Annotated in this window: 49 protein-coding genes; 36 read left to right on the top strand and 13 right to left on the bottom strand. The window is 67.9% G+C overall.

The window, feature by feature from the left end; translation table 11 throughout:
* The 3 genes from RBT54_RS15055 to dnaA all read right to left on the bottom strand — a co-directional run.
* On the bottom strand, nt 1–1027 hold a 1027-nt coding region (locus tag RBT54_RS15055; RefSeq protein WP_320367876.1), incomplete at its 3' end, for an ATP-binding protein.
* Between the two features lie 170 nt (nt 1028–1197).
* Nucleotides 1198–2307 carry a DNA polymerase III subunit beta gene (gene dnaN / locus RBT54_RS15050; protein ID WP_320367875.1) on the bottom strand — a complete coding sequence of 370 codons (1110 nt, stop codon included), beginning with the start codon at nt 2305–2307 and terminating at the stop codon, nt 1198–1200.
* Nucleotides 2308–2367: 60 nt separating this feature from the next.
* A complete protein-coding gene (gene dnaA, locus RBT54_RS15045) occupies nt 2368–3918 on the bottom strand; it encodes a chromosomal replication initiator protein DnaA (RefSeq protein WP_320367874.1) in 1551 nt (516 codons plus the stop codon).
* A 323-nt stretch (nt 3919–4241) separates the two neighbouring features.
* On the opposite strand from dnaA, the gene rpmH reads away from it, so the two are divergent.
* From rpmH to RBT54_RS14970, 15 genes are all read left to right on the top strand, one after another.
* Entirely contained in the window at nt 4242–4376 is a 135-nt protein-coding gene (rpmH, locus tag RBT54_RS15040) for a 50S ribosomal protein L34 (protein WP_002926183.1), read from the top strand.
* Entirely contained in the window at nt 4324–4740 is a 417-nt protein-coding gene (gene rnpA / locus RBT54_RS15035) for a ribonuclease P protein component (RefSeq protein ID WP_413788463.1), read from the top strand. Before rpmH ends, rnpA begins: the two co-directional genes overlap by 53 nt.
* Complete coding sequence (yidD, locus tag RBT54_RS15030; protein ID WP_320367872.1) at nt 4737–4946, top strand: membrane protein insertion efficiency factor YidD; 210 nt, start codon at nt 4737–4739, stop codon at nt 4944–4946. Before rnpA ends, yidD begins: the two co-directional genes overlap by 4 nt.
* A 20-nt stretch (nt 4947–4966) precedes the next feature.
* Entirely contained in the window at nt 4967–6631 is a 1665-nt protein-coding gene (yidC, locus tag RBT54_RS15025) for a membrane protein insertase YidC (RefSeq protein ID WP_320367871.1), read from the top strand.
* Entirely contained in the window at nt 6603–7955 is a 1353-nt protein-coding gene (mnmE, locus tag RBT54_RS15020) for a tRNA uridine-5-carboxymethylaminomethyl(34) synthesis GTPase MnmE (protein WP_320367870.1), read from the top strand. Before yidC ends, mnmE begins: the two co-directional genes overlap by 29 nt.
* Before the next feature lie 131 nt (nt 7956–8086).
* Complete coding sequence (locus RBT54_RS15015) at nt 8087–8857, top strand: sulfite exporter TauE/SafE family protein (protein ID WP_320367869.1); 771 nt, start codon at nt 8087–8089, stop codon at nt 8855–8857.
* Nucleotides 8858–8933: 76 nt separating this feature from the next.
* Nucleotides 8934–9818: a polyamine aminopropyltransferase gene (speE, locus tag RBT54_RS15010; protein ID WP_320367868.1), complete on the top strand. Its 885-nt coding sequence runs from the start codon at nt 8934–8936 to the stop codon at nt 9816–9818.
* Nucleotides 9819–9834: 16 nt separating this feature from the next.
* The gene (rsmB, locus tag RBT54_RS15005; protein WP_413788462.1) at nt 9835–11238 is read left to right on the top strand and encodes a 16S rRNA (cytosine(967)-C(5))-methyltransferase RsmB; all 1404 of its coding nucleotides are present in this window, start codon (nt 9835–9837) and stop codon (nt 11236–11238) included.
* Nucleotides 11198–11800, top strand: a complete 603-nt coding sequence (locus RBT54_RS15000) for a DUF4390 domain-containing protein (protein ID WP_320367866.1) — start codon at nt 11198–11200, stop codon at nt 11798–11800. The genes rsmB and RBT54_RS15000 overlap by 41 nt, the downstream gene beginning before the upstream one ends.
* Nucleotides 11797–13914 carry a sensor histidine kinase gene (locus tag RBT54_RS14995; RefSeq protein ID WP_320367865.1) on the top strand — a complete coding sequence of 706 codons (2118 nt, stop codon included), beginning with the start codon at nt 11797–11799 and terminating at the stop codon, nt 13912–13914. The genes RBT54_RS15000 and RBT54_RS14995 overlap by 4 nt, the downstream gene beginning before the upstream one ends.
* A gap of 9 nt (nt 13915–13923) precedes the next feature.
* The gene (locus RBT54_RS14990) at nt 13924–15171 is read left to right on the top strand and encodes a sigma-54-dependent transcriptional regulator (RefSeq protein ID WP_320367864.1); all 1248 of its coding nucleotides are present in this window, start codon (nt 13924–13926) and stop codon (nt 15169–15171) included.
* A 105-nt stretch (nt 15172–15276) separates the two neighbouring features.
* Complete coding sequence (gene trkA / locus RBT54_RS14985) at nt 15277–16680, top strand: Trk system potassium transporter TrkA (protein ID WP_320367863.1); 1404 nt, start codon at nt 15277–15279, stop codon at nt 16678–16680.
* 13 nt (nt 16681–16693) lie between these two features.
* On the top strand, nt 16694–18151 hold the full coding sequence (locus tag RBT54_RS14980; RefSeq protein ID WP_320367877.1) for a TrkH family potassium uptake protein: 1458 nt from the start codon (nt 16694–16696) through the stop codon (nt 18149–18151).
* 112 nt (nt 18152–18263) lie between these two features.
* The gene (gene hemE, locus RBT54_RS14975) at nt 18264–19334 is read left to right on the top strand and encodes a uroporphyrinogen decarboxylase (RefSeq protein ID WP_320367862.1); all 1071 of its coding nucleotides are present in this window, start codon (nt 18264–18266) and stop codon (nt 19332–19334) included.
* Between the two features lie 390 nt (nt 19335–19724).
* Nucleotides 19725–21905, top strand: a complete 2181-nt coding sequence (locus RBT54_RS14970) for a primosomal protein N' (RefSeq protein WP_320367861.1) — start codon at nt 19725–19727, stop codon at nt 21903–21905.
* A 13-nt stretch (nt 21906–21918) separates the two neighbouring features.
* Here RBT54_RS14970 and RBT54_RS14965 read toward each other — a convergent pair whose 3' ends face one another.
* The 3 genes from RBT54_RS14965 to RBT54_RS14955 all read right to left on the bottom strand — a co-directional run bounded on the left by RBT54_RS14965 (nt 21919) and on the right by RBT54_RS14955 (nt 23975).
* Entirely contained in the window at nt 21919–22830 is a 912-nt protein-coding gene (locus tag RBT54_RS14965) for an ROK family protein (RefSeq protein ID WP_320367860.1), read from the bottom strand.
* A gap of 16 nt (nt 22831–22846) precedes the next feature.
* On the bottom strand, nt 22847–23491 hold the full coding sequence (gene can, locus RBT54_RS14960; protein ID WP_320367859.1) for a carbonate dehydratase: 645 nt from the start codon (nt 23489–23491) through the stop codon (nt 22847–22849).
* 163 nt (nt 23492–23654) lie between these two features.
* Nucleotides 23655–23975: a PepSY domain-containing protein gene (locus tag RBT54_RS14955; RefSeq protein ID WP_320367858.1), complete on the bottom strand. Its 321-nt coding sequence runs from the start codon at nt 23973–23975 to the stop codon at nt 23655–23657.
* 196 nt (nt 23976–24171) lie between these two features.
* Between RBT54_RS14955 and RBT54_RS14950 the strand changes: the two genes are divergently transcribed.
* From RBT54_RS14950 to RBT54_RS14905, 10 genes are all read left to right on the top strand, one after another.
* Nucleotides 24172–25161, top strand: a complete 990-nt coding sequence (locus RBT54_RS14950) for a YcjF family protein (RefSeq protein WP_320367857.1) — start codon at nt 24172–24174, stop codon at nt 25159–25161.
* A gap of 132 nt (nt 25162–25293) precedes the next feature.
* Entirely contained in the window at nt 25294–25779 is a 486-nt protein-coding gene (locus tag RBT54_RS14945; protein ID WP_320367856.1) for a hypothetical protein, read from the top strand.
* A gap of 15 nt (nt 25780–25794) precedes the next feature.
* Nucleotides 25795–26160: a PepSY domain-containing protein gene (locus tag RBT54_RS14940; RefSeq protein WP_320367855.1), complete on the top strand. Its 366-nt coding sequence runs from the start codon at nt 25795–25797 to the stop codon at nt 26158–26160.
* Nucleotides 26160–26822 (top strand): response regulator transcription factor, encoded by a 663-nt coding sequence (locus RBT54_RS14935; RefSeq protein WP_320367854.1) that lies wholly within the window; start codon nt 26160–26162, stop codon nt 26820–26822. The genes RBT54_RS14940 and RBT54_RS14935 overlap by 1 nt, the downstream gene beginning before the upstream one ends.
* Nucleotides 26810–28261, top strand: coding sequence for a sensor histidine kinase (locus RBT54_RS14930; protein WP_320367853.1), 1452 nt, complete (start codon nt 26810–26812; stop codon nt 28259–28261). Before RBT54_RS14935 ends, RBT54_RS14930 begins: the two co-directional genes overlap by 13 nt.
* Before the next feature lie 122 nt (nt 28262–28383).
* Entirely contained in the window at nt 28384–28986 is a 603-nt protein-coding gene (locus RBT54_RS14925; RefSeq protein ID WP_320367852.1) for a TetR/AcrR family transcriptional regulator, read from the top strand.
* Nucleotides 28983–30182 (top strand): efflux RND transporter periplasmic adaptor subunit, encoded by a 1200-nt coding sequence (locus RBT54_RS14920; protein ID WP_320367851.1) that lies wholly within the window; start codon nt 28983–28985, stop codon nt 30180–30182. The genes RBT54_RS14925 and RBT54_RS14920 overlap by 4 nt, the downstream gene beginning before the upstream one ends.
* Nucleotides 30179–31390: an ABC transporter permease gene (locus RBT54_RS14915; protein ID WP_320367850.1), complete on the top strand. Its 1212-nt coding sequence runs from the start codon at nt 30179–30181 to the stop codon at nt 31388–31390. Before RBT54_RS14920 ends, RBT54_RS14915 begins: the two co-directional genes overlap by 4 nt.
* A 1-nt stretch (nt 31391) precedes the next feature.
* Nucleotides 31392–32189, top strand: a complete 798-nt coding sequence (locus RBT54_RS14910) for an ABC transporter ATP-binding protein (protein ID WP_320367849.1) — start codon at nt 31392–31394, stop codon at nt 32187–32189.
* 98 nt (nt 32190–32287) lie between these two features.
* Nucleotides 32288–33121: an aldo/keto reductase gene (locus RBT54_RS14905; protein WP_320367848.1), complete on the top strand. Its 834-nt coding sequence runs from the start codon at nt 32288–32290 to the stop codon at nt 33119–33121.
* 33 nt (nt 33122–33154) lie between these two features.
* Here RBT54_RS14905 and RBT54_RS14900 read toward each other — a convergent pair whose 3' ends face one another.
* The 4 genes from RBT54_RS14900 to RBT54_RS14885 form a co-directional block, all read right to left on the bottom strand.
* Entirely contained in the window at nt 33155–33886 is a 732-nt protein-coding gene (locus RBT54_RS14900) for a uracil-DNA glycosylase family protein (protein ID WP_320367847.1), read from the bottom strand.
* A gap of 3 nt (nt 33887–33889) precedes the next feature.
* On the bottom strand, nt 33890–34213 hold the full coding sequence (locus tag RBT54_RS14895) for an AzlD domain-containing protein (RefSeq protein ID WP_320367846.1): 324 nt from the start codon (nt 34211–34213) through the stop codon (nt 33890–33892).
* Nucleotides 34214–34316: 103 nt separating this feature from the next.
* Nucleotides 34317–35042 carry an AzlC family ABC transporter permease gene (locus RBT54_RS14890; RefSeq protein WP_320367845.1) on the bottom strand — a complete coding sequence of 242 codons (726 nt, stop codon included), beginning with the start codon at nt 35040–35042 and terminating at the stop codon, nt 34317–34319.
* Nucleotides 35042–36571 carry an AmpG family muropeptide MFS transporter gene (locus tag RBT54_RS14885; RefSeq protein ID WP_320367844.1) on the bottom strand — a complete coding sequence of 510 codons (1530 nt, stop codon included), beginning with the start codon at nt 36569–36571 and terminating at the stop codon, nt 35042–35044. Before RBT54_RS14885 ends, RBT54_RS14890 begins: the two co-directional genes overlap by 1 nt.
* A gap of 152 nt (nt 36572–36723) precedes the next feature.
* Between RBT54_RS14885 and RBT54_RS14880 the strand changes: the two genes are divergently transcribed.
* Nucleotides 36724–37041 carry a hypothetical protein gene (locus RBT54_RS14880; protein ID WP_320367843.1) on the top strand — a complete coding sequence of 106 codons (318 nt, stop codon included), beginning with the start codon at nt 36724–36726 and terminating at the stop codon, nt 37039–37041.
* Nucleotides 37042–37059: 18 nt separating this feature from the next.
* Here RBT54_RS14880 and RBT54_RS14875 read toward each other — a convergent pair whose 3' ends face one another.
* The 3 genes from RBT54_RS14875 to metX are packed head-to-tail and all read right to left on the bottom strand — an operon-like array spanning nt 37060 to nt 40545.
* Nucleotides 37060–38811 carry a hypothetical protein gene (locus tag RBT54_RS14875; protein WP_320367842.1) on the bottom strand — a complete coding sequence of 584 codons (1752 nt, stop codon included), beginning with the start codon at nt 38809–38811 and terminating at the stop codon, nt 37060–37062.
* A 14-nt stretch (nt 38812–38825) separates the two neighbouring features.
* Complete coding sequence (metW, locus tag RBT54_RS14870) at nt 38826–39416, bottom strand: methionine biosynthesis protein MetW (protein WP_320367841.1); 591 nt, start codon at nt 39414–39416, stop codon at nt 38826–38828.
* 1 nt (nt 39417) lies between these two features.
* The gene (gene metX, locus RBT54_RS14865; RefSeq protein ID WP_320367840.1) at nt 39418–40545 is read right to left on the bottom strand and encodes a homoserine O-succinyltransferase MetX; all 1128 of its coding nucleotides are present in this window, start codon (nt 40543–40545) and stop codon (nt 39418–39420) included.
* A 196-nt stretch (nt 40546–40741) separates the two neighbouring features.
* Here metX and thiS point away from each other — a divergent pair, with 196 nt between their 5' ends.
* The 10 genes from thiS (at nt 40742) to RBT54_RS14815 (ending at nt 49792) form a co-directional block, all read left to right on the top strand.
* Complete coding sequence (gene thiS, locus RBT54_RS14860; protein ID WP_320367839.1) at nt 40742–40945, top strand: sulfur carrier protein ThiS; 204 nt, start codon at nt 40742–40744, stop codon at nt 40943–40945.
* Nucleotides 40946–41006: 61 nt separating this feature from the next.
* Complete coding sequence (locus RBT54_RS14855; RefSeq protein WP_320367838.1) at nt 41007–41792, top strand: thiazole synthase; 786 nt, start codon at nt 41007–41009, stop codon at nt 41790–41792.
* Nucleotides 41789–42583 carry a tRNA (guanosine(46)-N7)-methyltransferase TrmB gene (gene trmB, locus RBT54_RS14850; protein ID WP_320367837.1) on the top strand — a complete coding sequence of 265 codons (795 nt, stop codon included), beginning with the start codon at nt 41789–41791 and terminating at the stop codon, nt 42581–42583. The genes RBT54_RS14855 and trmB overlap by 4 nt, the downstream gene beginning before the upstream one ends.
* 28 nt (nt 42584–42611) lie before the next feature.
* Nucleotides 42612–44453, top strand: coding sequence for a signal peptide peptidase SppA (gene sppA, locus RBT54_RS14845; protein ID WP_320367836.1), 1842 nt, complete (start codon nt 42612–42614; stop codon nt 44451–44453).
* Nucleotides 44454–44524: 71 nt separating this feature from the next.
* On the top strand, nt 44525–45157 hold the full coding sequence (locus RBT54_RS14840) for a YbhB/YbcL family Raf kinase inhibitor-like protein (protein WP_320367835.1): 633 nt from the start codon (nt 44525–44527) through the stop codon (nt 45155–45157).
* Nucleotides 45157–46092 carry a cobyrinic acid a,c-diamide synthase gene (locus RBT54_RS14835; RefSeq protein WP_320367834.1) on the top strand — a complete coding sequence of 312 codons (936 nt, stop codon included), beginning with the start codon at nt 45157–45159 and terminating at the stop codon, nt 46090–46092. Before RBT54_RS14840 ends, RBT54_RS14835 begins: the two co-directional genes overlap by 1 nt.
* 16 nt (nt 46093–46108) lie before the next feature.
* A complete protein-coding gene (locus RBT54_RS14830) occupies nt 46109–47248 on the top strand; it encodes a toxic anion resistance protein (RefSeq protein ID WP_320367833.1) in 1140 nt (379 codons plus the stop codon).
* 26 nt (nt 47249–47274) lie between these two features.
* Nucleotides 47275–48078 (top strand): alpha/beta hydrolase, encoded by an 804-nt coding sequence (locus tag RBT54_RS14825; protein ID WP_320367832.1) that lies wholly within the window; start codon nt 47275–47277, stop codon nt 48076–48078.
* Between the two features lie 146 nt (nt 48079–48224).
* A complete protein-coding gene (locus RBT54_RS14820; RefSeq protein WP_320367831.1) occupies nt 48225–48905 on the top strand; it encodes an SDR family oxidoreductase in 681 nt (226 codons plus the stop codon).
* 143 nt (nt 48906–49048) lie between these two features.
* Nucleotides 49049–49792 (top strand): NYN domain-containing protein, encoded by a 744-nt coding sequence (locus RBT54_RS14815; protein ID WP_320367830.1) that lies wholly within the window; start codon nt 49049–49051, stop codon nt 49790–49792.
* The last annotated feature ends 51 nt before the right edge of the window (nt 49793–49843 follow it).

Below are 49843 nucleotides of genomic sequence, written 5' to 3'. Positions count from 1 at the left end.
CCTTCTTGGCGATCTCGTTTTCTTCGATGTACTTGTTGATGACGCGCGTCATCGCCGCGCGCAGGCCGGTGAGGTGGGTGCCGCCGTCGGCCTGCGGGATGTTGTTGGTGTAGCACAGCACCTGTTCGGCGTAGCTGTCGTTCCACTGCATGGCGACTTCGACCGAGAGCTCGGCGTCGTGGCCCTGGCCGGTGGGGATGCGGGTGGTGCCGGTGGCGTAGAAGACGGTGGGGTGCAGCACCGTCTTGGCGCGGTTGATGTATTCGACGAAGCCTTTGACGCCGCCGGCGAAGGCGAAGTCTTCTTCCTTGCCGGTGCGCTGGTCGATGAGGCGGATCTTGACGCCGTTGTTGAGGAAGGAGAGCTCGCGCAGGCGCTTGGCGAGGATGTCGTAGTGGTATTCGACGGTGCCGAAGATCTCGTCGTCGGCCAGGTAGTGCACCTTGGTGCCGCGCTTGGTGGTGTCGCCGATGACGCGTGCCGGGCTGACCTCGACGCCGTCGACCACGTTGATGACCCGGTTCTGCGGCTTGCCGCGCTCGAACTCGAGCAGGTGGCGCTTGCCGTCACGGGCGACGGTGACGTGCATCCACTTCGACAGCGCGTTGACGCAGGACACCCCGACGCCGTGCAGGCCGCCGGAGACCTTGTAGCTGTTCTGGTTGAACTTGCCGCCGGCGTGCAGCACGCACATGACGATCTCGGCCGCACTGCGCCGTGGCTCGTGCTTGTCGTCCATCTTGACGCCGACCGGGATGCCGCGGCCGTTGTCGGTCACCGAGATGGAGTTGTCGGCGTGGATGGTGATGACGATGTCGTCGCAGTGGCCGGCCAGGGCCTCGTCGATCGAGTTGTCCACGACTTCGAACACCATGTGGTGCAGGCCGGTGCCGTCGGAGGTGTCGCCGATGTACATGCCAGGGCGCTTTCTCACCGCTTCCAGGCCTTCGAGCTGCTGGATGCTGGTTTCGTCGTAGTCTTCGTGGGCCTTGGCGGACGCGGTGGGCAGATCTTGCGGTTGGGACATGGTCATCTCGGTGATTCGTAAAGAACGGGGTGCTGCCGGATAGGTCTGGTCGGGGCGGTTTCCGGTGGGAGCAACTGTCTGTGGGAGCGGGCTTGCCCGCGAAATGGGTCGGATCAGCCGCCATTCGCGGGCGAGCCCGCTCCCACGGTGCTCGCTCCTGAAGGGCGCGCTCAGATCCGCATCGGCATCACGACGTACTTGAACTTTTCGTTGCCGGGCAGCGTGATGAGCGCGCTGGAGTTGCCGTCGTTGAAGCGCCAGTCGACCGTCTCGGAGGAGAGGTTGTTGAGCACATCGAGCAGGTAGGTGACGTTGAAGCCGATGTCGAGCTTGTCGCCCTGATAGTCGATCTCGAGCTCGTCCAGCGCTTCTTCCTGCTCGGCGTTGGTGGACACGATCTTGAGCAGGCCGTCCTCGAGCACCATGCGCACGCCGCGGAACTTCTCGTTGGTGAGGATGGCGGCACGCTGCAGCGCCGACAGCAGCGGCTGGCGCTCGAAGCTGATGAGCTTGGGATGGGCCTGCGGGATCACGCGCTCGTAGTCGGGGAACTTGCCGTCGATGAGCTTGGTGACGAGTTCGATCGAGCCGAAGCGGAACACGGCCTGGTTGCCGGCGAGCACGATCTCGAGCGGGTCGTCGTTGTCGGCGAGCTGGCGGGCGAGTTCGAGCACGGTCTTGCGCGGCAGGATGGCTTCGGTGCGCTGTTCCACCGGCGCGTCGAGGTCGGACGCGGCGTAGGCCAGGCGGTGGCCGTCGGTGGCGACCATGCGCAGCTCGCCGCCGTCGGCGATGATCAGCAGACCGTTGAGGTAGTAGCGGATGTCCTGCTGCGCCATTGCGTACGAGACCTGGGCGAGCTGGCGCTTGAAGGTGCGCTGGCCGATGGTGAGGCGCGCAGCAGCGTCGGTCGGCGGGTTCAGGCTCGGGTAGTCGGCCGCGGGCAGGGTCTGGAGCTGGAAGCGGCTGCGACCGGCCTTGACCGTGAGGCGCTTGTCGTCGAGCGTGAGGCTGACGTCGGCCGAATCCGGCAGGGCGCGCAGGATGTCCTGCAGCTTGCGCGCTCCGACGGTGATCGAGGCGTCTTCGCCGCCGATGTGGCCGCCGGTGGTGGTGCGGATCTGGATCTCGATGTCGGTGGCGAGCATGGTGAGCTGGTCGCCATGCTTCTCGATCAGCACGTTGGACAGGATCGGCAGCGTGTGGCGCTTTTCGACGATGCCGGCAACCGACTGCAGCGGGGCCAGGAGCGCATCGCGGGTGGTGGTGAGCAGGAGCATGGCGTCAGATCGGGTCGTTGAGTTGATCGGAAGTGTTCGATGGATCGGCGTTCAGCCGGCTCAGCCGCGCAGGACCTGGGTGAGCACGTGGACGTCGTGGTTGAGCTGGTGATCGCCGAGCCGCAGCTCGGTGATGGTGCGGCAGGCGTGCAGCACGGTGGTGTGGTCGCGCCCGCCGAAGGCCTCGCCGATCGCCGGCAGCGACATCGGGGTGAGTTCCTTGGCCAGCCACATCGCCACCTGGCGCGGACGCGCGATCACGCGCGTGCGCTTCTTGGAGTGCATGTCGGCGACCTTGATCTTGTAGTAGTCGGCGACGGTCTTCTGGATGTGCTCGATGGAGAGCTGACGGTTGTGCGCGTGCAGCAGGTCCTTGAGCGCTTCCTTGGCGACCTCCAGGCCGATCTGGCGGCCGTGGAAGCGGGCGTAGGCGACCACCTTGTTGAGCGCACCTTCGAGTTCACGCACGTTCGAGCGCAGGTTCTTGGCGATCAGGAAGGCGACGTCGTCGTCGACCATTACGCGCAGCGCTTCGGCCTTCTTCTTCAGGATGGCGACGCGCATCTCGAGCTCGGGCGGCTCGATCTGCACGGTGAGGCCCCAGTCGAAGCGCGAGATCAGGCGGTCTTCCAGGCCCTGGATGTCCTTGGGGTAGGTGTCGCAGGTGATGACGATCTGCTTGCGCGCCTCGGTGAGCGCGTTGAAGGCGTGAAAGAACTCTTCCTGCGTCCGGTTCTTGTTATTGAAGAACTGGATATCGTCGATGATCAGCATGTCGAGCGAGCGGTAGTAGCGCTTGAAGGCGTCGAAGCTCTTCTGCTGATAGGCGCGCACCACGTCGGCGTAGTAGTCCTCGACGTGTACGTAGCGGATGACCGCGCGCGGGTTGTGCTTGAACACCGCGTTGCCGATGGCGTGCACCAGGTGGGTCTTGCCCAGGCCGACGCCGCCGTAGACGAACAGCGGGTTGTAGGACGTGCCCGGGTTCTGCGCCACCTGCATGGCGGCGGCGCGGGCGAGGTCGTTGGCGCGGCCGGTGACCAGGGTGTCGAAGGTGAAGTCCGGGTTGAGGCGGGTCTTCTCGTAGGCGAGCTCGAGGCCGGAGTTGGGTTCGCCCGCGTGGGAAGATGGTGCTGCGCTGCGCCTGATGCGCGGGGCAGGGACGCGGTCGGGCGCTTCTTCTGCGGCGACGTCCACGGCTGAGGCCGATATGGCCTCGGCAGTGCCGGCGTGGGGCGTGGGTGACGAGAGCGTGGCGGATGCGCCCGCCGCAGCGCCCGTCGCGACACTCGGCGCCGCCCGCGTGGGGATGGCCGGAGTAGCTGGGTCGGCAGCGGTCGTGGCGGCGCGTGCCGGGCGGGCGGCCCCCGCGGGCGGCAACTGCAGGTCGACAGCCAGCGGTACGCCGGCGAATTCCTCGCCGAGTTCCTCGATGCGGCGCAGATAGCGCTCGCGCACCCATTGCAGCACGAAGCGGTTGGGCGCGATCAGGGACAGCGCCGACGCCTCTCCGGACTCTGCTCGCAAGGTCTTGATCCAGGTATTGAACTGCTGCTGGGGCAGCTCCTGTTCAAGGCGCGACAGGCAGAAGGACCAGAAATCTTGAGTCACGGCGTAGGCGGGCGATAAGGTTGACGGCGAATGGGTGTGTGTTTCGATGTACGGCAATATTCTGTGCTCATGGCGATGGGGCGCCTGCGCAGCGGGCTTGCCGGGTGGCGTTTGTATCGGGGTCGTGTGCCTGCATTGCGCTCGGACGGCGGCAATTGCTTGCAGTGGCCTGCGCATGCGCGCAAGGGGACTGAAGGCACTAAAGAGGCTTATTGTAATCCGCTCGATCCGACTTATCCACAGGGGCGGTCAAAAATTGTTCTTGACAAACATGGGATTATCCATTTAACTCTCGTGTTTGACCTAACACTGGCAGTCCGATCATGAAACGCACTTATCAGCCCTCCGTTGTCCGTCGCAAGCGCACCCACGGCTTTCTGGTCCGCATGAAGACCCGTGGCGGCCGTGCGGTCATCCGCGCACGTCGTGCCAAGGGTCGTCACCGCCTCGCCGTCTGAGGTGACGTTGCCCACGGGCGCTGACCAGGGTTTTCGCAGCGCTCACAGATTGCACAAAACGGATGAGTATTCATCCGTTTTTGCTTTTCGGCGGGCGCTGCGTGGGCGTTTTTACATGGTGCATTACCGCCCCAATGGCCTCGATACCGCCCGCCTCGGCGTGGTCGTGGCCAAGAAGCTCGCCAAGCGCGCTAATGTGCGCAACCTGGTCAAGCGCATTGCGCGTGAAACATTCAGGCGCCATCGTGAGGCACTGCCGGCCATGGATCTTGTCGTGCGCCTGCATGCGCCCGTCGCGAAGGCGACCCGCGCCGAAATGAACCTCGACCTGCTCGCCTTGCTGCAAAGGTTGCCCCGATCATGAAAACCGTTTTGATCGCGCTGGTACGTTTCTACCGCTATGCGATCAGTCCGATGCTTGGGCGCAATTGCCGTTTCCACCCCACCTGCTCCGAATACGCGATCGAGGCTCTCGAGCGCCATGGCGCGCTGCGGGGCGGCTGGATGGCGGCGAAACGGGTGGGGCGCTGTCACCCTTTCAATCCGGGCGGGTATGATCCCGTTCCCTGACCTGAGACAGAACGAATCCGATGGATCAACGCCGCCTCATCCTCTTCCTGGTTTTCTCCTTTGCCCTGGTCATGCTGTGGGATGGCTGGCTCAAATACAACCAACCGCCCGCGGTGGCCCAGCAGCCGGCAATCGCCGGCGCCGCGGCGCCCGCCGACGGCTCGGTGCCGACGCCCACATTGAGCGCGACTGCGTCAGGCCAGCCCGTTGTTCCGGGTGAGCAGGCTGCCGTAGCGACATCTGCACCACGTGTGGTGGTCGAAACCGACCTGCTGCGTGCCGAAGTGTCCGCACAGGGCGGCGACATCGTCCGTCTCGAACTCAAGCAGCACAAGGCGAGTGGCGAAGCCGGCGGCAATTTCGTGCTTCTCGACGATGGCACCACGCGCCACCAGTACGCAGCCCAGTCCGGCCTGATCGGCGAGGGCCTGCCCACGCACAAGACCATGTTCCAGCTTCCGGGGAGCGATTTGCGCCTGGAGGACGGCGAGGATACGGTCGAACTGCGCCTGCAGGCGCCCGAGCAGAACGGCGTCCAGGTCACCAAGGTCATGCGCTTCCAGCGCGGCAGCTACCTTGTGGACATCGCCTACGAGATCCGCAACGGCGGCGCCCAGGCGCTGGCGCCTCACGCCTACTTCCAGCTCACCCGCGATGGCAATGCGGCCGAGCAGGTGGAGGCGTTCGGCGTGACCACCTTCACGGGGCCGGCCTTCTATACCGATGCCAACAAGTTCCAGAAGGTGAGCTTCGAGGACATCACCGATGGCGACGCCAAGTTTGCGAAGACGGCCAGCGATGGCTGGGTGGCAATGGTCCAGCACTACTTCGTCAGCGCCTGGCTGCCTGAGCAAGGTCTGCAGCGCGAGTACTTCGCGCGTGGGGTTGGCAACAATCTGTTTTCGGCGGGTGTGATCCTGCCGGTGTCGGCGATCGAGCCGGGTGCTGCAGCTACGGTCGCGTCGCGTCTGTACGCCGGCCCGCAGGAGCAGGACAAGCTCGAAAGCATCGCACCCGGACTCGACCTTGTGGTCGACTACGGCTGGCTGACGGTGATCGCAGCGCCGCTGTTCTGGGTGCTGTCGTGGTTCCACAGCCTGACCGGCAACTGGGGTTGGGCGATCATCCTGGTCACGGTGGCGATCAAGGCGGTGTTCTTTCCGCTGTCGGCTGCGAGCTACAAGTCGATGGCCAAGATGCGTGTGCTCGGCCCGCGCCTGCAGCGCATGAAGGAGATGTACGGCAGCGACAAGGCCAAGATGCAGCAGGAGATGATGAATCTCTACCGCACCGAGAAGATCAATCCGCTCGGTGGCTGCCTGCCGATTCTGGTGCAGATTCCGGTGTTCATCGCGCTGTACTGGGTGTTGCTCGGCAGCGTCGAGATGCGTCACGCGCCTTGGCTGGGCTGGATTCAGGACCTCTCGGCGAAGGATCCGTACTTCATCCTGCCGGTCATCATGGGCGCCTCCATGCTGATCCAGATGAGGCTCAACCCGACGCCGCCCGACCCGATTCAGGCGAAGGTCATGATGGCGATGCCGATCGTCTTCACCTTCATGTTCCTGTGGTTCCCGTCCGGTCTGGTGTTGTACTGGGTGGTGAACAACATCCTGTCGATCGGCCAGCAGTGGCAGATCACGCGGATGATCGAAAGTGCAAAACCCGGCACCAAGGCCGCCTGACACGATCGCCGCGATTGCGACGGCACCGGGCCGCGGCGGCGTCGGTGTCGTCCGTGTCTCGGGCGCCAGCCTGAGCGCCTTTGCGGTCGCGCTATGTGGGCGCGAGCCCAAGCCGCGCATCGCACATTTCACGCGCTTCCTCGATGTCGAGGAGCGCGTCATCGACGAAGGCATCCTTCTGTATTTTGTTGCGCCGGCTTCCTTTACCGGTGAGGACGTCCTCGAGCTGCAGGGCCATGGTGGGCCCGTGGTGATGCAGATGCTGCTCGAGCGTTGCCTGCAGTTGGGGGCCCGTCTGGCCGAGCCGGGCGAGTTCACCCGCCGCGCCTTCCTCAACGGCAAGCTCGATCTGGCGCAGGCGGAGAGCGTCGCCGACCTGATCGAGGCGTCGACGGCAGCGGCGGCGCGCTCGGCCGTGCGCTCGCTGTCAGGTCGGTTCTCCGAGGAGGTGCATCGTATCGTCGATGCGCTGATCGATCTGCGCATGCTGGTCGAGGCGACCCTGGATTTCCCCGAAGAAGAGATCGACTTTCTCGAGAGCGCACGCGCGCTGCCTCGGCTGGATGGGATTCGCGCGCAGGTCGAGGAGTTGCTCGACCGTGCCCGCCAGGGGGCGCTGCTACGCAGCGGCCTGAACGTGGTGCTGGTCGGCGAGCCGAACGTCGGCAAGTCGAGCCTGTTGAATCAGCTCGCCGGCGAGGATCGTGCAATCGTCACCGAGATCGCGGGCACCACGCGTGACGCCTTGCGCGAGACGATCCAGATCGAAGGCATTCCGCTACACATCATCGACACCGCGGGCTTGCGTGAGACCGTCGATACCGTCGAGCGCATCGGCATCGAGCGCACCTGGCGCGAGATCGAGCGCGCCGACGTGATCCTTCGCCTGGTGGATGCGGTGCAAGGGGAGTCGAGCGATGGCGACATCGATCGGCGCCTTCCGCCCGCGGTGCCGCGGATCACGGTGGTGAACAAGATCGACCTGGTCGGTCTGGCCGCGGGGCGAACCGAAGCGGTGGGCCGTATCCGGCTGCAGGTATCGGCGCGTAGTGGGGAAGGCGTGGAGCTCGTTCGACAGGAGTTGTTGCGCATCGCGGGCTGGCATGCGCACGGCGAGGACGTGATCCTGGCCCGCGAGCGCCACCTCGCTGCGTTGCGAAAAGCGCTTGCGCACGTGCTTGAAGCGGGCGGGCAGCTCGGCGCGCTGGAATTGTTTGCCGAAGAATTGCGCCTCGCGCAGGAACAGCTCGACGAGATTACCGGTGAATTTACGGCTGACGAGTTGTTGGGCGTCATCTTTTCCCGGTTCTGCATCGGCAAGTGACCCGGTGGCGGCTGTCGTGCGCGCCTATGCGTGGCGGCGCCAGCATCAGTGGTGGCGGTTGCTGCTGGTCGCGGCCTGCCCGCCTTCCCCCGGGGCTCTTCAGGCGCCCTTGTTTCACGTGAAACACTCCCATGGATATCGATTTCATTTTCTTCGCGCTGGGCCTTGCGGCCCTTTTTGCCGGCTTCGTCGATTCGATCGTCGGGGGTGGCGGGCTGATCCAGTTGCCTGCGCTGTTTACCGCTTTTCCGGGAACGATGCCCGCCACGCTGTTCGGCACGAACAAGCTGGCAAGCATCGTCGGCACGAGTAGCGCTGCCATTCAATACAGTCGTCGTGTTGCGATTCCCTGGGGCGTCGCGGGCCCGGGGGCGGTCGCCGCACTGGTCGGGTCCTGGTATGGAGCCAAGGCTGTCGCCTATCTCGATCCCGCGATCCTGCGGCCGCTGATCCTGCTGTTGCTCGTGCTGGTTGCAGCCTACACCTTCATGCGCAAGGAGCTGGGCGCGGTGTCGAACGAGCCGGAGCACGGCAGGCGCTCCGCTGCGCTCGCCGTGGCCATCGGAGGCGCGATCGGCTTTTACGATGGATTCTTCGGGCCGGGAACGGGCAGCTTCCTGATCTTTCTGTTCATCCGCTTCCTCGGGATGGATTTTCTGCGAGCGTCGGTGTCGGCCAAGATACTCAACGTCGCGACAAACCTCGCTGCGATCGGGTTCTTTGTGGGGAACGTCGAGTTGATGTGGAAGCTGGCAGCGGTCATGGCGGCGTGCAACCTGACTGGCTCGATCATCGGTTCCCGGATGGCGCTGAAGCATGGCACTGGCTTCGTCCGCAAGATGTTCCTGGGTGTAGTGTTGGTGCTGATTGCGCGCCTGGCCTACGATACCTTTCTGCGCTGAGCATGGACGTGTTTCACGTGAAACATCCGGGAGCTATCCTGGCCAAATATTGGCCTGGTCGACACAGGCTTGAATCATGAACGACCTGCCGTTCGGCTCACCTGATGGTGTGCTGGTCGAGTATCTCTGCGAAGACGCGGGCTACTTCCTGCGTGGTGGCCGCCTGCTCGAGGCCGGACGCTCCCCGTGGCAGGCCTACGAGGTCTGGGAGACGCCGCGCTTCGGTCGTCTGTTCCGGCTCGATGGTTGTTTCATGAGCTCGGAGCGTGACGAGTTCTACTACCACGAGAACCTCATACACGTGCCAGGCGTTGCGCATCCGGAGCCCCGCAGCGCGTTGATCATCGGCGGCGGGGATGGTGGCTCGGCCGAGGAGTTGCTGAAGTATCCGACCATGGAGCGGATCGTGCTCGTCGAGCTCGACGAGCAAGTGGTGGCGATTTCGCGCCGCTATCTGCAGAACATCCACCGCGGGGCACTCGACGATCCGCGAGTCGAGATCCGGATCGGCGACGGTCTGCAGTACGTCCACGAGGCCGAGCCAGCGGCAGGCCAGCGCTACGACCTCATCGTGCTCGATCTCACCGATCCAGTGGGTGCTGCAGCGGCGCTCCATACGGCCGAGTTCTTCTCCGCCTGTCGCGCCCTGCTGGCCGAGGGCGGTGCGCTGAGCCTGCACCTCGGAACCCCGGTGTATCAGCCCGAGCGTGTGCAGATCCTGGTTCGGCGTTTACGCAGCGTATTTGCCTGCGTTCGGCCTTACTTCCTGTATATCCCGCTCTACGGTAGCCTGTGGGGCCTGGCTTCCGCCTCCGATGTCGTGGATCCCGCCGCGCTGTCCGCCGCTGAGGTGGATCAGCGCCTGGGCGCACGCGGTATCGCGGGATTGCAGCATCTGAATGGCGCAGTGCACGGCGCACAGTTCGCGCTTCCCAATCACCTGCGCGCCTTGCTGGCTTGAGCCCGCCGGCGCGCTTATGCCTTCCTACGTCACCGTGACCTCCTTGCCTCGTCCGCATCAACGCTCGGCATCTGCCGCCTCATCACCCAGACCTCATCGCAGCTCGGGAGGTCCGCGTGCGGCCCCCCCAACCCCCCCAGCTCTCGCTTCCGATAGCCTCGCCCAGTCCTTTGTCTGGGCTGCAGAGCTTGTTGCCGGGGTGTTCGACGGCGGCAATCTGACTGAGGCCTACGAGCGCATGCAGGGCGCACATCCCGAATGGCCGGAAGCCACGCGCGGTGCCGTGCGTGATCTCGCCTGGAGCACGCTGCGCGAGTTCCGCCGCGGGGGTGTCGTGCTCGATCGCCTGCTGAACACGCCCCCAGCGACCGTGATTCACGCGCTGTTGCTGGTGGCTCTCACGCGCTTGCGGCAGCGCCCCGAGCAGTCGCATACCGTGGTCGATCAGGCGGTACAGGCTGCTGCAGTGCTGATGCCCGGGCTGAAGAACATGGTCAATGGCGTGCTGCGCAATGCGTTGCGTCAGCGCGATCAGTGGGCTGACTGGGAGCAGCATGACCCTGAGGCGCGCTACGGTTTTCCGGCGTGGTGGATTCAGCGCGTGAAGAACGCCCACCCTTTGGCCTGGGAGGCGGCGCTGCAGGCTGGCAACGAGCGCCCGCCTATGGCCGTTCGCGTAAACGTGCGGCGTACGTCGATCGAGTACGCCGAGGCCGAACTCGCCGCTGCTGGGTGCGTCACCCGTCGGCTCGAGAACGGTGCGCTCCTGCTCGAGCGCGCGCTGCCCGTGGCGCGCTTGCCAGGTTACGCAGAGGGCAGGGTGTCGGTCCAGGATGCCGGTGCGCAGTGGGCTGCCCGGCTGCTCGACCCGCAGCCCGGCGAGCGTGTGCTCGACGCCTGTGCGGCCCCGGGCGGCAAGGCCGCGCACCTGCTCGAACGCGCTGATGTGCGCCTGCTGGCGCTGGAGCTCGATTCGGTGCGTGCGCGCCGCATCGAACACAATCTCGCCCGCCTCGGGCTGCAGGGCGAGGTCAAGGTGGCTGATTGCCGCGAACGCGGCACGTGGTGGGACGGTCGTCCCTTTGCTCGCATCCTGGCCGATGTGCCGTGCTCGGCTTCGGGTGTCGTTCGCCGCCATCCCGACATCAAGTGGCTGCGACGCGATACCGACATCGTGCAGTTCGCTGCGCAACAGGCGCAAATACTGGATGCGCTTTGGCACACCCTGGCGGCGGGTGGCACAATGCTTTATGTCACCTGCTCGGTCTTCGATGAGGAGAACGCCGGGCAGATCGCCCGCTTCTGCGCCCGCCACCCCGATGCGCAACGCCTGTCCATCCAGGGTCGCCCGGACTTCCAATTGCTACCCAATGCCGAACATGACGGCTTCTACTACGCGCTGCTTCGCAAGCAGGCCTGAGCGCCTGCTGCGCTGGCTTCTGTGCGCGCTGACTGCGGTGCTCGCCTTTGCTGCCCAGGCCCAGGAGGGGGTGATCCGCAGTGCGGAGATCGTGCCTGGAGACGGCGGCTATGTGCTCAATGCCGATATTGACCTCGAGCTGAACCCGCGCCTCGTCGATGCCATCTCGCGTGGTGTCTCGCTGTACTTCACCACCGAGCTGGTGATCGAGCGCCCGCGCTGGTACTGGCTCAACGCAACCGTCGTCGAGCGCAGTCTCGATTACCGCCTGTCGTACCACGCCATCACCCGCACTTATCGACTCTCCATTGGCAGCATCCACCAGAGTTTCGACAACCTCGAGAGCGCCGTGCTCACCATGCAGCGCGTACGTAACTGGCAGGTCGCCGAGATGGAGACGCTGCAAGCCGGGGTTTCGCATGAGGTCTCGCTGCGCTTCCGCCTCGACACCAGCCAGTTGCCGAAGCCCTTCCAGGTCACCGCGATCGGCAGCAGCGACTGGAACATCGGCACCGACTGGGTGCACTGGACCTTCCTGCCCGGGGCGCCAGGTTTCCGATGAAGCGCATCCTGCTCGTTGCTGCCGCCGCGCTTGCCGGGATCTCGCTGTTCCTGCTTACGTCGGCGAGCGCCAATACCGAACTTTTCGCCACCAGCTACCCGTACCTGCTCGCTCTCAATGGTGCGATGGTGGTCCTGCTCGGCGCGTTGGTCGGCGTGCAGTTGCGCCAGCTTTGGCGGGAACACCGTGCACGTCAGTTCGGCTCCCGGCTCAAGTTGCGTCTCGTGCTCCTGTTCGCGCTGATGGGGGTCGTGCCCGGTCTCGTCATCTATGCGGTCTCACTGCAGTTTGTCGTGCGCAGTATCGAGTCCTGGTTCGACGTCCGGGTGGACTCGGCGCTCGAGGGCGGTATCGCGCTTGGCCAGAACGCACTCGATTACCTGGTGACCCAGGTGCGCGACAAGGCTGACGACATGGTCCTCGATCTCGAAGGCGCGGCGCAGGGGGCGGGCACCCGGCTCAACCGCCTGCGTGAGCAGGCCGGCATCAACAGCGCCACCATCCTGTCGCCGAATGGGCAGGTTCTGGCCACGGCTTCGGAGTCCGGTCAGAGCCTGATCCCCGACCTGCCCGGCCCCGTGGAGCTGCGCCAGGCGCGCCAGGTTCGCCAGTTCCACTCGGTCGACAGTCTCCCGGACGGTCGGCTGGTGATCCGCGTGATCACCCCGATCCCCATTCGCACGCTCGCGGGCGAGGCGCGGTTGCTGCTGTTGAGCCAGCCGGTGCCCGAATCCTTCGGTCGCCACGCCGACGCGGTGCAGGAGGCGTATCGCGAATACCAGCAGCTGACCCTGGCGCGCAGCGGGCTCAAGCGCATCTATACCATCACACTGAGCCTGACCCTGCTCCTTGCGCTGCTCGGCGCCCTGGCCTTCGCCGTGCTCATCGCGCGCCGGCTCGCGGCGCCGTTGTTGATACTTGCTGAGGGCACGCAGGCAGTCGCCCAGGGCGACTTCAGCCCGCGTCAGGCCTTGCCCGCCAGCGACGAACTCGGGGTGCTGACCCAATCCTTCAATCGCATGACGCGCCAGCTTCAGGAGGCCCGTGCTGCGGCTGACCGCAACCGTGCCGACGTCGAGGCTGCGCGCGCCTATCTGGAGTCGGTGCTCGCGAACCTGTCGACCGGCGTGCTCGCGTTCTCGCCAGAGGGCCACTTGCGTGCGGCCAACCATGGCGCGCTGCAGATCCTCGAAGACGATCTGGGCGGATTCGAGGACATCGCGCTCGATGCCTGGCCGCGGCACGCCGAGTTGCGCGACGTGCTGCGCGAGGGCTTCGCCACCAACGAAGGCGACTGGCAGAAGCAGATGGAGCTGCCGGTGAAGGACAGCACGCCACACACCCTGCTGATCCATGGCTCGCGCCTGCCGGCGAACACCGGGGGCGGCCTCGTGGTCGTGTTCGACGACATCTCCAGCCTGGTGGCAGCACAGCGCACCGCCGCCTGGGGCGAGGTTGCGCAGCGCCTGGCCCACGAGATCAAGAACCCGCTCACCCCGATCCAGCTCTCGGCGGAGCGGCTCGCCTTCAAGCTCGCCGACCGCCTCGACGACAATGGCCGCGAGATGCTCGAGCGTGCGACCACGACCATCGTCAATCAGGTCGAGGCGATGAAGAACCTGGTCAATGCTTTCCGCGATTACGCCCGCCTGCCTGCACCCACGCTGGCAGCGATCGATCTCAATGCGCTCATCCGCGAGGTACTCAACCTCTATGAAAGCGCCAGCGCGCGTATCCGCACCGAGCTGGGCAGCAACCTGCCACCGGTGAAGGGTGACGCCACGCAGATCAGACAGGTGATCCACAATATGCTGCAGAATGCGCAGGACGCGCTCGCCACCGAGGAAGACGGTGAGATCAGCGTCATCACCCGGCGCGATGGCGAACGCGCGGTGCTGCTGTTTCGCGACAATGGGCCCGGTTTCCCGGCGGAAGTGATGGCGCGCGCCTTCGAGCCCTACTTCACCACCAAATCTCGTGGCACGGGCCTCGGCCTGGCCATGGTGAAGAAGATCGTGGACGAACACGGTGGAGAAGTCCGCCTGAGCAATCGCGAGGGCGGCGGCGCAGAAGTGCGCATACGGCTGCGGCTCGCCGAACACAACGAAGCGTGAAGAAACACAATGGCAAAAATTCTCATCGTTGACGACGAAATCGGTATCCGCGAGCTGCTGTCCGAGATCCTGCGCGACGAAGGGCACGACATCCTGCTGGCCGAGAACGCAAGCGCGGCGCGCGCGGCGCGCAATGCGGTGCGGCCCGACATGGTCCTGCTCGACATCTGGATGCCCGACACCGACGGCATCACCCTGCTCAAGGAGTGGGCGGCCAACGGCCAGCTCAACATGCCGGTGGTGATGATGTCCGGGCACGGCACCATCGACACGGCGGTCGAGGCCACCCGCATCGGTGCGATCGACTACCTCGAAAAGCCAATCGCACTGCAGAAACTGCTCGCCGCGGTCAAGCGCGGGCTGCAGCGTCCGCAGGCGCCTGGCGCGCCCGCAGCGCTGACGCTCGCGGCGTTCACCCGTTCGGTGCCGCTGCGCGAGCTCAAGCGTCGCGTCGAGCAGATCAGCAGCAGTTCGCGCGTGCTGCTGCTGCGGATCGGTGCAGGGACCCTGGCCGAACTGGTCGCACGCAGCGTGCAGGCGCCGAACGCGGCGTGGCTGGACCTGGCCGGTGTCACCGCGCCGCTCGACATCAGCCAGTTGCAGGCTGCGCACGGTGGTGTGCTCTTCGTGGCCGAACTCGCACGTCTGTCGCGCGCACAGCAGAAGAACCTGGCCTTCGCGCTCGACCGCCTGGACCGCTACGACCTGCGCCTGGTGGTGGCTTCCGACCGTAGCCTCGAAGGCCTGATCGGCGAGGGCTGGGAGGAGGGGCTGCTCAGTCGTCTGTTCGAGGTCAGCCTCGCACCGCCGTCGATCGCCGACGTGCGCGACGACCTGCCCGAGCTCGCCAGCCAGTTGCTGCTTCACCTCGTCGAGGCCGGCGAGGTACCACCGCGCCGCTTCTCGACCGCGGCGCTGAACCAGTTGCGCAACCTGCCCTGGCCCGGCGGCTATCCTGAGCTGCGTGCTGCGGTGAAGTCGCTCGCGCTCGGCACCCTGGAAGAAGAGGTCGGCGCCAGCGAAGTGCGCCGCCTCCTGCCGGCGGATCTGGCGGCAGGGGCGTGCGGGGTCTCGCTCGACCAACCCCTGCGCGAGGCGCGTGAGGCCTTCGAACGCATGTATTTCGAGCATCATCTGCGCCTGGAGGGCGGCAACATGACCCGCCTCGCGGAGAAGACCGGACTCGAGCGCACCCACCTTTATCGCAAGCTCAAGCAGCTCGGTCTGCAGGCCGGGCGCCGGCACGAAGAGAACTGATCCTCCGCGCACGCAGCAGCCGTTATTGCTGCAGTGCACAATCCGCTTTGTGTGCATGGGGGGCGGGCGTAGAATCATGCCCTTACATTCAGTCGGAAAAACAGGGTGAAGATCATCATTCTCGGCGCGGGCCAGGTCGGGGCCTCGGTTGCGGAAAACCTCGTGTCGGAAGCCAACGACATCACCCTGGTCGACACCAGCGAGGAATACCTCGCAGCCTTACGCGAGCGCCTCGAGATCCGCACCGTCTGCGGCAATGCGGCCTCGCCGCGCGTCCTGAGGGACGCGGGTGCCGAGGACGCCGACCTTCTGATCGCGGTCACCCAGTCCGACCAGACCAACCTGTGCGCCTGCCGCATCGCCAAGGCGCTCTACAACCTGCCCACGCGTATCGCACGCCTGCGTTCGACCGATTACGTTGACCACCCCGAACTGCTCGACGACGACAACTTTGCCGTGGACTTCTCGATCTGTCCCGAGCAGGTCGTTACCGACTACATCAAGCGCCTGATCGCCTTCCCCGAGGCGCTGCAGGTGCTCGAGTTCGCCGATGGCGTGGTCAGCCTGATCTGCGTGCGCGCCTTCGAGGGTGGCCCGCTGGTCGGCCATCCGCTCAAGGCGCTGCGCTTTCATCTGCCCAACGTCGAGGTGCGGATCGCCGCGATTTATCGTAACGGCGAGCCGATCATGCCCGAGGGCGACACCATCATCCTGCCTGGTGATGAGGTCTTCTGCCTCGCTGCGACGGTGCACATCCGCCAGGTGATGGGAGAACTGCGCCGCTCCGACAAGCCGATGCGCCGGATCATGATCGCCGGTGGCGGCAACATCGGCTTCCGTCTCGCGCAGTCGATCGAAAACAACTACCACGTCAAGATTCTCGAGCTGAACCGCACCCGCGCCGATATGCTCGCCTCCCAGTTGTCGCACGCGCTCGTGCTGCGTGGCGACTCGACCGACGAGAAGCTGCTCGAAGGCGAGGGCATCGACGAGACCGACCTTTTCGTTGCGCTCACCAACGACGAGGAGGACAACATCATGTCTGCCTCACTCGCCAAGCGCATGGGCGCGCGGCGCACGCTGGCGCTGATCAACCGCAAGAGCTACGTCGATCTGGTGCAGGGTGGGCCGATCGACATCGCGATCTCGCCGGCGCACACCTCGATCGGCACGCTGCTCGCCCACGTACGCCGCGGCGACGTGGTCGCGGTGCACAGTCTGCGCCGCGGTGCCGCCGAGGCGCTCGAGATCATCGCTCACGGCAGCCGCAAGGACTCCAAGGTGGTCGGTCGGGCGATCGAGGAGATCGCGTTGCCACGTGGCACCAGCATCGGCGCGATCGTGCGTGACGAAAGCAACGACGAAGGACGCGTGGTGCGGCGCGCCGTCATCATGCCGCACCACGACACCGTGATCGAAGAGAACGACCACGTGATCGTGTTCTGCACCAGCAGGAAACTCGTACAGAAGGTCGAGAAGCTGTTCCAGGTCGGCTTCCACTTCCTCTGACATGTACTCCCCCCTGCGCCCCTACCATCCCGCGCTGAACGCGCTCGGGCTGATCATCATGATCTTCGGCCTGCTGATGGGGTTTCCGCTCGTGGTATCGGCCTGGGAGGGCGACGGCGCCACGCTGGCCTACGACCAGGCCCTGTTCGTGACCTTCGTCGCCGGGTTGCTGCTGTGGGCGACGACGCGCACCCAGCGCAGGGACCTGCGAGTGCACGACGGATTCCTGCTCGTCGCTGCGACCTGGGTGGTGCTGCCGCTGTTTGGCGCCTTGCCGCTGCTCGCCTACATTCCCGACCTGCGCTTCACCGACGCCTATTTCGAGGCGGTGTCCGGGCTCACTGCCACCGGGGCGACCGTGCTGACCGGGCTCGACGACCTGCCGGTGTCGATCAACCTGTGGCGCACCTTCATGCACTGGGTGGGGGGCATGGGCGTGATCGTGCTGGTGGTGGCGATCCTGCCGCTGCTCGGCATCGGTGGCCGTCAGCTGTACAAGGCTGAGGTGCCGACGCCGATGAAGGACTCGAGCCTGACGCCCCGCATCGCAGAGACGGCAAAGGGGCTGTGGCTGACCTATGTGCTTCTCACCATCGCCTGCGGCCTCAGCCTGTGGTGGGCGGGGCTCGAGGGTTGGGATGTGGTGATTCACGCCTTCAGCATTGCCGGGCTGGGCGGGTTCTCGAACAAGGACGCCTCGCTCGGCCACTTCGCCAATCTCAACGTCGAGATCGTCGCCATCGTCTTCGCGCTGCTGGCGGGGCTGAACTACGCCACCCACTACCTTGCGCTGGTGCGGCGCTCGACCCGCCCTTATGCGCGCGACCCCGAGATCCCGTTCTACTTTGCGGTGCTGAGCCTGAGCATCGTGATGCTGACCATCTATCTGCTGGCCCAGGGCGTGTTCACCGATGTCGGCGAGGCCTTGCGCTACGTCGCCTTCCACGTGGTATCGATTTCGACCTCGCTCGGCCTGGTCACCCACGACTACACGCTGTGGCCGATGTTCGCGCAGATCTGGATCCTGTTCCTCGGCAGCTTCATCGCCTGTTCGGGGTCGACCGGCGGCGGCATCAAGATGATGCGGGCGATGATCCTGTACAAGCAGGTGTTCCGCGAGATCGTGCGTTCGCTGCATCCCAACGCGGTGCGGCCAGTGCGCATGGGCCGTAATCCGGTGCCCGAGAACATCCTCCACGCAGTGCTGGGCTTCAGCTTCATGTACATGGTGTCGATCGTCAGCCTGACGCTGGTGCTGTCGGCCACTGGCCTCGATCTGGTCACTGCCTTTTCCGCCGTGGTGGCCTGTCTCAACAACACCGGGCCCGGGCTGGAAGGGGTGGGTCCAGCGTCCAACTACCAGGCCCTGGAGGCGCTCCAGAAGTGGGTGCTGGCGTTCGCGATGATCCTTGGCCGGCTGGAGATCTTCACCTTGCTGGTCGTGCTCACCCCCACGTTCTGGCGGCGCTGATACCGTCCCCGTCGCGCGCGGTGCCCCCGCTTGACCATCGACAACCCCAGAGTTCTCCCGGACAGGCGATAATCGCGGCTTGAGCACGATTGCCCGCACTAAAGGACTCGACGTGAGCCGACTGAAAAACGATACCTTCCTGCGCGCGCTGCTGCGCCAGCCCACCGAATACACCCCCGTCTGGCTGATGCGCCAGGCCGGCCGCTACCTGCCGGAATATTGCGAGACCCGCCGGCGTGCCGGCAACTTCCTCAATCTGTGCAAGAGCCCGGCGATGGCCTGCGAGGTCACGCTGCAGCCGCTGGCGCGCTACGACCTCGATGCCGCCATCCTGTTCTCGGACATCCTCACCGTGCCCGATGCGATGGGCCTGGGCCTGTACTTCGCCGAAGGCGAGGGCCCGCGCTTCGAGCGTCCGCTCAAGGATGAATGGGAGATCCGCAACCTGAGCGCCCCCGACCCGCATGCCGAGCTGCAGTACGTGATGGACGCGGTGAGCGAGATCCGTCGTGCGCTCGACGGCAGCGTGCCGCTGATCGGCTTCTCGGGCAGCCCGTGGACGCTGGCCTGCTACATGGTCGAAGGCGGCTCGTCCTCCGACTACCGTAAGGTCAAGAGCCTGGCCTATAGCCGCCCCGACCTGATGCACCACATCCTCGAGGTCACCGCGCAGGCGGTGGTGAAGTATCTCAACGCCCAGATCGAGGCCGGCGCCCAGGCGGTGATGGTGTTCGACTCCTGGGGCGGCGTGCTGTCCGAGGCGGCGTACAAGGAATTCTCGCTGCGCTACCTGGAGCAGGTCGTGTCGGGCCTGATCCGCGAGCGTGACGGAGTGCGCGTGCCCAGCATCGTGTTCACCAAGGGTGGCGGCCTGTGGCTGGAATCGATCGCCGCCATCGGCAGTGACGCGGTCGGCCTGGACTGGACGATGGACATCGGTCGCGCCCGCCAGCTGGTGGGCGACAAGGTTGCGCTGCAAGGCAACCTCGACCCCAACGTGCTGTTTGCCCCGCCCGAAGCGGTCGCGACCGAAACCCGCCGCGTACTCGACGCCTTCGGCAACCATTCCGGCCACGTCTTCAACCTCGGCCACGGCATCTCTCAGTTCACGCCGCCCGAGAGCGTCAGCGCGCTGGTCGATACCGTTCACACCTACAGCCGCGAGATTCGTGCGCGCGGCTGATGGGGCGCGCAGGCAGCGTCCTGGCAAAGCGCTGGACGCTGCCTGTCAAGCACAAAATTGCGCTTTCAGTGCTTGACTTATGCACATCTGGCGGTTTCACGGTCCCGGATCGCCAGAAAATCAATGCTTATCTGCGAAATCTTATAAGTCATTGAAAAATATAGAATAAAAATTAGCGTAATGTTAAGGCAGTGTGACGAAAAGCCTTATTCGGCGCCGGTTTGGGGCTGATTCACCCAGCTTTTCAACAAACTTATCCACAGGTTTTGTGGACAAGCTGAAAGGGCCATTTCCGGCCAGAGACTTGATGCGCGTTTTCTCCATCAGGTCTCACCAAACACGCGCAAGCATCTGAAGCAAAAGCAGTTTCCTTCCGCACCTCGCCAAGCCATGGCCATCGTCCGCGTCGCCCTGCCCATCCCCCTGCCGCAAGTGTTTGATTACGTTGCGGCAGATGCCACGCAGGCGGACGTCGGGCGGTGCGTGAAGGTGCCGTTCGGGCGTGGCGACCGCAACGGACTGATCGTCGCCCTTGGCGATGAGGCGGAGGTCGAGACCGCGCGACTGAAGGCGGTGCATCACATCCAGCGCGGCGTGCCGGCGTTGCCGGGGGACTGGCTGGAACTGGTCGGTTTCGTCGCCCGTTACTACCACGCGCCGCTCGGCGAAGTGGTGGCGCTCGCGCTCCCGCCCGGGCTGCGCCGTGCCGACGGCGTCAGTGACGCCGAAGAGGATCCGCTGCTCGAGTTCAGCGCCGCTGGCCGCGAAGCGATCGCCGCCGCGAAGCGGGCAAGCAAGGCGCTCGCGCTGCTGCAGTCCCTTGCGACCGAGCCTGGCCCGTGGCGGCGCAGCGTGGTTCGCGCGCTGGACGGCGGCGAGGCCGTCGGCGACCTGTTGCGGCGGGGCTGGCTGGTGGCAGTGGAGGGCGAGGACAGCGGAGCCGCGCAAAGCACCGGCACGCTGCCGGCGCTCACCGTTGAACAGGCCGCCACGGTTGATGCGATCCTCGCCGACGCACCGGGCTTTCGCCCCTGGCTGCTGCACGGTGTCACCGGCAGCGGCAAGACCGAGGTCTATCTGCGCCTGGCCGCACACATGCTGGCGCAAGGTCGCCAGGTGCTGATGCTGGTCCCGGAGATCGCCCTCACGCCGCAGCTCGAGCAGCGCGTCGCCCAGCGCTTTGCCGCCGCCAATGTGGTCAGCCTGCATTCCGCGCTCGCCGACGGCGCACGCTCGCGCGGCTTCGTGCAGGCGCTCACCGGCCGCGCCGACATCGTGCTCGGCACCCGGCTGGCGGTGTTCGCGCCGTTGCCACGGCTCGGCTTGATCCTGGTCGACGAGGAGCACGACGCCTCCTACAAGCAGCAGGAGGGCGTGCGCTATTCGGCGCGCGACGTGGCGGTGTGGCGCGCGCGCCAGCGCGACGTGCCGGTGGTGCTGGGCTCGGCGACGCCCTCGCTGGAGACCTGGTACCACGCGAAGAGCGAGCGCTACGCGCTGCAGACGCTGAGCCAGCGCGCGGTGGCCGCGACCCTGCCGGCTGTGCGCTGCATCGACACCCGGCGCCTGAAGCTCGACGAAGGCCTCAGCCCGAGCCTGCAGGCGGCGATCGCGCAGCGTCTGGAACGCGGCGAGCAGAGCCTGGTGTTCCTCAACCGTCGCGGCTACGCGCCGGTGCTGTCCTGCCCGTCCTGCGGCTGGGTCAGCCGCTGCCCGCACTGTTCGGCCAACCTGGTGGTGCACCTCGCCGACCGCCGCCTGCGCTGCCACCACTGCGGTTGCGACGGCCAGATCCCGCACGCCTGCCCGAGCTGCGGCAACCAGGACATCCAGCCCTTCGGTCGCGGCACCCAGCGTGTCGAGGCGCGCGTGGTCGAGCTTTTCCCGCAGGCGCGCGTGCTGCGCGTCGACCGCGACGCCGCGCGCACCCGCGCGCAGTGGGAAAAGCTGCTCGACACCATCGCTGCCGGCGAGGCCGACATCCTGGTCGGCACGCAGATGATGGCCAAGGGCCACGACTTCCCCAAGCTCACCCTGGTCGGCGTGATCGGCGCCGACTCCTCGCTGCACGCCGCCGACTTTCGCGCCCCCGAGCGCCTGTTCCAGCAGATGATGCAGGTCGGTGGCCGTGCCGGGCGCGGTACGCTGCCGGGCGAGGTATTGATCCAGACCGAGTACCCGATGCATCCGCTCTACCTGCATCTGGGCAAGCACGATTTCGATGCCTTCGCCCGCATGGCGCTGCAGGAGCGGCGCGCTGCGGGCTTCCCGCCCTTCACCCACCAGGCCATGCTGCGCGCTGATGCGCCCGCGCTCGAGGATGCGGTGGAGTTCCTGCGCCACGCCCGCCGGCTCGCCGAGGAGCGCGCACCCGAGGGCCTGCGCCTGTACGACCCGGTGCCGATGCGCATGACGCGGCTGGCGCGCCGCGAGCGCGCGCAACTGCTGGTCGAGGCCGACCAGCGCGGTCTGCTGCAGGCCTTCCTGGCTGACTGGATGGCGGTGCTCTACCGCCAGCGCACCGCGCGCGAGCTGCGCTGGCAGCTCGATGTGGATCCGCTCGACGTTTGACGTCGGCAAGCGTTCAGTCGGGACGTTGCGGCCACAGCCAGGCCGCGCCGCGCACGCCCGAGGCGTCGCCATGGCGAGCCGGCAACAGCCGCGTCACCACCGTGTCCGAGAACACGTGCGCGCCCCACCGCCGCGGCACGTTGGCGTACAGGCGGTCGATGCGCGACAGCCCGCCGCCGAGCACGATCACGTCGGGGTCGAGCAGGTTGATCACGCCGGCGAGCGCGCGCGCGAGGCGGACCTCGTAGCGTTCCAGCGTGGCGATGCATGCTGCGTCGCCCACATCGGCACGTGTGGAGATGGCGACCGCGTCGAGGGTTTCACCGCCATTGCGCAGATGATCCGCAGCCATCCCGGGGCCGGACAGGTAGGTCTCGATGCAACCGGTACGCCCGCAGTAGCAGGCCGGCAGGGGCAGGTCGCGCGTATCGGGCAGTGGCAGCGGGTTGTGGCCCCATTCGCCGGCGACGGCGTTGGCGCCGACGAGCAGCGTGCGATCGACGACGATGCCGCCGCCCACGCCGGTGCCGAGGATGGCCGCGAACACCGTGCGTGAGCCGGCGCCCGCCCCATCGGCGGCCTCGGACATGGCCAGGCAGTTGGCGTCGTTGGCAAGACGGACCGGCCGTCCGAGCGAAGCCTCGAGGTCGCGCCGCAGCGGCTGGCCGTTCAGGCAGGTGGAGTTGGCGTTGCGAATGCGGCCGTCGCGTGCCGAGGGCGAGCCCGGCGTGCCGATACCGATGGTAGCCGACGCACCGATCGCCGCTTCGGCGTCGTGGATGAGCGCGACGATGGCGCGAACCGTGGCTGCATAGTCGCCCTGTGGCGTCGGCACCCGCCGGCGCCAGCGCACGCTGCCGTCCGCGGCCAGCACGACGAGCTCGATCTTGGTGCCGCCGAGGTCGATGCCGATGCGCGCGGCCATGTTCGTGCTCGCGTGTTCAGTCGCGCTCGGCGGCGTCACGATAGCGCTCGACGGCTTCCTCGCGGTCGCCGGCGCTGACGCCGAGATCGCGCACCAGACCGTCCTGCAGGCTGTAGCACCAGCCGTGCACGGTCACGCTCTGGCCGCGCTGCCAGGCTTCGCGCAGCACCGAGGTCTGGCACACGTTCACCACCTGATGCATGGCGTTGAGTTCGCACAGGCGATCGGCGCGCGCCACCGGGTCCTCGATGCGCTCCAGGCGGTCGAGGTGGCGGTCGCGCACGTCCTGGATGTGGCGCAGCCAGTTGTCGGTCAGCCCGGTCTTGTTGTCGTTCATCGCCGCCTTCACCCCGCCGCAGCCGTAGTGGCCGACGACCAGGATGTGCTTCACGCGCAGGATCTCGACCGCGTAATGGATGACCGACAGCGCGTTGAGGTCGGTATGCACGACCACGTTGGCGATGTTGCGATGAACGAAGACCTCGCCCGGCGCCAGGCCCACGACCTGGTTGGCAGGCACCCGACTGTCGGAGCAGCCGATCCAGAGGTATTGCGGCGATTGCTGGTTGACCAGGCGGGTGAAGAACTCGGGGTCTTCCGCATGCATGCGTTCGGACCAGTTCTTGTTGTTGTTGAAGAGGTGTTCGATGGGTTGCGACATGGTCTTGGGCGGGACAGGTGGGGCCGGCCAGGCCGACGATGCGCAATTATGGTGACGAAGGCGATCGTCTGCCAGCCCGCTTTCTGGTTCTGCCTTGCCGCCTGCCGAGGATCGCGCCGGCTGCCGTGCTGAAGGCGGCTGGCGCGGCGCTCGCTGCAGCCGATCACTTGCTGCGCTTGAGCTCGGTCTTGAGGATCTCGCCGCTCATGGCGTCGACGTCCACTTCCACACGACGGCCTTCCGGATCGATGGCCTTGACCTCGTACTTGTTGCGCTCGCGCTCGGCTTCCTCGAAGTTGCGATAACCGGCGGCCTCGAGCTTGGCCAGTACCTCCTGCAGGCTGAGACCGGCTGGCTGGGTGGTTGCAGCCGCAGGGGTGGGGACTGCGCCCGTCTGCTGGGCGATCGCGGGGACGAGGACGGCGCCGGCGCCGAAGATGGCTGCACTGAGGGCGAGGGTGGTGATGAGGGTGGTGGCACGCATGATGGCTTCTCCTTGGATGTTGGTTGGCGGTCCGTGTTGCTGTGACCGTGATGCCATGCTGCGCTGCGCGGGCTGAACCTTTCCTGAAGCCCACGTTCATCTTCGGTTCATAATTCCACGCATAAGTTTGCGGTAGTGCAGGCGGTCAACGGCCGCCTGTCCCCCATGTCCCACGCATCCAGCAGGAGCCCGCCGCATGAATACCCAACAAGCCCGTTCCCTCGTTGCCATCGCCCTGATGGCGGCGTTCGCCGACGGTCGCCAGGACGCCGACGAGCGCGAGCATGTGCGCAAGGTGGCCGAGTCCCTTGGCCGCGACATCGAGATCGACTTCATCCCGCTCTACCAGGATGTACTGCTCGGGCGGCTGAGCCTGGAGGCCGCGGTGGCCGAACTGGCCGAGCCCGGCCTGCGCCAGTTGGCCTTCGAGCTTGCGGTCGGCGTGTGCGAGGCCGATGGCCGCCATAGCGCGGAGGAGACCGCGTTTCTCGCCCGCCTGTCCGCGCTGCTCGGGCTCGAGGCCGGCAGGGCCGAAGCCTTCATCCACGAGGCGGAAGCCGTGGCCGAGGCGCCGGTCCGGGGCGCGCTGACCGAGCTGCCCGGCTTTGACGACTGGGCATCACCCTCTGCGGCGGGTGCCGCGACGCCCGCAGCCGGGGCGCTCACACCCAATCAGGCCGAGCTCGAGCGCATGATCCTCAACGCCGCCATCCTCAACGGTGCGCTCGAGCTGCTGCCGCAATCGATGGCTTCGATGGCGATCATTCCGCTGCAGGTGCGCCTGGTGTATCGCATCGGCAAGGCCCACGGCTTTGAGCTCGACCGCGGCCACATCAAGGACTTCCTCGCCACCACCGGCGTCGGCATGACCGGGCAGTACGTCGAGCAGTTCGGGCGCAAGCTCATCGGCGGCCTGCTCGGCAAGGTGCTCGGTGGCGCCGGGCGTGCGATCGGGAGCCAGGCCACCGGCTCGGCCTTCTCGTTCGCCACCACCTGGGCGATCGGCAAGGTTGCGTGCCAGTACTACGGTGGCGGCCGCAGGCTCGACACGGCGGCGCTCAAGCAATCGTTCGCCGGCTTGTTCGAGCAGGCCAAGACCCTGCAGGCACGCTACGCACCCGAGATTGCGCAGCGCGCAAGCACGCTCGACCTCGGCCGCCTGACGGCTGAACTGCGCGCGTCCTAGAGTGCGCCAGCACACACGCCCGGCGCGCATTCATGTCCGGTTCAGGCGCGCCGGCCTATAGTGGTATCAGGGGATCGCGGCAGCCGTGCTGCGGCGGTCGTGTTCTGCAGTCCATTAATCTAGGAGTCGATCATGCTCAGAAGGACCATGGGAGTGTCCGCGCTGCTTGCAGCCTTGCTGGTTGCCAGCGGCGGGGCCTTGGCGGCCGATGCGGCGCAGGAGCCGATCTTCGGCAGCCAGTTGATGACCGAGCAGGAGCGCACCGTCCATCGCGCCCGCATCTGGGCCGCGCAAAGCGACGAGGCCCGTAATGCGATTCGTGCCGAGCATCACGAGCAGATGCGCGCCCGCGCCCAGGAGCGTGGGCTGACCTTGCCCGAAGTGCCGCCGGCGCGTGGCGAGGGCATGGGCCAGGGGCGCGGCATGGGGCAGGGCCCGGCCCTCGGGCCAGGCCGCGGAGCGGGGCCGGGTGCGGGGCCGGGTGCGGGGCAAGGCGCCGCCGGGCCTGGCAGGGGCATGGGCCCCGGCCAGGGCATGGGCCCCGGTCGCGGCATGGGTGCTGGGCAGGGAGCAGGACAGGGTCCGGGCCAGGGCATGGGGCAGGGACGCACGCAGTAAGTGGAGGTGTCGGCCATGCGCTTCCGTTTCGCACGCCGGCGGCTGACGGTCGGGATGCTTGCCGGGCTCGTTGTGGCGCTCATCCCCTGGGGTGCGGCGCTTGCCGATGAGCCCGCCGACCATGAGCGCGCTCGCCGCGCGCTCGAGGCCGGCGAGGTGATGCCCTTGCGCACGGTGCTGGAGCAGGTCGAGCGCGATTATCCCGGCGAGGTCCTCGAGGTCGAACTCGACCGCGAGGACGACGTCTGGGTGTACGAGATCAAGCTCATCCGCAGGGGGGGCGACGTGCTCAAGCTCGAACTCGACGCTCGCGACGGTAGCTTGCGGCGGATTCGCGGGCGCGACGTGCGCGCGCTCGGGCAGGGCGCGGAGGCGCGCTGATGCGGATCCTGGTGGTCGAGGACGAGCCCACGCTGGCGGCCCAGCTCACCGCCACGCTGGGGACGGCCGGCTACGCGGTCGATACCGCAGCCAATGGTCGCGATGCGGGCTACATGGGCGAGGTAGAGACCTTTGATGCGGTCGTGCTCGACCTCGGCCTGCCCATGGTCGATGGTCTCACCGTACTCAAGCGCTGGCGCGCGCTCGGGCGCACGATGCCGGTGCTGATCCTCACCGCGCGCGGCAACTGGCACGAGAAGGTCGCGGGTATCGACGCCGGCGCCGACGATTACCTGACCAAGCCCTTCCACATGGAGGAGTTGCTCGCCCGCATCCGCGCGCTGATCCGGCGCGCGGCCGGGCAGGCGAGCGCCGAGATCGCCTGCGGGCCGCTGGTGCTCGACACCCGCAGCGGGCGCTTCAGTGTGGACGGTCAGGCACTCAGCCTCACCAGCCACGAATTCCGCGTGCTCGCCTATCTGATCCACCACGCCGGCGAGATCGTGTCGCGCACCGAGCTCACCGAACACATCTACGCGCAGGACTACGACCGCGATTCCAACACCATCGAGGTCTTCGTCGGCCGCCTGCGCAAGAAGCTGCCGCCCGGGCTGATCGAGACCGTACGCGGGCTGGGCTACCGGCTCACATGTCCGCAGTGAGTCGAGGGCTGCCAGGTGGGCGGGGATCGCTGCGCCTGCGCCTGCTCGCGGGCACGCTGGTGTGGGTGCTGCTGACTGTGCTCGTCGCCGGCTGGGCGCTCGGGCGCATGTTCACCGAGCACGTCGAGCGCCAGTTCCAGGCCGAGCTCGGCACTCATCTGAATCAGCTCGCCGCGAATCTCGCCATTGATGCCGACGGTCAGGCGGCCTTGCGCGCGGTGCTCACCGACCCCCGCTTCGCGCGGCCCTATTCCGGGCTGTACTGGCAGATCGATGTGCTCGGGGCGCGCGCTGGGGATGGCAGCCCGGAGGGGAGCCGCCAGGGGGCGCTGCGCTCGCGGTCGCTGTGGGACGTGGTGCTGGCGGTGCCGGGCGACCTGCCGGCAGACGGCGAAGTGCACGCGCACGACACCGAAGGGCCGGACGGCGCGCCGCTGCGCATGATCGAGCAGGTGCTCCGCCCCGCTGAGCGGCCCGAGCTGGCGCTGCGCGTGATCGTGGCCGCGAATGCGGCGCTGGTCGTCGAACCGGTGGCGCGTTTCAACCGCATCCTTGCGCTCGCGCTCGCGCTGCTCGCCGCCGGGCTCGCTGTGGCGGCGCTGGTGCAGGTTCGGGTCGGGTTGCGTCCGCTGGCGCGGCTGCGCGATGGCCTGGCGGCGGTGCGCGAGGGGCGCAGCACGGCCATCGATGGCCGCTTCCCGGCCGAGATTCAGCCCCTGGTGGCGGAGTTCAACGCCGTGCTCGCACGCAACGCGGAAGTGGTGACGCGGGCACGCACCCACGCTGGCAATCTCGCCCATGCAGTGAAGACGCCGCTCGCCGTGCTCGCCAACGCCGCGGAGGAGGCGGCCCACGATGCGCCCGATGGCAGGCTTGCACACCTGGTGCGCGAGCAGGTCGCACTCGCCCGTACCCAGGTCGATTACCACCTCGCGCGTTCACGCGCGGCAGCGGCCGTCGGCGTGCCGGGTCTGCGCACGCCGCTACGGCCGGTGCTCGAAGGCCTGCTGCGGCTGATGGACAAGGTTCATGCCGGGCGCGGGCTGAAAGTTGCCATCCTCGCCTGCGCGGACGAGCTGGCGTTTCGCGGCGAGGCGCAGGACCTTCAGGAAATGCTCGGCAACCTCATCGACAACGCCTGCAAGTGGGCGACAGGGCGAGTCGAGGTGCACGCCCGGGCCTGCGCCGATGGGGCTCCTGGCGCGCTGGATGCCGAACAGTTGCGCATCTGCATCGACGACGACGGCCCGGGCTTGCCCGCCGAGGCGCGCGAGGCGGTGTTCGCGCGCGGCGTGCGTGCCGACGAGCGCACCCCGGGCGCGGGGCTCGGGCTGTCGATCGTGCGCGAGCTCGCGCAGCTCTATGGTGGCGAGGTACGACTGGAGGTTTCGCCCAGGGGTGGCTTGCGCGCCGTGCTGGCGCTGCCGCTGGCGCGCTGAGTGGCGTCTGCCATGGGCTCATCGCAGACGCCCGCCCCCGCTGTCGGAACAAGGGCTTGCAACGGCGGGGATAAAGTGAGTAAATGATTACTCACTTTATCCCCCCGACCGGACTCTCGCCGATGACCGCCCGCTATCTCCCCGCCGAAGAACGCCGCAGCGTCACCGTCGAAACGGTGCTGGCGCTCGCCGCCGAGCAGAATCCGAGCGAGATCACCACCGCCGCGATCGCCGAGCGGATGCATCTGACCCAGGGCGCGCTGTTCCGCCACTTCCCCAGCAAGGAAGCGCTGTGGACCGCGGTGATGGAGTGGGTGGCCGAACGCCTGATGCAGCGCATCGAACGCGCCGTTGCCGACGCGCCCGGCCCGCTCGCGGCGCTGCGCAGCATGTTCCTCGCCCACGCCGGCTTCGTCGTCGAGCATCCCGGCGTGCCGCGCATGATGTTCGGCGAACTCCAGCGCGCCGAGGCGAGCGCGCCCAAGCGCATGGCGCAGGCCCTGATCCGGCGCTACGGCGAGCGCGTGCGCGCCTTGCTCGCGGCCGGCCAGGCGGCGGGCGAGGTCGCCGCCGACATCGACCTCGACGCGGCGACGACGCTGTTCATCGGCACCATCCAGGGCCTGGTGATGCAGTCGCTGCTCGCCGGCGAACCCGAACGCATCAGCCGCGAGGCGCCGGCCGTGCTGGCGCTCTACCTGCGCGCCATCCGGAGCCACCCATGAAGAACTGGTTCGCTGCCAATCGGCGGCTCTTCGGCCTGCTCGCGGTGTTGCTGCCGCTCGCCGGCCTGCTCGTCTTCGTCGCCCTGCGCGCCGGCCCGCTGGCCGCGGTGCCGGTGACCGTGGCGACGGTCGAATCGCAAGCGCTCGCGCCGGCGCTGTTCGGCATCGGCACGGTGGAGGCGCGCTACACCCATCGCATCGGCCCGACTTTCGCCGGCCGGGTGGCGACGGTCGCGGTGCAGCCGGGCGATGCGGTGCGCGCCGGCCAGGAGGTGGGCGAGATGGACCCGATCGACCTCGACGAACGCCTGGTCGCACAGGAGGCCGGGCTGCGCCGGGCCGAGGCCAACCTGCTCGCCGCCCAGGCGCAGGTGCGCGAGGTCGGTACGCGGCGCAGCTTCGCCGACGTCCAGGCCACCCGCTACGCCCGCCTGCTGGAATCGAACAGCGTCAGCGGCGAGGCCGCCGCTGCCAAGCGCCAGGAGGCCGACGGTGCCGCCGCCGCGCATCAGGCCGCCACCGCCAGCGCCGAGGCGGCAAAACAGGAGCTCTCCCGGCTGCGCTCCGAGCGCGACGCGCTGCGCGCGCAGCGTGCCAACCTGCGCCTGGTGGCGCCGGTCGATGGCCTGGTCGTGCGCCGCGACGCCGACCCCGGCACCACGGTGGTGGCCGGCCAGGCGGTGGTCGAGATCGTCGAGCCGGCGAGCGTGTGGGTCCATGCCCGCTTCGACCAGCAGCGCGCCACCGGGCTCGCCGCCGAGCTTCCGGCGCAGATCGTGCTGCGTTCGCGTGCCGGTGAGCGCATCGACGGCACGGTGGTGCGCGTCGAACCGCTCGCCGATGCGGTGACCGAGGAGGTGATCGCCAAGATCGGCTTTGCCCAGCCGCCCGCGCGCCTGCCGCCGCTGGGCGAGCTCGCCGAACTCACCGTCGCCCTGCCGGCGCTGCCCGCGCGCCCGGTGGTGCCCAATGCCGCGGTGCAACGGGTGGAGGGCCGGCTCGGGGTGTGGGTGGTGGACGGCACGCGCGACCTGCGCTTCGTGCCGTTGCGCCTCGGTGCCGCCGATCTCGATGGCCGCGTGCAGGTGCTCGACGGCCTCGACGGTGGCGAGCGGGTGGTGGTGTACAGCCACAAGCCGCTCAAGGCCGGCAGCCGCATCGACGTGGTCGAGCGCATCGCGGGCGTGGCGCCATGATCAGCCTCGCCGGACGCGACATCCTGCACGGCTGGGGCAAGTTCGTGTTCACCGGCATCGGGCTGGGCCTGCTGATCGGGGTCACGCTGACCATGGCCGGCGTCTATCGAGGCATGGTGGACGACGCCCGCGCGCTGCTCGACAACAGTGGCGCCGACCTCTGGGTGGTGCAGCAGGACACCCTCGGCCCCTATGCGGAATCGTCCAGCGTGCACGACGACATCTGGCGCAGCATCGCCGGCATGGAAGGCGTGGCGCGCGCGGCCAACATCACCTACCTGACCATGCAGGTGCGCCAGACCGGCCCCGGCGCGCGTGACGTGCGCGCGATGGTGGTGGGGGTGGCGCCCGACGGCCCGGGCAATCCCGGCCAGCCGGTGCATCTGCTCGCCGGCCGCCACCTGACTCGCGGCCACTACGAGGCGGTGGCCGACATCGCCGCGGGCTTCGTGCTCGGCGAGCGCATCCGCGTGCGCCGCAACGACTACACCGTGGTCGGGCTCACCCGGCGCATGGTGTCCTCGGGCGGCGATCCGATGGTGTTCATCCCGCTCAAGGACGCGCAGGAAGCGCAGTTCCTCAAGGACAACGACGCCATCGTGCGCCAGCGCGCGCGCACCGCGCAGAACCCGGCGCTCAACCGTCCCGGCGTGCCCGGCATGCTCGACGCGGTGATCGCCTCGCAGAGCACCAACCCCTATGTGAACGCGGTGCTGGTGCAGCTTGCCCCCGACTACGACCCCGAGCGCGTGGCCGAGCCGATCCGGCGCTGGCAGCGCCTCACCGTCTACACCCGGGCGCAGATGGAGGAGATCCTGGTCGCAAAGCTGATCGCCACCTCGGCGCGCCAGATCGCGATGTTCCTGGTCATCCTCGCCATCGTCAGTGCGGCCATCGTCGCCTTCATCATCTACACCCTGACCCTGGGCAAGATCCGCGAGATCGCGGTGCTCAAGCTCATCGGCACGCGCAACCGCACGATCGCGTCGATGATCCTGCAGCAGGCGCTCGGGCTGGGCCTGATCGGCTTCGTCGTCGGCAAGATCGCGGCCACCTTCTGGGCGCCGGCCTTTCCCAAGTACGTCCTGCTCGAGACCGGCGACACCGTGCGCGCGCTGGTCGCGGTGGTGGTGATCTGTGTGCTCGCCAGCGTGCTCGCGATCCGCGCCGCGCTGCGGGTGGATCCGGCCGAAGCGATCGGAGGCTGAGATGGCGATCGTCGAGCAAACCCCGGGTGGCAGCGAGCAGGTCGAGGCGGCGCGTGCGCAGGGCGTCGATGCGCCGCAATCGCCGGCTGCGCAGGCGGCGGGCATCCTCATCGAGGGCCTGCGCAAGCGCTACGGCAGCGGCGACACCGCGGTCGATGCCCTGAAGCACGTGGACATGACGGTGGCGCCGGGCGAGGTCGTCGGCCTGATCGGGCCCTCCGGCTCGGGCAAGAGCACCCTGCTCAAATGCCTCGGCGCGGTGATCGAGCCCAGCGCCGGGCGCATGACCCTGGGCGGCGAGACGATCTACGACGGCGGCTGGAAGATCCGCGACCTGCGCGCGCTGCGCCGCGACCGCATCGGCTTCGTGTTCCAGGCGCCCTACCTGATCCCCTTCCTCGACGTCCTCGACAACGTCGCGCTGCTGCCGATGCTGGCCGGGCGACCGAACGCCGAAGCGCGCAGCCGGGCGATGGAGCTGCTCGAGGCGCTCGACGTCGCCCACCGCGCCCGCGCTATGCCGTCGCAGTTGTCGGGCGGCGAGCAGCAGCGGGTGGCGATCGCGCGCGCATTGGTGAGTCATCCGCCGGTGATCCTCGCCGACGAGCCCACCGCGCCGCTCGACAGCGAGCGCGCGCTCGGCGTCATCCGCATCCTCAACCGCATGGCGCGCGAGTTCGACACCGCGATCATCGTCGTCACCCACGACGAGAAGATCATCCCTACCTTCCGCCGCATCTATCACATCCGCGACGGGAGCACGCACGAGGAGGCGGGCGAGGGCCGGTCCATCGAGTGAGCGCTGCGCGAGGACACTGCGCGCGCGCCCGCTCGAGGATGACGGAGGGGGCCGAATGTGGAATCCTGTCGTCCCCTCACCGTTTTATCGAGATTCCCATGAAGATCGCTCCCGCTCCCTTGATCACGCTTTCCAACGGCGTCGAGATGCCCCAGCTCGGTCTGGGCACCTGGCCGATGAACGACGCCGAGGCCGCCGAGACCGTCGCGCTCGCGCTCGACATGGGCTATCGCCTGATCGACACCGCCGAGAACTACGAAAACGAGCGTGGCGTCGGCGAAGGCATCCGGCGCGCGGGCGTCGCGCGTGACGAGGTCTTCGTCACCACCAAGTTCAACCGCAAGTGGCACGGCATCGACGGCGCGCGCCAGGCCTGCGAGGCCAGCCTCGAGCGCCTCGGCCTGGATTACATCGACCTCTTCATGGTGCATTGGCCCAACCCGGACCAGGACCGCTACGTCGAGGCCTTCGAGGGCCTGATGAAGCTGCAGGAGGCCGGCCTGGTGCGCGCGATCGGCACCTCGAACTTCAAGCCCACCCACCTGCAGCGCCTGTTCGATGCCGGCCTGTGCCCGCAGGTGAACCAGATCCACCTCGACCCCTGGCATGCGCGCACCGATCACGTCGAGGTGCATGAGGCGCACGGCATCGTCACCGAATCCTGGAGTCCGCTCGGGCGCGCCAACGCGATGCTGGCCGACCCGGCGATCGTGGATGTCGCCCGGCACTACGGCCGCACGCCGGCGCAGATCGTCCTGCGCTGGCACACCCAGCTCGGCTACGTGCCGGTGCCGAAGTCGTCCAACCCCGAGCGCCTGGCGCAGAACCTCGACGTGTTCGGCTTCGAACTCACCGCCGAGGAACTGGCGGCGATCAGCGCGCTCGACCGCCCCGATCCGGAGATGCTGGATTCGGACGTGTTCGGGCACTGAGCCTGCGGCGGTTCAGCCTGTAAGGAAGGCCCTTCAGTCCCGCCAGATCCCCATGTCCCGTAACTGCTTCGTCGCCGCCTCTGCCCAGCCGCGGTTGGCGGCGGGGCTGGCGGGGCTGGGGTGGAGGATGCGGCCGAACTTGAGCCCGGGCACGCCGGTGGCCCCGCCCAGGGCTTCGGTGGCGCGCTTTTCCGCCCAGTTGCCGATGCCGATCACCCACTCGGGCTGCAAGGCGGCGACCAGTGCGTGCAGGTGCGCGTCGCAGGCCTCGAGCAAGGGGCGCTGCTCGGTCACCGGCAGCTTGTCGGGGGTGAGGTTGCGCCCGCCCTCGAAGAACACCAGCGGGCAGTAGTTGGCGACGAAGTGCTCGGCGAAGAAGGCCTCGGGCGAGCCGAAACGGGTGCGGAACAGGCCCCACAGGCGCTGGCCGCTGACCTCCGAGCGCGCACAGGCGAAGCCTTCCACCGGGCGCTTCGGATTGACCGTGCGCGGCTGCCCCACCGGGCCCTCCAGGCCCAGCCAGTCGCGCGCGCTGGCGATCTCGCCGAAGGGCACGCCGATCTGCGCCATGCCGAAGGGGCCGGGGTTCATGCCGACGAACACCACCCGCTTGCGTCCGGCACCGTAGGTTTCCAGGTAGCGCCGATGCACTGCCCAGGCGTAGTCGAGCGGGTTGTAGACGTGGGTGACGGGCGCCGCGAAGGGCAGCGCGTCCACCGCGGCGGACAGTGCGCGCGCGGCATCGATCAGGGTGTGTGCGGTCATCGGTCAGAACACGAGCTTGAAGAGATGGAGCGCCGCCATGCCGGCGCCGATGGTGGCGAGCACGTTGCGCGTGCCCCAGGCTACCAGCACCGCGACCAGCGCCGCCCAGGGGCGCGCGGTGTCGAAGGCAAACTGAACCTCGCCGCCGGCCACGAACAGCGCGCTCGCAGTCAGCGCGGCGAAGCTCGCCGGCGCGATGTGGCGGCACAGCGCGTGCAGCCAGCCGGGGAGGCTGCGGCTGGCGAAGAGGCCGATCATCGCGTAGCGATACAGATACGTCAGCGCGCCGACGAGCACGAGCAGCAGGACGAGGCTGGTGGTGGTCATCGGCGATACGGAGACATCGGACAGATGGCGTGCGGCCGGCGGCAGGTGCCGGAGCGGCGCCGGAGCGGTGCGGGGGGCGCGTCACGCCGTGGGCGTGTGGCGTTCATCGCGCACGCTCCAGGCGGCGCACCGTCCACGCGCCCGCGGCCAGCCCGAGCACGATCGCGGCGACCAGACCGAGCTTGTAGGGCAGGGCGGCGAAGGCGAGGGCGCCGAGCGCGGCCGTCAGCGCCGCGGCCTGGCCGGCGCGTTCGCGCAGCAGCAGCGTGAGCAGCGCGATGAAGGTCAACGGCACGGCGAAGTCGAGTTCCCATTCGGCCGGGATGGTGGCTCCGAACAACAGCCCGGCGGCGGTGGACAACTGCCAGCCCGCCCACAGGGTGAAGCCGGCGCCGAGGAAGTACCAGTGGCGCAGATCGTGTGCGGGCGCACGCTTGTCGTCTTCCCGGCGCTGGTAGCGCAGCACCGCCACCGCATAGGCCTCGTCGGTCAGCACATAGGCCAGCAGCAGGCGCCAGCGCCGCGGCAGGTGGCGCACGTATTCGGCCATCGACGCGCTGTACAGCACGTGACGCAGGTTGAGCAGGCCGGAGGTGAGCGCGATTGGCACGAAGCCCGCGCCCGCAGCCAGCATCTGCACGATCACCAGTTGCGCGGCGCCGGCGAAGACCACCGCCGAAGCCAGTTGCGCCAGCCACGCCGGCACCCCGGCGGCGAGCGCGGCGATGCCGTAGATCATGCCGAACGGCGCCACGCCGAGCAGCAGTGGCGCCTCGTCGCGACAGCCGGCGAGGAACTCGCCGCGTGCGGTCGTGCCAATGCGCGCCATCAGTCGTCCATCACGCCGTCGGTCTGCGGGCGGCCGAGGCGCGCGAGCGCATCGCGCAGCCACCACACCATCACCACGCCGGGTACGGCGACGACGATCGAGAACAGGAAGAAGGCCGGCCAGCCGATGCTCTGCGACAGCACGCCCGACAGCGGGCTGACGTAGATCCGCCCGACCGCTGCGAAGGCCGACAGCAAGGCGTAGTGGGTCGCGGTGAAGTGCTGGTTGCACAGCCCCATCAGCAGCGCGACGAAGGCCACCGTGCCCATGCCGCCGGTGATGTTCTCGCCAGCGATCACGCTCAGCAGAAGCAGGTCGAGCGCAGCGGGCGCATCCAGGGACACGAAGCCCCAGTCGAAGGCCGGCAGCATGACAGCACCCCACGCGCCCTTGCCGAGCTGCGCGAGCAGGTAGAAGCCGAAGTTCGACACCAGTTGCAGCACCCCGAACAGCAGCAGTGAGCGGTACAGCGCCAGCCGGGTCATGATCAGCCCGCCGACGAAGGCGCCGAGGATGGTGAGCCAGATGCCGATGACCTTGTTGGCGATGCCGACCTCTTCCTGCGTGAAGCCCATGCCCTTGATCAGGAAGGGCGTGGTCAGGCTGCCGGCGAAGGCGTCGCCGAGCTTGTACAGGATGATCAGCGCCAGGAAGGCCGCGGCGCCCTGCTGCGCGAAGTAGCTCGACAGCGAGCGGTTGAGGGTCTCGAAGCCGGCGCGCTGCGCCGCCCACCATGCCAGCGGCAGTGCGAGTGCGATCTCGGCCATCACGAACAGGAGCTGGATCCAGCGGTTGGCGTCGTTGGGGTCGAGTCCGATCAGGATCAGCGCCTGGCGTGCGATCCAGTAACCGGCGGCCACGCCGGCGAGCATCGCGGCAAAGCCGATCAGTTCGCGCTTCGGGTCGGAGGCGAGCGGCTTCAGCGCCGCCGACACGCGCGGCAAGGCCAGCAGCGAGACCGCGCCGCAAGCCAGCATGATCAGCGCCATGGTCTCGTACACCCGTGGCCACGACGCCCATTGCCCGGCCCAGATCAGCGCGATGCCGCCGGACAGGATCATCGCCAGGCGGTAGGCGAAGACATGGACCGAGGCGCCCAGGCCGCGCTCGGCCTCGGGCAGCAGGTCGGTGCGGTAGGCATCGACCACCACGTCCTGCGAGGCCGACAGGAAGGCGACCAGCACCGCGGCGGCGGCGAACATGCTCGGGGTGGTCGTGGGCGACAAGGTCGCCATCCACCACAGCAGCGCCGCCAGCGCAAGTTGCGTCAGCGCGAGCCAGCCGCGGCGACGGCCGAGCCAGGGAGGCTCGAAGCGGTCCATCAGCGGCGCCCACAGGAACTTGAAGGTGTAGGGGATGCCGACGAGACCGAAGAAGCCGATGGTGGCGAGGTCCACGCCGTCCACCGTGAGCCAGGCCTGCATGGCCTGGCCGGTCAAGGCCAGCGGCAGGCCCGAGGCGAAGCCGAGCACCAGGATGGCAGACAGGCGCCAGGCGCGCGCAAGGGCGGTGGAGGGTGGTGAAGGCAAGAGGTGTGGGATGGCGTTGCAGGGCCGCGCATTATCGCAGATCATGCCGACCCCCCAGGTTTACACAATTCGATACTTTGCTTGCGTCCGGCCCGCTCTGCGCCAACAATGCCGGCAAAGGCAAAAACCCCGATTCGAGGAGGTAGTTTTTCATGTCCTACACAGTGACCGTGGTCTTCGGCGGCGATCGCGAGTACGAGTTTGCGCTGCACGATGCCGAAGTGGCCTCGACCACGAAGGATCAGGCACGCAACTGGCTCGCGCGCGAGTTCGAGGATCTCGAATGCACGCCATCGAACCCGATGGGCAAGGTGCTGGTGCTCGACATGATCCTCAACGTCGCCAAGTACGGCGGTGAAGGCCGTTTCGAGCAGGGGGGCGAGTGGGCGAAGAGGTTCGCGGTGGTGACCGCGGCAGCGCTCGATCGTCCGGCGGTGCGCGTGGACGTCTCGTCCTTCGTCGTCGGTTAAGTCATCACCCCTGGGGAGTCACCCCGGGGCGCGCACTTGCCCTGGCTGTGGCCGGGCGAGTGCTTCCAGCAAGGCGTCGACGAGGCGCGCGACCGTCGTCTCGCCGCGATCTTCCAGCAGTCTCACCCGTGCCGGCAGGGCCCTGCGGTTGGGCGAATCCGCCCGGCTCGCCTGCCACAGCGTCCCCAGCGTGCCCTCGATGAAGTCGCGCGGCGCGTCGGCGTCGATCAGCACGACCACGCGCTCGAGCGCCACGAAATCCAGCAACTGCTGCAGCTCGTAGCGGCAGCCCTGGTTCTGCGGCGTGAAGCCGCGCAGATCCATCAGCACCACATCGGCGGCCTGCGCCAGGCGCAGCATGGTCGGCCGCCAGGTGTCGTCGTGGCAGAAGAACTCGTTCACCCGATGGCGTCCGTCGGGGTCGGGGCCGAGCGCACGGGCAGCGAAGCGCCGCGCCAGGTCGGCCTCGTCGCGCACGAACTGACGCGACAGCCGGCCGCCGACGAAATCCAGGAATTCGTGCGGCTCGACCGCGGTGGTGGCGAGGTCGGGACCGGCGATCATGTCGATGTTGCCGATGCGCAGCCAGCGCTTGCCGAGCGCATCGAACAGGCGCTCGCTGCGCGCGCCGAGCGCGAACACGCGCAAAAGCAGCAGGGCGGGCGGGCGCGCCTGAGCGTTCGCAGGTTCGGGCCCGGCTGCTGCGGGCGTGCCCTGCCCGAGTCCCGCCAGCCGGAACCCGGCGGTCGTGACCAGCTTCCAGGCCGCGAACGCGATCACGCCCGCCGCCATCCAGGCCAGGCCCTCGAAGGCGAAGCTCACTGTCTGCACCACCGCGAACAGCAGCCACATTGCCTCCAGGGTCAGCGCCTGGTCGCTGCTGCGGCGCGCGACATGGCGGCGGCCGAGCCACTTCAGCACTTGCCAGCCAAGCACGCCGGCGACGGCCGCGCCCGCGAGCATCAGCCCCCAGAAGATCTGCACGCCGCCGAGACCGAGCAGGCTGCCTGCCTCGATCACCGCGCGCAGCGTTGCCTCGCGCTGCCCGGCCAGGCTGACGGCCACCTGCGAGCCGGTCACCGCGACCACCATGAAGGCCAGCACCAGCGGCCCGACCGCGCGGATGCGGCGGTGCAGGAAGGCGAGCAGCAGCACGGTGGCGGGCAGGTTGGTGATCGCCCAGAAGCGCGCGACGTCGAGTGCGGACAGGCTCGGGTTGCGCACCAGCCCCCAGCCCGCGAAGGCGAACAGCATCAGCACATAGGCGAGACCCACGGCCAGGCGCTGGCGCGTGGTGGTCGCCACCACCAGGCCGACGGTGAGCGCTGCGGGCCAGGCGTAGCACGACAGCAGCCACAGGAAGCGCGCGAGCACGAAGCCGCCTTCGTCCCAGCTGAAGCGCATCCAGGCGCCGGTGAGCACCAGCGCGTAGACCAGGCCGGCGATGACGTGGATGAGGCTCGCCGCCTGCAGCGATCGCCGTATGGCGGCGCGCAAGGAGCTGGACGCGCCCGAAGTCGTGGCGGCCGCCGCCAGGGTCTCGAAGCGTAGTGGTGCATCGGGGGGCGTGACCGCTGCGGGCATGGCGTCGGGTGCCGCAGGTGCTGCTCTCGCGGCGTCCGGACTCGTGCGTGCCATCGAGCGCAACACCGCGCGCCGATACAGCGCGAGCAGCCCAAGGCACACCGGCAGCGTCAGTATCGCCGCGACCAGGATCAGGGACGGAAGGGCACCCGTTGCAAGGAGGACTGCCTGACTGTTCTCTTGCATCGCTGCGCGCGACTTCAGCCGTTACGCCCGAGCCGGTACACCGCCACGCTGGCGAGGAAGTTTGGCTCGTCCAGCATCAGCTTGCCTTCGTCGAAGGCCAGGCGTTCGCGCACCGCGATGCCGTTCATCTCGCACAGCGCGTCGAAGTCGGCGATGGTGAAGAAGCGCACGTTGGGCGTGTTGAACCACTGGTGCGGCAGGCTCTCCGACACAGGCATGCGGCCGTTGAGGATGCTCTGGCGGTGGCGCCAGTAGCCGAAGTTGGGGAAGCTCACCACGGCCTCGCGGCCCACGCGCAGCATCTCGTGCAGGATGCCCTGGGTGTTGTGCATGGCCTGCAGCGACAGGCTCATGATGACGTGGTCGAAGAAGCCGTCCTCCAGACCGATCAGACCTTTCTCCAGGTCCATCTGGATCACGTTGACGCCGTTCTTCACGCTCGCCAGCAGCTTGTCCGGGTCGTTCTCGACACCGTAGCCCTGCACCTGGCGCACGGCCATCAGGTGCTTGAGCAGGTCGCCATCGCCGCAGCCGAGGTCGAGCACCTTCTCGCCGGGCTCGATCCACTGGGTGATCACGTCGTAGTCGTAGCGGTAAGCAGTCATCTCATACCTCGATGCGGTCGAACCAGGCCGACAGCAGCTTGTGGTAGCGCGTCTCGTCGAGCAGGAAGGAGTCGTGGCCGGCCGGGCAGTCGATCTCGGCGTAGGTGACGTTGCGCTTGTTGTGCAGCAGCGCGTAGACGATTTCGCGCGAGCGCTCGGGCGAGAAGCGCCAGTCGGTGGTGAAGGACACCACCAGGAAGTCGGCGCTGGAACGCGCGAGCGCGGCGGGCAGGTTGCCGCCGTATTCGAAGGCGGGGTCGAAGTAGTCGAGCGCCTTGGTGGTCAGCAGGTAGGTGTTGGCGTCGAAGTAGCCGGCGAACTTGTCGCCCTGGTAGCGCAGGTAGGACTCGATCTCGAACTCGACGTCGTAGCTGTAGGTGTTGCGGCCGTGGCGCAGGCTGCGGCCGAATTTCTCCGCCATCGAATCGTCGGACAGATAGGTGATGTGGCCCACCATGCGCGCCAGCTTGAGCCCGCGCGCCGGCACCACGCCGTGCGCGTAGTAGTGGCCGCCGTGGAATTCCGGGTCGGTGAGGATGGCCTGGCGGGCGACCTCGTTGAAGGCGATGTTCTGCGCGGTGAGCTTGGGTGCGGCGGCGATCACCGCCACGTGGCCGACGCGCTCGGGAAACTGTAGCGCCCACGACAGCGCCTGCATGCCGCCGAGCGAACCGCCGACCACTGCGGCGAAGCGCTGGATGCCGAGCCTGTCGGCCAGGCGCGCCTGCGATTCCACCCAGTCTTCCACGGTGACGAAGGGGAAGTCCGCGCCCCACAGCTTGCCGGTGGCCGGGTTGATCTGGTTGGGGCCGGACGAGCCGTAGCAGCCGCCGAGGTTGTTCACCCCGATGACGAAGAACTTGCGCGTATCCAGCGGCTTGCCCGGTCCGATCAGGTTGTCCCACCAGCCGACGTTGTGCGGCGCGTCGGCGTAGGTGCCGGCGACGTGGTGCGAACCCGACAGCGCATGGCACACCAGCACCGCGTTGTTGCGCTCGGCGTTGAGCGTGCCGTAGGTCTCATAGACCAGTTGGTAGTTGTCCAGCGTGCCACCGCTGCGCAGCGCGAGCGGCTCGGTGAACTCGGCCCGCTGCGGCGCGACGACGCCGACCGATTGGGGTGGGATCATTTTCGTCATGTGCAAAACAAAAAACCCAGTCGGCTGAAGACGCGGACTGGGTGCCCTCGCTTTAGCCGTATTTGTTGAGCGCCCGCAAGCTGTTGATCAAATCGGCGCTAAGTGCGGCGAAGTTAGCGCCGGACCCGCCAAAAGTCAAACCCGCGGGCGTGATAAGATTTTTGGCTTACGGACAGCCCCCAACGCCATGATCCAGGTCATTCTCAACGGCCAGCCCGAGACGCTGGCAGCCAATCTCACCGTGCTCGCCCTGCTCGAGGCGCGCGGCCTTGCCGGCAAGCGCCTTGCGGTCGAGCGCAACGGTGAAATCGTCCCCAAGGCCCGCCACGCCGAGGTGAAGCTCGCCGACGGCGACCGGCTCGAAATCGTCGTTGCAGTCGGTGGCGGCTGATCCCGCCCCCAGCCTGCCGCAGACGACATCTCCCTATTCCAGCACAGCACAGGTTCCCATCATGAACGACCCCCTGGTCATCGCCGGCAAGGCCTATAACTCGCGCCTGCTCGTCGGCACCGGCAAGTACAAGGACTTCGCCGAAACCCGCGAAGCCATCGACGCCAGCGGCGCCGCCATCGTCACCGTCGCCATCCGCCGCACCAACATCGGCCAGGACCCGAACGAGCCCAACCTGCTCGACGTGCTGCCGCCGGAGAAATTCACCATCCTGCCCAACACGGCCGGCTGCTACTCCGCCGACGACGCGGTGCGCACGCTGCGCCTGGCGCGCGAGCTGCTGGACGGCCACACGCTGGTCAAGCTCGAGGTGCTCGGCGACCCGAAGAACCTTTTCCCCAACATGCCCGAAACGCTCAAGGCCGCCGAGACCCTGGTGCGGGACGGCTTCGACGTCATGGTCTACTGCGCCGACGACCCCATCCAGGCCAGGATGCTGGAAGACATCGGCTGCTGCGCGATCATGCCGCTGGCCTCGCTGATCGGCTCCGGCATGGGCATCGTCAACCCGTGGAACCTGCGCCTGATCATCGACAACGCCAAGGTGCCGGTGCTGGTCGATGCCGGCGTGGGCACCGCGTCGGACGCTGCGATCGCGATGGAACTGGGCTGCGACGGCGTGCTGATGAACACCGCGATCGCTGCCGCCGGCAAGCCGGTGCTGATGGCGGGCGCGATGCGTAAGGCGGTCGAGGCCGGGCGCGAGGCCTTCCTCGCAGGGCGCATGCCGCGCAAGTTCTACTCGGCCGACCCGAGCTCGCCGACGCAGGGGCTGATCGGTTCATGAGCGAGATCGGCAACAAGGCGGCCACGCCCGAGCAGGGGCAGGCCGGGGTGGCACCGGTCGCCGGCGAGGTGAGCGCCCAGGTCGAGATCATCGGCCGCGACAGCCCCGAGCACCGCTTTTCGAGCCGCAGCATCCGCAGCTTCGTGCTGCGCCAGGGTCGCATGTCCGAGGCGCAGCAGCGCTATCTGGACGACATGCTGCCGAAGATCGGCATCGACTACCGGGTCGCCCCGCTCGATCTGGACGCGGCTTTCGGGCGCAAGGCGCCGAAGATCCTCGAGATCGGCTTCGGCATGGGCGAGACCACGGCGAAGATCGCCGCGGCCATGCCCGACCACGACTTCCTCGGCATCGAGGTGCACACCCCCGGCGTGGGCGCGCTGTGCAAGTTGATCGCCGAAGGCAATCTGACCAACCTGCGCATCATGCAGCACGACGCCGTCGAGGTGATGCGCGACATGATCGCCGACGGCGCGCTCGCCGGCGTGCATCTGTTCTTCCCCGACCCGTGGCGCAAGAAGCGCCACTTCAAGCGCCGCATCGTCCAGCCCGACTTCGTCGCCCTGATCGCGCACAAGCTCGCCCCCGGCGGCTACCTCCACTGCGCCACCGACTGGGAGGATTACGCGCACTGGATGCTCGAGGTCCTCTCCGCCGAGCCGGCGCTGCAGAACACCGCCGACGGTTTCGCCCCGCGTCCCGATTACCGGCCGCTGACGAAATTCGAAAACCGTGGTCTGAAGCTGGGTCATGGCGTGTGGGACCTCGTGTTCCGCCGCCGCTCCGAATGAAGCACCTGCATTTCGAGGAAACCGCTGCGTGATACGAGGCCTGTTCCGCTTCATCTACAACGTGCTGCGCATGTTCGTGCGCCTGCTCGACCTGGTCGTGCGCGGGGTCTTTTACGCGCTGCTGATCTTCGGTATCGGCGTGCTGGTGGCGTTCTTCTTCCGCCCCGAAGCCGAGGTGCCGGCTGGGTCGGCGCTGGTGCTGAGGCCGGTGGGCACGATCGTCGAGCAGGCCGAACTCGGTCAGCCGCTCGCCCTGCTGCGTGCGGGCGGCGCGCCGGCCGGGCAGACACGCCTGGCCGACCTGACCAAGGCGGTGCGCAGCGCACGCGACGACGCGCGCATCTCCGCGCTGGTGCTCGAGACCGACGACCTGATCGGCGGTGGCCTTTCCAAGCTCGCCGAACTGCGCGCCGAGATCGAGCACTTCAAGAGCTCGGGCAAGCCGGTGCTCGCGCGCGGCGAGCGCTTCACCCAGTCGCAGTACTACCTCGCCTCGGTCGCCGACGAGGTGCATGTGTCGCCCGACGGCTTCGTGCTGCTGCGCGGCCTGGCGCGCTACGGCACCTACTTCAAGGACGCGCTCGACAAGCTCGGCGTCAAGGTCCACGTCTTCCGCGTCGGCGAGTACAAGTCCTTCTCCGAGCCCTTCACCCGCAACGACATGTCGGACGAGGACCGCGAATCCACCCGCGACCTGCTCGGCGGCCTGTGGCGCATCATGCGCGACGACATCGCCGCCAGCCGCAAGCTGGCGCCGGAGGCGGTGGATGCGCACGTCAACGGTATCCGCGCGGCGCTGGCGGCCAGCGGCGGCGATGCCGCGCAAGCTGCGCTGATGGCCGGGTTGGTCGACCGCTTCAGCACCCGCGACGAGTGGCGTGCGCGCCTGATCGAAGCGACCGGCAAGTCCGCCGAGGGTAATGAGGCGCGCATGGTCGATTTCGATCGCTATCTTGCGGTGGTCAGCCAGGCAGAAGAAGGCGCGTCCGACAGCATCGCGGTGATCGTTGCCCAGGGCACGATCGTCGACGGCGCGGAGCCGACTGGTGTGGTCGCCGGCGACACCTTTGCCCGCCTGATCCGCGAGGCGCGTGAGGATGACAGTGTCAAGGCGGTGGTGTTGCGCATCGACAGCCCCGGCGGCAGCGCCTGGGCGTCCGAGCTGATCCGCCGCGAACTCGAGCTCACCCGCCAGGCCGGCAAGCCGGTCATTGCGTCGATGAGCTCGGTGGCCGCCTCGGGTGGCTACTGGATCGCCGCCGGCGCCGACGAGATCTGGGCCGCGCCGGCCACGGTCACGGGCTCGATCGGCATCTTCGGTATCTTCCCCGAGTTTTCCGAGCCGCTGCGCCGGCTGGGCATCGGCGTGGATGGTGTCGCCACCGCGCCGCTCGCCGGTGCGCTCGACCCGCGCCGCCCGCTCGATGAGGATGCCGCCGCGGCCATGCAGCTCAGCATCGACCACGGCTATCGCCGCTTCCTCGAGGTGGTGGCGAAGGCGCGCAACATGACGACCGACGAGGTGGACGCGGTCGCACGCGGCCGGGTATGGACCGGCGAGGCGGCCAGCGGTCTCGGTCTGGTCGACAAGCTCGGCGGCCTGGACGATGCCATCGCTGCTGCTGCGGCGCGCGCCAGTCTTGCCGACTACGAGCTGGTGTGGCCGGCGGCGGTGGAATCCTTCGAGCAGCGCCTGTTGAATCGGCTGCTGCGCACCGGCGAGGACCTTGGCATCGATCTCGCCACCGGCGGCCTCGCGACCGGCCTGCTGGCCGGGCTGCTCGGCGAGGTGCAGCGTTCCACCGCCGAGCTGCTGCGCTGGAACGATCCGCGCCACCTGTACCTGCACTGCCTGTGCGAGACGCCCTGACGCGGCCCTCGGCAGACCACGCACCTGACCGCATCCCTTCACCGTCCATTTCAACTCGCGAGGAGAATGCCTTGAAACTCACCAGCCAGAGCTTCACCGACGGCGCCCGCATCCCGGGCGAATTCGCCTTCTGCATTCCGGCCGCGGAAGGCCACGCCTGCCTCGGCGCCAACCGCAACCCTCAGTTGGCGTGGGCCGATGTCCCCGCGGGCACCAAGTCCTTCGCGCTCGTCTGCCACGACCCCGACGTGCCGAGCAAGGGCGACGACGTCAACCAGGAAGGCCGTGCGGTACCGGCGAGCCTGCCACGGGTGGATTTCTTCCACTGGGTGGTGGTTGATCTGCCCGCCGACCTGCGCGCGATCGACGCCGGCCACTTCTCCGGCGAGGTCACGCCCGGCGGCAAGCCCGGGCCGGAAACGGCGCTCGGCGCCCGCCATGGCGTCAATGACTACACCGCCTGGTTCGCCGGCGACGATGCGATGAAGGGCGACTACCACGGCTACGACGGCCCGTGCCCGCCGTGGAACGACTCCATCGTGCATCACTACGTGTTCACGCTGTACGCGCTGGACGTGCCGCGCTGCGCGGTGGAAGGGCGCTTCACCGGGCAGGACGTGCGCGCCGCGATCGCCGGCCATGTGCTCGGCGAGGCCAGGCTGACCGGCACCTACACGCTCAATCCGGCGCTCGCCGCCACCTGATGTTCGACTTCCTGCAAGGGCTCGCTTTCGGACTGCTGGTGTCGTTCATGCCCTGGTTCATGGCCGGGCTGTACGACCCGCGCCTGGTGGTGCCCGAAGAGGTTGCCTCGCGTTGGCAGGTGATCCTGCGCTACGCGGTGGCGATGCCTTCGGTGGCGATGCTGCTGCTGATGACGTCCTTCTGGGGCGGCTTCGGCGCCAGCCTCGGCGGCTGGCTCGTCGGGCTGGCGGCGGTGCCGATCGAGCTGTTCGTGGAAAAACGCTGGCGGCGCTGGCGTGCGACGCGTGCCGGACGCGAGCGCGCTGCAATGCGCGAACGCCAGCGCCACGATGTGGCCAATGCGCGCCGCGAGCGCGACCTGCTGACGCTCGACCCTGACTTCGCCCCCACCGGCGCCGACGCCGTGGTCATGCAGTTGTGGGAGGTCAAGCGCGAGCTCGTCGGCCTGCGCCGGCCCGACCTCGCCGTGCAGGCCGACCGCCTGTTCACCCGCTACCACCGCGCGCTCGACGTGCTCGACGACAAGTTCGACGCGCGCGAGGTCACCTACGAGCGCGCCCGCGGCCTGGTCAGCGAGGTCGGCCGCGAGGCCACCGCCGGGCTGGGCGCGATGGTCGAGCTGGTGCAGGGCAGTGCGGGGCTGGACGCCGATTTCGTCCGCGAACGGCTCGAGCGCGAAGCCGCACGGCTGAACCCTACCGAACGCGACGCCCTTAATAGGCGTCTCGTCATCGCCGACGAGACCGAGCGCCGGCTGGCCGAGATCGCCGCCGGCAACGAGGCCGCGCTGACCGCGCTCGACGACGTCGCCGTCGCCGTCGCCCGCATCGACACCGGCCGCAGCCAGGCCGGCGCCGCCGGCAACATGGAGCAGGCGCTGCAGGAGCTGCGCCGCTTTGCCGAGCGCGCCGGGCTGTATGGCCGCAAGCCCTGAACCGAGGAATGTTGCAATGAGCTTGTCACTGCCCCCGATCGAGGAGATCGCGCACGAAGCGGTTCCGCCCCAGCCGGTGGACGCGCCCGAAGACTCCGAACTCGCCGCCACCGCGGACGCCTTCGTACGCGCCGCGCTCGCCGCCGGCGAAGCCGAGCTCCACCGTCAGCGCGAGGCGGTCGACACCATGGGCATCGATCTCCAGCGCCAGGCCGCCTGGCGCAGCGAGATGCTGCAGGCGCCGATCCGCAAGCTCGCCCATCAGGGCGACGAGGGCGGCCCGGTTGCCCAGGCGTTGCTCGCGCTGCGCGACAAGATGCAGGACCTCGACCCCGCGCGCCAGAAGCTGAGCGGCGAAGGCCTGTCGCGCGCGCTGTCCTTCATCCCCGGCGTCGGCAAGCCGATGCAGCGCTACTTCCAGAAGTACGAGAAGGCGCAGGACGCGCTCGACGCCATCATCGGCGACCTGCAGGGCGGCGCCGACATGCTGCGCCGCGACAACCTCACCCTGGCCGACGACCAGCAATCCCTGCGCGCCATCCTCGCCCAGCTCGAACGCCAGGTCGAACTCGGCCGCATGATCGACCGGCGGCTGGCCCGCGAGGCAGCCTCTGCCACGCTGCCCGCGCCGCGGCGCGCCTTCGTCGAGGAAGAACTCCTCTTCCCGCTGCGCCAGCGCATCGTCGACCTGCAGCAGCAGGTGGCGGTGAGCCAGCAGGGCGTGCTCGCGCTCGAGGCCGTCATCCGCAACAACCGCGAGCTGATCCGCGGCGTGGATCGCGCGATCAACGTCACCGTGTCGGCGCTCAATGTCGCCGTCACCGTGGCGCTCGGCCTGGCGAACCAGCGCCTGGTGCTCGATCGCGTCGCCGCGCTCAACCAGACCACCTCCGCCCTCATCGCCGGCACCGCGCAGGCGCTGCGCACCCAGGGCGTGGACATCCAGACGCGCGCCTCGTCGGCCATGCTCGACATGGGCCAGCTCGAACAGGCCTTCGCCGACGTGATCGGCGCCATCGACGACCTGTCGCGCTACCGGCAGGAGGCGCTGCCCAGGCTCGACGCCCAGATCGACCGCCTCGCCGCGCTCGCGCAGCAGGGCGGCGCGGCCATTCGGCGCATGGACGAAGGCAATCGCGCCGAGCCGGTGCCCTGACAACGCACCCACCCGGGTCTCCAGATATGAGCACGAACCATCAACACGCCGCGACTCAGGACTCCTGGGTCGACGGCTGCCACGGCCGTCTGTTCGTCCGCACCTGGTCGCCCGCGCGGCCCTCGCGCCTGGCGCCCATCATCCTGTTGCACGACTCGCTGGGCAGCGTCGAATTGTGGCGCGGCTTTCCCGAAGCGCTGTGCACGGCCACCGGCCGCCAGGTCGTCGCCTACGACCGGCTCGGCTTCGGCCGCTCCGACGCCCATCCGGCCGCGCTGACGCTGGATTTCATCGCCAGCGAAGCCGAGGCCGACTTTGGCGCTGTGATCCGCCACCTCGGCATCGAGCGCTTCACCCTCTTCGGGCACAGCGTGGGCGGCGGCATGGCGGTCAATTGCGCCGCGCACCGCAGCGCCGCCTGCGTCGCCTTGATCACCGAATCGGCCCAGGCCTTTGTCGAGGACCGCACCGTCAAGGGGCTCGAAGAAGCCCGGGTGTTCTTCAATGATCCGGTCCAGATCGAACGGCTCAAGCGATACCACGGTGACAAGGCGCGCTGGGTGCTCGACGCCTGGATAGAATCCTGGCTGCACCCGGCGTTTGCGACCTGGTCCCTGCGCCCCGTGCTGCCGCAGGTCGCATGCCCGACGCTGGTCATTCACGGCATCGACGACGAATACGGCTCGTCTGCGCACCCGACGCTGATCGCCGAACTCGGCGGCGGCCCGGCGCGGCTGGAACTCATGCCCGATACGCGCCATGTCCCGCATCGCGAGCGCGAGGCCGAAGTCATCGCCATGGTCAAAGCCTTCGTCAGTGCGTTGCCCTGAGCCGGACCCCCGGCCCGCCAGCGCATCCGCAGCGTCGCCACCGCGCGCGCTTCGCCGCAATCCCCAGCCGAGTGCGCGCCCGCTTGCTATAAGTAGAGAGCGCAGCCTGCATTCGTGCGCGCTGCAAACAAGCGGGGGAGCGGATCATGGAAAACGCACTGGCCGGCAAGCGCGTCCTCATCACCCAGGCGACGGCGTTCATGGGCCCCATGCTGAGCGAAGTCTTCGCCGCGCAGGGCGCGGACGTGATCGCCAGCGCCGATGAGCTCGTCGAGGTCGATGCGGCCGAGCGGATCGTCCACGCGGCCGGGCGCATCGACGTCCTCGTCGCCAACCTGGCCATCAAGGCTCCATCGACCGCGGCGCTCGACGTCACCGAGGCCGAATGGCGCGACGTCTTCGCTGCGCTGGTCGACCCGCTGCCACGCCTGGTGCGCGCCGTCGCGCCCGCCATGGTCGAGCGCCGCGCGGGCAAGATCCTGCTGATGGGCAGCGCCGCCGCGCTCCGCGGCATGAAGCGCGCGTCCACCTACAGCGCCGCGCGCGGCGCGCAACTGGCCTATGTGCAGGCGATCGGTGTGGAACTCGCCGCGCACAACGTGCAGGTCAATGCCGTCGCGCAGAACTTCGTCGACAACCCCACCTACTTCCCCGCCGACGTCCAGGCCAACCCGCGCTTCCAGGAGCGCCTGGCACGCGAGGTGCCGCTGGGCCGGCTGGTGTCGGCGCGCGAGGATGCGCTGTTCGCGGCCTACCTGTGCAGCCCGGCAGCGGACTGCTTCGTCGGCCAGGTGTTTCCGGTGTGTGGCGGCTGGGTGGGGCGGTAGTCGAGGCCTCGGGCCGGTGCGCGACGCCCCTGCGCCGCCAGAGAATCGCGGTGGCAAGGCGGCGCTTTGCACATCGCGTGGGTGCACGGAGGCAGGGGTGCGCCGTCTATACTCGACGCATAGTCGAATTCGATAGGTGATCCGTGCAGCCGAAAACAGTCGTCAGGGTCGAGGCCGAAGAACCGGCCAAACGTCTCGCCGTCCTCATCGACGCGGATAACGCGCAGGCCAGCGTCATCGAAGGCCTGCTCGAGGAGGTCGCGCGCTTCGGCGAAGCGACGGTCCGGCGGATCTACGGCGACTTCACCTCGCCCAACAGCGCATCGTGGAAGAAGGTCCTGAATCGCTACTCGATCAAGCCCGTCCAGCAGTTCGCCTACACGACGGGCAAGAATGCGACCGACAGCACCATGATCATCGACGCGATGGATCGGCTGTACACGCGCCGCTTCGATGGCTACTGCCTGGTGACCAGCGACAGCGACTTCACCGGCCTGGCCGTGCGTCTGCGGGAAGAGGGCCTGCTGGTCTATGGATTCGGCGAGCAGAAAACGCCCGAGGCATTCCGCAACGCTTGCCACAAGTTCATCTTCACCGAAGTGCTGCGCAAGCCGGTTGCTGTGGCTGACGTCAGCGCCTCGGCGACGGGTTCATCGCCTGCGGCCGAGGCAGCCGAGGCGGCGCCGGCGTCGGCAACCACGATGGAGCGCCCGGCTTTTCCGACCGACTTCCTGATGGAAGCGCTCGAGAAATCGGCTGACGATTCCGGATGGGCTCACCTCGGGACATTCGGCAGTTATCTGCAGAAAATCGGCTCTATGCCGTTTCCAGTGGAAATTGACTTCTCAACAAACATGATCTGCGGTGGTACAACCGCCCGACACTGACGCCGACCTCGCACCCGATGAACAACCAGATCGAAGCCCTCTTCACCACCG

This window comes from Thauera sp. (genome assembly GCF_034003485.1).
GTDB lineage: Bacteria > Pseudomonadota > Gammaproteobacteria > Burkholderiales > Rhodocyclaceae > Thauera.
The sequence above is the reverse complement of the archived record's forward strand: the minus strand, read 5'-3'. Positions and strand labels throughout refer to the sequence as shown.

Excerpts from the sequence above, each read along its gene's own strand:
- RBT54_RS14915 (WP_320367850.1), top strand. The coding sequence starts at position 30,179 with ATGATCAGCCTCGCCGGACGCGACATCCTGCACGGCTGGGGCAAGTTC.
- RBT54_RS14935 (WP_320367854.1), top strand. The coding sequence starts at position 26,160 with ATGCGGATCCTGGTGGTCGAGGACGAGCCCACGCTGGCGGCCCAGCTC.
- metX (WP_320367840.1), bottom strand. The coding sequence starts at position 40,545 with ATGATCCCACCCCAATCGGTCGGCGTCGTCGCGCCGCAGCGGGCCGAG.
- RBT54_RS14930 (WP_320367853.1), top strand. The coding sequence starts at position 26,810 with ATGTCCGCAGTGAGTCGAGGGCTGCCAGGTGGGCGGGGATCGCTGCGC.
- yidD (WP_320367872.1), top strand. The coding sequence starts at position 4,737 with ATGAAAACCGTTTTGATCGCGCTGGTACGTTTCTACCGCTATGCGATC.
- RBT54_RS14895 (WP_320367846.1), bottom strand. The coding sequence starts at position 34,213 with ATGACCACCACCAGCCTCGTCCTGCTGCTCGTGCTCGTCGGCGCGCTG.
- RBT54_RS14925 (WP_320367852.1), top strand. The coding sequence starts at position 28,384 with ATGACCGCCCGCTATCTCCCCGCCGAAGAACGCCGCAGCGTCACCGTC.
- speE (WP_320367868.1), top strand. The coding sequence starts at position 8,934 with ATGAACGACCTGCCGTTCGGCTCACCTGATGGTGTGCTGGTCGAGTAT.
- dnaN (WP_320367875.1), bottom strand. The coding sequence starts at position 2,307 with ATGCTCCTGCTCACCACCACCCGCGATGCGCTCCTGGCCCCGCTGCAG.
- RBT54_RS14940 (WP_320367855.1), top strand. The coding sequence starts at position 25,795 with ATGCGCTTCCGTTTCGCACGCCGGCGGCTGACGGTCGGGATGCTTGCC.
- yidC (WP_320367871.1), top strand. The coding sequence starts at position 4,967 with ATGGATCAACGCCGCCTCATCCTCTTCCTGGTTTTCTCCTTTGCCCTG.
- RBT54_RS14900 (WP_320367847.1), bottom strand. The coding sequence starts at position 33,886 with ATGACCGCACACACCCTGATCGATGCCGCGCGCGCACTGTCCGCCGCG.
- RBT54_RS14910 (WP_320367849.1), top strand. The coding sequence starts at position 31,392 with ATGGCGATCGTCGAGCAAACCCCGGGTGGCAGCGAGCAGGTCGAGGCG.
- RBT54_RS14880 (WP_320367843.1), top strand. The coding sequence starts at position 36,724 with ATGTCCTACACAGTGACCGTGGTCTTCGGCGGCGATCGCGAGTACGAG.
- RBT54_RS14830 (WP_320367833.1), top strand. The coding sequence starts at position 46,109 with ATGAGCTTGTCACTGCCCCCGATCGAGGAGATCGCGCACGAAGCGGTT.
- RBT54_RS14970 (WP_320367861.1), top strand. The coding sequence starts at position 19,725 with ATGGCCATCGTCCGCGTCGCCCTGCCCATCCCCCTGCCGCAAGTGTTT.
- RBT54_RS14825 (WP_320367832.1), top strand. The coding sequence starts at position 47,275 with ATGAGCACGAACCATCAACACGCCGCGACTCAGGACTCCTGGGTCGAC.
- RBT54_RS14875 (WP_320367842.1), bottom strand. The coding sequence starts at position 38,811 with ATGCAAGAGAACAGTCAGGCAGTCCTCCTTGCAACGGGTGCCCTTCCG.
- RBT54_RS14955 (WP_320367858.1), bottom strand. The coding sequence starts at position 23,975 with ATGCGTGCCACCACCCTCATCACCACCCTCGCCCTCAGTGCAGCCATC.
- RBT54_RS14905 (WP_320367848.1), top strand. The coding sequence starts at position 32,288 with ATGAAGATCGCTCCCGCTCCCTTGATCACGCTTTCCAACGGCGTCGAG.
- RBT54_RS14890 (WP_320367845.1), bottom strand. The coding sequence starts at position 35,042 with ATGGCGCGCATTGGCACGACCGCACGCGGCGAGTTCCTCGCCGGCTGT.
- trmB (WP_320367837.1), top strand. The coding sequence starts at position 41,789 with ATGAGCGAGATCGGCAACAAGGCGGCCACGCCCGAGCAGGGGCAGGCC.
- RBT54_RS14965 (WP_320367860.1), bottom strand. The coding sequence starts at position 22,830 with ATGGCCGCGCGCATCGGCATCGACCTCGGCGGCACCAAGATCGAGCTC.
- RBT54_RS14820 (WP_320367831.1), top strand. The coding sequence starts at position 48,225 with ATGGAAAACGCACTGGCCGGCAAGCGCGTCCTCATCACCCAGGCGACG.
- rpmH (WP_002926183.1), top strand. The coding sequence starts at position 4,242 with ATGAAACGCACTTATCAGCCCTCCGTTGTCCGTCGCAAGCGCACCCAC.
- RBT54_RS15015 (WP_320367869.1), top strand. The coding sequence starts at position 8,087 with ATGGATATCGATTTCATTTTCTTCGCGCTGGGCCTTGCGGCCCTTTTT.
- RBT54_RS14945 (WP_320367856.1), top strand. The coding sequence starts at position 25,294 with ATGCTCAGAAGGACCATGGGAGTGTCCGCGCTGCTTGCAGCCTTGCTG.
- RBT54_RS14920 (WP_320367851.1), top strand. The coding sequence starts at position 28,983 with ATGAAGAACTGGTTCGCTGCCAATCGGCGGCTCTTCGGCCTGCTCGCG.
- RBT54_RS15000 (WP_320367866.1), top strand. The coding sequence starts at position 11,198 with ATGACGGCTTCTACTACGCGCTGCTTCGCAAGCAGGCCTGAGCGCCTG.
- metW (WP_320367841.1), bottom strand. The coding sequence starts at position 39,416 with ATGACTGCTTACCGCTACGACTACGACGTGATCACCCAGTGGATCGAG.
- RBT54_RS14990 (WP_320367864.1), top strand. The coding sequence starts at position 13,924 with ATGGCAAAAATTCTCATCGTTGACGACGAAATCGGTATCCGCGAGCTG.
- RBT54_RS14835 (WP_320367834.1), top strand. The coding sequence starts at position 45,157 with ATGTTCGACTTCCTGCAAGGGCTCGCTTTCGGACTGCTGGTGTCGTTC.
- RBT54_RS14950 (WP_320367857.1), top strand. The coding sequence starts at position 24,172 with ATGAATACCCAACAAGCCCGTTCCCTCGTTGCCATCGCCCTGATGGCG.
- rsmB (WP_413788462.1), top strand. The coding sequence starts at position 9,835 with ATGCCTTCCTACGTCACCGTGACCTCCTTGCCTCGTCCGCATCAACGC.
- RBT54_RS14855 (WP_320367838.1), top strand. The coding sequence starts at position 41,007 with ATGAACGACCCCCTGGTCATCGCCGGCAAGGCCTATAACTCGCGCCTG.
- RBT54_RS14995 (WP_320367865.1), top strand. The coding sequence starts at position 11,797 with ATGAAGCGCATCCTGCTCGTTGCTGCCGCCGCGCTTGCCGGGATCTCG.
- can (WP_320367859.1), bottom strand. The coding sequence starts at position 23,491 with ATGTCGCAACCCATCGAACACCTCTTCAACAACAACAAGAACTGGTCC.
- thiS (WP_320367839.1), top strand. The coding sequence starts at position 40,742 with ATGATCCAGGTCATTCTCAACGGCCAGCCCGAGACGCTGGCAGCCAAT.